The organism is Georgenia sp. AZ-5, assembly GCF_043952095.1.
In the GTDB taxonomy this organism is placed as follows: Bacteria; Actinomycetota; Actinomycetes; order Actinomycetales; family Actinomycetaceae; genus Georgenia.
Map to the genome: position 1 here is coordinate 3,619,269 of NZ_JBINOU010000001.1, position 57,671 is coordinate 3,676,939.

The 57,671-nt window shown below is 68.1% G+C and carries 45 protein-coding genes and 1 pseudogene (2 of these 46 cut by a window edge); 24 read left to right on the forward strand and 22 right to left on the reverse strand.

The genetic code is table 11. The annotated features are described in order from the left end of the window. The 5 genes from ACF0H8_RS16855 to ACF0H8_RS16875 form a co-directional block, all read left to right on the forward strand. On the forward strand, positions 1-110 hold the final stretch of the coding sequence (locus ACF0H8_RS16855) for an LCP family protein (protein WP_395290035.1). It extends 1,276 nt beyond the left edge of the window; the window shows 110 of its 1,386 coding nt (coding positions 1,277-1,386); its start codon lies beyond the left edge, outside the window; its stop codon occupies positions 108-110. A gap of 328 nt (positions 111-438) precedes the next feature. Then, positions 439-1,482: an LCP family protein gene (locus ACF0H8_RS16860; RefSeq protein WP_395290036.1), complete on the forward strand. Its 1,044-nt coding sequence runs from the start codon at positions 439-441 to the stop codon at positions 1,480-1,482. Positions 1,483-1,588: 106 nt separating this feature from the next. Continuing rightward, complete coding sequence (locus tag ACF0H8_RS16865; RefSeq protein WP_395290037.1) at positions 1,589-3,256, forward strand: hypothetical protein; 1,668 nt, start codon at positions 1,589-1,591, stop codon at positions 3,254-3,256. Positions 3,257-3,392: 136 nt separating this feature from the next. Next, positions 3,393-4,142: a glycosyltransferase family 2 protein gene (locus ACF0H8_RS16870; protein ID WP_395290038.1), complete on the forward strand. Its 750-nt coding sequence runs from the start codon at positions 3,393-3,395 to the stop codon at positions 4,140-4,142. 11 nt (positions 4,143-4,153) lie between these two features. After that, positions 4,154-4,576, forward strand: coding sequence for a GtrA family protein (locus tag ACF0H8_RS16875; protein ID WP_395290039.1), 423 nt, complete (start codon positions 4,154-4,156; stop codon positions 4,574-4,576). 7 nt (positions 4,577-4,583) lie between these two features. On the opposite strand, the gene ACF0H8_RS16880 is transcribed toward ACF0H8_RS16875, so the two are convergent. Further along, positions 4,584-6,518 (reverse strand): glycosyltransferase, encoded by a 1,935-nt coding sequence (locus ACF0H8_RS16880; RefSeq protein ID WP_395290040.1) that lies wholly within the window; start codon positions 6,516-6,518, stop codon positions 4,584-4,586. Between the two features lie 244 nt (positions 6,519-6,762). On the opposite strand from ACF0H8_RS16880, the gene ACF0H8_RS16885 reads away from it, so the two are divergent. Further along, on the forward strand, positions 6,763-7,995 hold the full coding sequence (locus ACF0H8_RS16885) for an LCP family protein (RefSeq protein WP_395290041.1): 1,233 nt from the start codon (positions 6,763-6,765) through the stop codon (positions 7,993-7,995). A gap of 28 nt (positions 7,996-8,023) precedes the next feature. Here ACF0H8_RS16885 and ACF0H8_RS16890 read toward each other — a convergent pair whose 3' ends face one another. Continuing rightward, positions 8,024-8,779: a hypothetical protein gene (locus tag ACF0H8_RS16890; RefSeq protein WP_395290042.1), complete on the reverse strand. Its 756-nt coding sequence runs from the start codon at positions 8,777-8,779 to the stop codon at positions 8,024-8,026. Positions 8,780-8,934: 155 nt separating this feature from the next. On the opposite strand from ACF0H8_RS16890, the gene ACF0H8_RS16895 reads away from it, so the two are divergent. Continuing rightward, positions 8,935-9,360, forward strand: coding sequence for a CoA-binding protein (locus ACF0H8_RS16895; RefSeq protein ID WP_395290043.1), 426 nt, complete (start codon positions 8,935-8,937; stop codon positions 9,358-9,360). Between the two features lie 251 nt (positions 9,361-9,611). Then, positions 9,612-11,453 carry a glycoside hydrolase family 2 protein gene (locus tag ACF0H8_RS16900; RefSeq protein ID WP_395290044.1) on the forward strand — a complete coding sequence of 614 codons (1,842 nt, stop codon included), beginning with the start codon at positions 9,612-9,614 and terminating at the stop codon, positions 11,451-11,453. A gap of 63 nt (positions 11,454-11,516) precedes the next feature. Here ACF0H8_RS16900 and ACF0H8_RS16905 read toward each other — a convergent pair whose 3' ends face one another. Next, complete coding sequence (locus ACF0H8_RS16905) at positions 11,517-12,737, reverse strand: acyltransferase family protein (protein WP_395290045.1); 1,221 nt, start codon at positions 12,735-12,737, stop codon at positions 11,517-11,519. Between the two features lie 190 nt (positions 12,738-12,927). Beyond that, positions 12,928-13,101 (reverse strand): hypothetical protein, encoded by a 174-nt coding sequence (locus ACF0H8_RS16910; RefSeq protein WP_395290946.1) that lies wholly within the window; start codon positions 13,099-13,101, stop codon positions 12,928-12,930. A gap of 22 nt (positions 13,102-13,123) precedes the next feature. Between ACF0H8_RS16910 and ACF0H8_RS16915 the strand changes: the two genes are divergently transcribed. The 5 genes from ACF0H8_RS16915 to ACF0H8_RS16935 all read left to right on the forward strand — a co-directional run bounded on the left by ACF0H8_RS16915 (position 13,124) and on the right by ACF0H8_RS16935 (position 15,150). Continuing rightward, positions 13,124-13,738: an FG-GAP repeat domain-containing protein gene (locus ACF0H8_RS16915; RefSeq protein WP_395290916.1), complete on the forward strand. Its 615-nt coding sequence runs from the start codon at positions 13,124-13,126 to the stop codon at positions 13,736-13,738. Positions 13,739-13,889: 151 nt separating this feature from the next. Then, complete coding sequence (locus ACF0H8_RS16920) at positions 13,890-14,063, forward strand: hypothetical protein (RefSeq protein ID WP_395290046.1); 174 nt, start codon at positions 13,890-13,892, stop codon at positions 14,061-14,063. 290 nt (positions 14,064-14,353) lie between these two features. Then, complete coding sequence (locus ACF0H8_RS16925) at positions 14,354-14,626, forward strand: hypothetical protein (RefSeq protein ID WP_395290047.1); 273 nt, start codon at positions 14,354-14,356, stop codon at positions 14,624-14,626. Positions 14,627-14,704: 78 nt separating this feature from the next. Further along, positions 14,705-14,947, forward strand: coding sequence for a hypothetical protein (locus tag ACF0H8_RS16930; RefSeq protein ID WP_395290048.1), 243 nt, complete (start codon positions 14,705-14,707; stop codon positions 14,945-14,947). A gap of 5 nt (positions 14,948-14,952) precedes the next feature. Then, positions 14,953-15,150 carry a hypothetical protein gene (locus ACF0H8_RS16935; protein ID WP_395290049.1) on the forward strand — a complete coding sequence of 66 codons (198 nt, stop codon included), beginning with the start codon at positions 14,953-14,955 and terminating at the stop codon, positions 15,148-15,150. A gap of 62 nt (positions 15,151-15,212) precedes the next feature. On the opposite strand, the gene ACF0H8_RS16940 is transcribed toward ACF0H8_RS16935, so the two are convergent. Both ACF0H8_RS16940 and galE read right to left on the reverse strand, forming a co-directional pair. Next, positions 15,213-17,321, reverse strand: a complete 2,109-nt coding sequence (locus ACF0H8_RS16940) for an acyltransferase family protein (RefSeq protein ID WP_395290050.1) — start codon at positions 17,319-17,321, stop codon at positions 15,213-15,215. A 62-nt stretch (positions 17,322-17,383) separates the two neighbouring features. Then, positions 17,384-18,367: a UDP-glucose 4-epimerase GalE gene (galE, locus tag ACF0H8_RS16945; RefSeq protein WP_395290051.1), complete on the reverse strand. Its 984-nt coding sequence runs from the start codon at positions 18,365-18,367 to the stop codon at positions 17,384-17,386. Positions 18,368-18,727: 360 nt separating this feature from the next. Here galE and ACF0H8_RS16950 point away from each other — a divergent pair, with 360 nt between their 5' ends. The 8 genes from ACF0H8_RS16950 to ACF0H8_RS16985 all read left to right on the forward strand — a co-directional run bounded on the left by ACF0H8_RS16950 (position 18,728) and on the right by ACF0H8_RS16985 (position 28,687). Then, positions 18,728-20,626 carry a polysaccharide biosynthesis protein gene (locus ACF0H8_RS16950; RefSeq protein ID WP_395290052.1) on the forward strand — a complete coding sequence of 633 codons (1,899 nt, stop codon included), beginning with the start codon at positions 18,728-18,730 and terminating at the stop codon, positions 20,624-20,626. Beyond that, complete coding sequence (locus ACF0H8_RS16955) at positions 20,623-21,675, forward strand: hypothetical protein (RefSeq protein ID WP_395290053.1); 1,053 nt, start codon at positions 20,623-20,625, stop codon at positions 21,673-21,675. Before ACF0H8_RS16950 ends, ACF0H8_RS16955 begins: the two co-directional genes overlap by 4 nt. After that, on the forward strand, positions 21,672-22,928 hold the full coding sequence (locus ACF0H8_RS16960) for a glycosyltransferase family 4 protein (protein ID WP_395290054.1): 1,257 nt from the start codon (positions 21,672-21,674) through the stop codon (positions 22,926-22,928). Before ACF0H8_RS16955 ends, ACF0H8_RS16960 begins: the two co-directional genes overlap by 4 nt. A 10-nt stretch (positions 22,929-22,938) precedes the next feature. Next, complete coding sequence (locus tag ACF0H8_RS16965) at positions 22,939-24,681, forward strand: glycosyltransferase family 4 protein (RefSeq protein WP_395290055.1); 1,743 nt, start codon at positions 22,939-22,941, stop codon at positions 24,679-24,681. Continuing rightward, entirely contained in the window at positions 24,678-25,604 is a 927-nt protein-coding gene (locus ACF0H8_RS16970) for an ABC transporter permease (protein ID WP_395290056.1), read from the forward strand. The genes ACF0H8_RS16965 and ACF0H8_RS16970 overlap by 4 nt, the downstream gene beginning before the upstream one ends. Then, positions 25,597-26,532: an ABC transporter ATP-binding protein gene (locus ACF0H8_RS16975; RefSeq protein ID WP_395290057.1), complete on the forward strand. Its 936-nt coding sequence runs from the start codon at positions 25,597-25,599 to the stop codon at positions 26,530-26,532. Before ACF0H8_RS16970 ends, ACF0H8_RS16975 begins: the two co-directional genes overlap by 8 nt. Positions 26,533-26,629: 97 nt before the next feature. Continuing rightward, positions 26,630-27,448 carry a hypothetical protein gene (locus ACF0H8_RS16980; protein WP_395290058.1) on the forward strand — a complete coding sequence of 273 codons (819 nt, stop codon included), beginning with the start codon at positions 26,630-26,632 and terminating at the stop codon, positions 27,446-27,448. 3 nt (positions 27,449-27,451) lie between these two features. Beyond that, positions 27,452-28,687: a glycosyltransferase gene (locus ACF0H8_RS16985; protein WP_395290059.1), complete on the forward strand. Its 1,236-nt coding sequence runs from the start codon at positions 27,452-27,454 to the stop codon at positions 28,685-28,687. Here the strand turns inward: ACF0H8_RS16985 and ACF0H8_RS16990 are convergent. The 11 genes from ACF0H8_RS16990 to ACF0H8_RS17040 all read right to left on the reverse strand — a co-directional run bounded on the left by ACF0H8_RS16990 (position 28,662) and on the right by ACF0H8_RS17040 (position 44,482). After that, the gene (locus ACF0H8_RS16990; RefSeq protein ID WP_395290060.1) at positions 28,662-29,330 is read right to left on the reverse strand and encodes a hypothetical protein; all 669 of its coding nucleotides are present in this window, start codon (positions 29,328-29,330) and stop codon (positions 28,662-28,664) included. The genes ACF0H8_RS16985 and ACF0H8_RS16990 overlap by 26 nt on opposite strands. Next, positions 29,330-29,509, reverse strand: a complete 180-nt coding sequence (locus tag ACF0H8_RS16995) for a hypothetical protein (protein WP_395290061.1) — start codon at positions 29,507-29,509, stop codon at positions 29,330-29,332. Before ACF0H8_RS16995 ends, ACF0H8_RS16990 begins: the two co-directional genes overlap by 1 nt. Before the next feature lie 35 nt (positions 29,510-29,544). Beyond that, on the reverse strand, positions 29,545-30,066 hold the full coding sequence (locus tag ACF0H8_RS17000) for a hypothetical protein (protein ID WP_395290062.1): 522 nt from the start codon (positions 30,064-30,066) through the stop codon (positions 29,545-29,547). 374 nt (positions 30,067-30,440) lie between these two features. Beyond that, positions 30,441-32,027 (reverse strand): hypothetical protein, encoded by a 1,587-nt coding sequence (locus ACF0H8_RS17005; protein WP_395290063.1) that lies wholly within the window; start codon positions 32,025-32,027, stop codon positions 30,441-30,443. 326 nt (positions 32,028-32,353) lie between these two features. Further along, a complete protein-coding gene (locus tag ACF0H8_RS17010) occupies positions 32,354-33,241 on the reverse strand; it encodes a hypothetical protein (RefSeq protein WP_395290064.1) in 888 nt (295 codons plus the stop codon). Between the two features lie 13 nt (positions 33,242-33,254). Then, positions 33,255-34,577, reverse strand: a complete 1,323-nt coding sequence (locus ACF0H8_RS17015; RefSeq protein WP_395290065.1) for a UDP-glucose dehydrogenase family protein — start codon at positions 34,575-34,577, stop codon at positions 33,255-33,257. Between the two features lie 86 nt (positions 34,578-34,663). Beyond that, positions 34,664-37,000, reverse strand: coding sequence for a glycosyltransferase family 2 protein (locus ACF0H8_RS17020; RefSeq protein WP_395290066.1), 2,337 nt, complete (start codon positions 36,998-37,000; stop codon positions 34,664-34,666). After that, positions 36,997-38,637 carry a glycosyltransferase gene (locus ACF0H8_RS17025; RefSeq protein WP_395290067.1) on the reverse strand — a complete coding sequence of 547 codons (1,641 nt, stop codon included), beginning with the start codon at positions 38,635-38,637 and terminating at the stop codon, positions 36,997-36,999. The genes ACF0H8_RS17020 and ACF0H8_RS17025 overlap by 4 nt, the downstream gene beginning before the upstream one ends. Continuing rightward, a complete protein-coding gene (gene wecC, locus ACF0H8_RS17030) occupies positions 38,634-39,956 on the reverse strand; it encodes a UDP-N-acetyl-D-mannosamine dehydrogenase (RefSeq protein ID WP_395290068.1) in 1,323 nt (440 codons plus the stop codon). Before wecC ends, ACF0H8_RS17025 begins: the two co-directional genes overlap by 4 nt. A 200-nt stretch (positions 39,957-40,156) precedes the next feature. Continuing rightward, positions 40,157-43,180: a glycosyltransferase gene (locus tag ACF0H8_RS17035; protein ID WP_395290917.1), complete on the reverse strand. Its 3,024-nt coding sequence runs from the start codon at positions 43,178-43,180 to the stop codon at positions 40,157-40,159. A gap of 99 nt (positions 43,181-43,279) precedes the next feature. Then, positions 43,280-44,482, reverse strand: coding sequence for an O-methyltransferase (locus ACF0H8_RS17040; protein WP_395290069.1), 1,203 nt, complete (start codon positions 44,480-44,482; stop codon positions 43,280-43,282). 2,052 nt (positions 44,483-46,534) lie between these two features. Between ACF0H8_RS17040 and ACF0H8_RS17045 the strand changes: the two genes are divergently transcribed. Next, a complete protein-coding gene (locus ACF0H8_RS17045; protein ID WP_395290070.1) occupies positions 46,535-47,803 on the forward strand; it encodes an ATP-grasp fold amidoligase family protein in 1,269 nt (422 codons plus the stop codon). 205 nt (positions 47,804-48,008) lie between these two features. Here ACF0H8_RS17045 and ACF0H8_RS17050 read toward each other — a convergent pair. The 3 genes and pseudogenes from ACF0H8_RS17050 to ACF0H8_RS17060 all read right to left on the reverse strand — a co-directional run bounded on the left by ACF0H8_RS17050 (position 48,009) and on the right by ACF0H8_RS17060 (position 52,545). After that, a pseudogene (locus ACF0H8_RS17050) lies at positions 48,009-49,055 on the reverse strand (IS481 family transposase). Between the two features lie 501 nt (positions 49,056-49,556). Continuing rightward, positions 49,557-51,452: a glycosyltransferase gene (locus tag ACF0H8_RS17055; protein ID WP_395290071.1), complete on the reverse strand. Its 1,896-nt coding sequence runs from the start codon at positions 51,450-51,452 to the stop codon at positions 49,557-49,559. A gap of 1 nt (position 51,453) precedes the next feature. Further along, the gene (locus ACF0H8_RS17060; RefSeq protein WP_395290072.1) at positions 51,454-52,545 is read right to left on the reverse strand and encodes an LCP family protein; all 1,092 of its coding nucleotides are present in this window, start codon (positions 52,543-52,545) and stop codon (positions 51,454-51,456) included. 153 nt (positions 52,546-52,698) lie between these two features. On the opposite strand from ACF0H8_RS17060, the gene ACF0H8_RS17065 reads away from it, so the two are divergent. Together ACF0H8_RS17065 and wecB are read left to right on the forward strand one after the other, a co-directional pair. After that, positions 52,699-53,559 carry a hypothetical protein gene (locus ACF0H8_RS17065; RefSeq protein ID WP_395290073.1) on the forward strand — a complete coding sequence of 287 codons (861 nt, stop codon included), beginning with the start codon at positions 52,699-52,701 and terminating at the stop codon, positions 53,557-53,559. Between the two features lie 831 nt (positions 53,560-54,390). Then, positions 54,391-55,584, forward strand: coding sequence for a non-hydrolyzing UDP-N-acetylglucosamine 2-epimerase (wecB, locus tag ACF0H8_RS17070; protein WP_395290074.1), 1,194 nt, complete (start codon positions 54,391-54,393; stop codon positions 55,582-55,584). Positions 55,585-55,658: 74 nt separating this feature from the next. On the opposite strand, the gene ACF0H8_RS17075 is transcribed toward wecB, so the two are convergent. Next, on the reverse strand, positions 55,659-56,366 hold the full coding sequence (locus tag ACF0H8_RS17075) for a hypothetical protein (RefSeq protein WP_395290075.1): 708 nt from the start codon (positions 56,364-56,366) through the stop codon (positions 55,659-55,661). A 533-nt stretch (positions 56,367-56,899) separates the two neighbouring features. After that, on the reverse strand, positions 56,900-57,671 hold the 3' portion of the coding sequence (locus ACF0H8_RS17080; RefSeq protein WP_395290076.1) for a class I mannose-6-phosphate isomerase. It continues 218 nt past the right edge of the window; the window shows 772 of its 990 coding nt (coding positions 219-990); its start codon lies off the right edge, out of view; its stop codon occupies positions 56,900-56,902.

Sequence of the window (57,671 nt, forward strand, 5' to 3'; positions counted from 1 at the left end):
AGCCGAGTGCGCCCGGGCCCACGAGCGAGGCCACGCCGATCACCGCTGCTCCGGCGGGTGAGAACGCGGACGCGGCTCAATACCCCAGCGAGCCGACTTGCACCAAGTGAGCCGAGTCATGCCCGACGGCGAAGCCGCAGGCGCTCGCTTCCAGCGTTCCCACACGATCAGGGCTTACGCTTCGTCCCGAAATCACGTCGGGGTCATCAGCAGCCCGGCCGCGCGGGGGATGGGACGGGGATGAAGCACGACGACGGCGAGCCGACTCCCCCGAGCTTCGCGCCCGGGTCCGACGGGCCACGCCCCAGTACCGCAGGAGCAAGGCCGGTGGGGCAGGGGCAGCGCGGTGCCAGCACGGCACACCCCAGACGTCAGGCGCAGCCCAGGGCGAGTCAGGTTCCGCGACGGTCCATCCGCCAGGCGCCGTCGAGCGGGCAGGTGCCACCGTCGTATGCCCCGGCGGCCCACGGCGCCACTCCTGTCGCACTCACCGGTGTTGGTAAACGCCATGCCGCGGCGCTGAGGACCCCCGCGCCTCCTGTCGCCCGCCGGCGCCGGCGTCACCCATTCCGCGCCCTCCTGCTCGTCATTCTGGTCCTTCTCCTGGCATGGCCCGTCGGGCTCCTCCTCTGGGCGAACGGGAAGATCCAGCACATCGAGGCGCTCTCCGGTGCCGCCAACACCGCGGGCACGACGTACCTCCTGGCAGGCTCGGACTCGCGCGCCGACGGGGCCGTGGCGGACGGGACGGCCGGGCAACGCTCGGACACCATCATGGTGATGCAGGTGCCGTCGTCCGGCACCGCATCGCTCGTGTCCCTCCCCCGCGACACCCTCGTCGAGATCCCGGGTCACGGGCTCAACAAGCTCAACGCCGCGTACTCCCTCGGCGGGCCGGAACTGCTGACCCAGACCGTGGAGGGCCTCACCGGGCTGACCGTGGACCACTACATCGAGATCGGCATGGGCGGCGTCAAGAACGTCGTCGACGCCGTGGGCGGCGTAGAACTCTGCTACGACCGCGACGTCGCCGACGAGCTGTCCGGGCTGCAATGGACCGCCGGCTGCCACACCGCCGATGGGACCACAGCGCTGGCGTTCGCCCGCATGCGCTACTCCGACCCGCTCGGGGACCTCGGCCGCGCCGAACGGCAGCGCCAGGTGGTGAGCGCCGTCGTGCAGGAGGTCGCCACGCCCGCCACGTTGCTCAACCCCGCCGACCAGGTGCAGCTCATCGACGCAGGTACCGGCTCCCTCGTCGTGGACACCGACACCAACATCATCGACCTCGGCCAGATGGCGCTCGGCTTCCGCGCGGCCACCGGCCCGGAGGGCGTCGTCGGCACGCCGCCGGTCGGAGACCCGGACTACCACCCCGGCGGCATCGGCTCGACCATCCTGCTCGACCAGGAACTCGCGCCTGTCTTCTTCGAGCGCATGCGCGACGGCGAGCTCGCTCAGGCGGACGTCGGCGGCAGCTGATTCGGACTCCCGCCGCCGGCACCGCAGCGGTGGCTGCGGCGGCTACGGTGCGGCGAGCTTCGGAGTGGGACGCGTCGTCCCCGCCGTGCACGTCTAAGGTGCACCCATGTCCGTCATCAGGCGTCGACGACCTGGCACCGCACCGCCCGCCTCCGGCGTGCTGCCGGCGGCGGCCTTCTGGGTTCCGCTGACGCTCGTGATCGCCTGCTATGCCGTACTCGCCTGGCAGCAACTCGACTACGGGCTCGAGTTCGACGACGCCTACAACCTCACCGTGGTGGAGAACCTCGCGGAGGGGCGCGGCTACGCCAGCAACGGCACGATCTTCGAGGGCGGGCTGAAGCCCTTCGACGAGTACATCTCCACGGGTCCCGTTTTGCTGGTGCCCACGGCGGTGATGTGGTGGCTGACCGACGGCGCCCTCTGGGCCGTGCGACTGCCGCCGCTGGCGTTCTTCGCCCTGTATCTCGTCTTCCTCTGGAAGCTCGGGCGCGGCGCCGGCGGCCGGTGGGGCGCACTCGCCGCCGTCGTCGCGCCGCTGACGATGGCCGTGGCGGTTCACGACCTCACCACGCTGTCCCTCGTGCCCGGCCGGCTCGTCGGCGAGTTCGCCGCGTGCGGGCTCGTGGTCGGCGCCGCGTACGCCCTCTCGCGCGGTCACCCGCTCTTCGGCGGCCTGCTGGCGGGTCTGGCCGTGCAGACCAAGATCGTCTTCGTCGTCGCGGGCGCGGCCGTGCTCCTCGCATCGCTGGCGGGCAGGTGGGTCGCGGGCCGCCCGTGGCCGTGGCGGCACGTCCTGCTGTGCGTGGCCGGCGCCGCGCTCCCCACGGTGGCCTTCGAGCTGTTCCGGCTCTCGCAGCTCGGCGTGGCCGACTACGTCGCCAACATCACCCAGTTCGCCGGGTTTGTCGAGGGGCAGACGACGGAGGCGGCGCCGGACATCAAGGGGCGGATCGGGTCGGTGGCGCCGATCTTCTCGATCTTCGGCCTCGCAATCGTCGCGCACGCCGTGCTCGTCCTCGCCGCGGCGGCGACCCTCAGTGCACCGCGCCGCGCCCCGGACACTCCGGCGCACGCGACACCGCACACGGGCGAAGCCCCCGCCCCGTCGACCGAGCCGGCGGGGACACGCTCCGCCGTCCGGGTCTCCCCCCGCCTCTCGTGGCTCACCCGCCTGTCGTCCACGACGGCACCGACGGGGTCCGACGTCACGACGGCGGCCACCGGACTCTTCCTGGCCGGACTGGCCCAGACCGCCCTGTGGCTGTTCGTGTCCCAGCAGACGAGCTCCCGGCAGGGCCTCCCGGCGATCCTGCTGTGCGTTCCCGTGGTGCTCGTCGCGGCGACCGTCGCGCTCCGCGACCTGCGACGCCGGTCCACCGGCCGCGGCCGCGCGTTCGCCGGCGTCATGGTCGCCCTCGCGTGGGCGAGCGCCGTGACGCTCGTCGCCTGGCAGGGTTGGAAGGTCAGCCAGGACCCGCACGGCGATCTCCTGCGCGCGGAACAGGAACGCGGCGCCTCGGCCGTCCTCGAAGCCGACACGCCGTCCCTGCCCGTCGACGGCTGGTGGCAGCTGCACGAGCTTCAGGTGCTCACCGACGTCCCGCCGTCGACGACGCCGGGCACCGAGCCGCCCACGGTCCTCGTCTTCAACTCCATCCGGGCGCTGGTCGAGACCGGCAGGCCCGACGCCCGGGTCTTCCTCGACCGGTGCGGCAGCGTCCTGGAAGAGAATCCGACCATGGTGGTGTGCCAGCCGCCGTCACCCCGGTAGGAAGCAGCCGTCCGGCGTCGGCGTGGTTGCCGGACGCCTCGGCGCACGGCACAGTACGGTGACAGGTGTCGACAAACCCGCCCGAAAGTGGGGGAGGCGGCAACGGTGGCACATCTGGGCCGAGGGGAGCTCCAGCATGACACCGACGTCCATCGCCGTGGTGATGCCCGCGTACAACGAGGCCGACGGGATCGGCTCGTTCCTGACCGAGCTGCACGAGTCGCTCGCCGAGTACGAAACCACCTTCGTGGTCGTCGACGACGCCTCGAAAGACGACACGGCCGGCGCCGTGGAGGCGTGCGCGCGCACGGGAGTGCCGGTGACCGTTCATCGCAACGAGGCCAACTCCGGGCACGGCCCCAGCACGCTACGAGCGTTGCGCGCCGGTGTCGCTCTGCAGACGGACCTCGTCGTGGCGGTCGACGGCGACGGGCAGTTCACCGGGGCGGACGTGGCCCGCGTGGTCGCGGCCGCACTGGAACGCGGCGTCGAGATCGCCGAGGGCGTGCGGCGCCACCGCGAGGATCCGGTGTTCCGGCGGGCCACCACGGTCACCACCCGCGCCCTCGTCGGGGTGCGGTGCCACCACCTCCCCCGCGACGCGAACACGCCCCTGCGCGTGTACCGCACCTCGACGCTGCGCCGGCTTCTCGACGTCGTCCCGCCGAATGCGATTACGCCCAACCTGCTGATCTCCGCCATCACCCGCCGGTGGGACCTGACGATCCGCGAGGTCGAGGTGGCCTGCCTCCCTCGCCGCGGCGCGACCGAGGCCGGGACCACGTGGGGGCAGCGACGCCGCTCGCTGCCCAGCAAGCGGTTCCTCATGTTCTGCCGCGACGCGGCCATCGAGTGGGTGTCCACGTCCCCGCGCAGGGCGGCCTGACCGTGCCCACTGTGCCGCGCGTGCGCCCGGCGAGCCGCCCTCGTCGATGGTGGGCCGTCGGCAAACAGTTCACCAGCTACGCGCTCCTCGGCGGGGTCGGGGCACTGACAGACTTCCTGCTCTTCACCGCCCTGGTGCATCTAGGGCTCGCGCACCTGCCATCGAACGTGGCGTCCGTGGGGTCTGGCATCGCGGTCAGCTACTTGCTGAACTCTCGGTACACGTTCGCCCGGGTGGACCACCGCGTTCAGCGGGTGACGCGCTTCTTCGCCGTTGGCTTGGTCGGGCTCGGAGTCTCCACCGCGATGCTCGTTCTCCTCGTCGATGGTGTCGGCCTCCCATCCTTGGTCGCCAAGCTGATCACCTTGCCCGTGATTGCGATCAGTCAGTTCGCCGCAAATCGTTCGTGGACCTTCGGGCATATCGCTCCCTAACGACGGCTCACGCCCCTGTTCGCTCTTCCAAGAGGCCGAACGTCGACGCCCACATCTCGAAGCCAGCTGTCCGGGCAAGCGAACGGCGGTACTGGACGGTCAGACCGTCCCAGTTACGCAACATGCGCTGGTGCACCGCCAGGCTGCGCGCGAAGAGCTCACGGAACTTCTGCGGGTCGCGGTGGTACCACACCGCGCCCGACCCCTCGGCGTTGTTGACGATGGCCGAGTCGAACTGCAGCAACATCCACCACTTGGCGTCAAGGTTCGAGATCTCCGCCTCCGGGTACCGCTTCGAGAGGGCGCGCGGGGGCAGCATCTGCTTCAGCGCTCCCCTGGCGGCCATGAGGTAGAAGTGCACGCGGCCCGCAGGAAGCTGCAGGTCCTCCCCCTTTCGGGGAAGCTTCTGACGCCGCGGCAGCGGGAAGGCCGCGGGATCTTTCTCGAGCCGGGCGTCGGAGAACTGCGCCCGCAGGGCCCGGATCTCGGCGAGCTTGGTCGGCAGCTGCTCGTGGAGATGCTCCGGCCCGCTGAGGACGTCCTCGAGCGCGCGGATGCGAAGTTCCGCCACGGAGTACTGCGAGCTCAACAGGTGACGCACCTGGTGGTTCATGCTCTCGCGGATCAGGCGGCCGCCGTAGGGATAGCGCGAGTGCACCAGGGCGGCGACGAAGCGATTCCGCTCGTGGTAGTACGCCTGCCAGTCGAGAGTGTCGTCCTTGTCCGTCCACGGCACGTGCCACACCGCCGAGCCGGGAAGCGAGACGGTGGGGATGCCACGCTCCTTCGCCCGTAGGCCGTACTCGGCGTCGTCCCACTTGATGAAGAAGGGAAGGGAGGCGCCAATCCTCCGCACGACCTCTGTCGGGATCAGGCACATCCACCAGCCGTTGTAGTCCACGTCCACCCGGCGGTGGAGCCACGGCGTGGTGCGCAGCCCCGACTCGGCAAGGTCATGGTCGAAGAACGTGTCGCGCGCAGGACCCCACCAGAACCGCCACGGCTGGACCCTCTCGCCCGCCGCGTGGAGAACCGAACGCTGGTACATCGAGAACATGTGCCCGCCCACGATCGTGGCAGTTCTGGCCAGGTCGGCGAACGTAGCGGCACGGACGACACCCTCGGGTTCGGCACGGACGTCGTCGTCGAGCAGCAAGACGTAGTCCGACCCGTTCTCGACCGCCTCGTACATCCCGCGGGAGAAACCTCCGGATCCACCCAGGTTGGGCTGGTGAACCACTCTGAGTCGGGCACCCAGCGCCGCTTCAGCCGCCGGGAACGCGTCAGCGCCGGTGACCTTCTTCGCCCCTTGGTCGACCACCACAACTTCCTTCAGCAGCGCAGGGAGACTGTCGCTGTCGGCCAGCTGACACAGCAACGCAGCGCAGTCGTCCGGGCGATTGAATGTCGTGATGCCGATGGTGACGCTGCCCGCGCGTCGCTCGGGTAGGTCCGATTCCCACTGTGCCCCGTCGAGCACCACGTCCGTGGTGCCGGCCGCGATGTCGAACCAGTACCAGCCGCCGTCTCCGAATGTGTTCAGAGGCAGCTCGAACACGAATTCCTGCGGCTCGTTGACTCCGGGGCGCAACTGGACGCTGTCGACCCGCTGGGTGTTTCCTCGTGCGTTCGACCGGTACACGAGTACGCTCCCCGAACCTCGCACACTGACGCGCAGTCGGACGAATTGGACAACCGTCCAGCGTCGCCAGTAACCGGCCGGGAAAGCGTTGAAGTAGGTGGCGAAGGACGTGCGGGAGGTCGCGAGCACGCGATAACTGGTTCGGTCCAAGACCTGGTCCGTGCGTTGCCTGCCTGCCATCTGGAGGATTGCAGCATCTCCGCCTGCTCCGGATGAGGTGAGCCGGCCCTGTGTTCCCTCCACGTAGAGCGGCAGGACGTCGAGGTCCTGGTCCGTCGGAAAAACGATCCGCTGCAACACTCGTGTGTCCACTGAGAGCCCCTCCACGCGTTAGCGCGAACCTTGCCCCTGCCATCTTGCGCTTCTGCATCATGCGCCTGGTCTGACGGAACTCCATCCGCGGTTGGCCGCAACCGCTCCTGAGCCTATCGACGACACATGTGGAACACTCGGGGAACCGGTCGCCGACGCCCTGGAGCGGTCTTGCCGCTCCACCAGGCGAGTCGGGCATGCCTTTTCCAGGACCAGCGAGGGTTGGGGGAGGGTGCGGACAGCACCGCCGGACAGTCAGAGCACCGGAGCCGCGCCGGCCCGGCACGCCAGGTGGCGTTCCCGGCTCGCCACGCGGCTCCGTCTCGTCGTCGTCGCCCTGCTGCTCGTCGCCCTCGCCGGGGGCGTCCTCGCCTACAGCCAGATGCAGGGCAACATCACCCGGCACGACGTCGCGGGGCTCCTGGGCGACGACCGGCCGCCGCGCGAGGAGCCGAACGCCGCCCCGGCGGATCCTCGCGCGGGCCAGGCGCTGAACCTGCTGGTCCTGGGCTCCGACTCGCGCGCCGGCGCCAACGACGACGGCTCGGGCATCGGCGGGATGCGGTCCGACACCACGATGATCGTCCACGTGGCGGCGGACCGCTCACGCGTCGAGGTCGTCTCCATCCCCCGCGACACTCTGGTGGACGTTCCGGACTGTCAGCTACCCGACGGCAGCACCATCCCCGCCCGCGAGGACGCCATCTTCACCTCGGCCTTCGCCTCGGCGGGGAAGACCGGTGACGTCGCCGCCGCGGCTGCGTGCACGATCCGCACCGTCGAGAGCCTGACCGGCGTGTACATCGACGACTTCGTGGTGGTGGACTTCGCGGGGTTCGTCAACGTGGTGGACGCGCTGGGCGGTGTCCCGATGTACGTGCCCGAACCCATCGAGGACCCACGCGCCGAGCTCAGCCTCGCGGCCGGCTGCCAGGTGCTCGACGGGCACGACGCGCTCGGCTTCGCGCGCGTGCGCAAGTCGGTGGGAGACGGCTCGGACATCTCCCGGATCGGCCGGCAGCAGGAGCTCGTCGGCGCCATCGCCCGCGAGGCCCTGGGCAAGCACCTGCTCACCGACCTGCCGTCGCTCTACCGCTTCCTGGACGCGGCCACCTCGACGCTCACGACCGGGCCGGTGATCGGGGAGCTGACCACGCTCGCCGGCCTGGCGAACTCCCTGCGCGGGATCGACCCGGCGGACATCACCTTCGTCACGATGCCGTTCCAGTGGGCGGGAAACCGCGTGGTGCCCGCAGCCGAGGCGACCGACCTGTGGGCCGCCCTGGCCGCCGACCAGCCGGTAGCAGCGTCCCTCGCGGGTACCGGGCAGGCGCCCGCTCCGGACACCGCCGAGGCCGCGCCCGCGCCGGAGCCCAATGCCGACACGGAGCCCGTGGCTCCGGCGGCGGACGCCGCCCCCGATCCGGGCGATGGGCAGGCCGCGGTGCCTGCGTGCACCAAGTGAGGTTGAGGGGACGTTCGGAGGCTGGGTGCTATCGGCCGCCGAGCTGCGGGAGCTGCCACCAAGTGGGACGGTCACGGTCCGAAGCGCGGCCGGGCTCGCGAGACTCCGGCTCGTCCTCGTCCCGCTCCTGTGGGTCGGCCGCCTGGGTCGGCGCCTCCGAGGGAGCCGTTGACGGCGTCTGGGACGGGGAGGGCTCGGGCGAGGGCGTGGGCGACGGTTTGTCGCGTCCGGCCGTCTCGGCGGGCTGCGCCGGCGCGCGCGACTCCGGAGCCGGCTGAGTGGGGCGCGGCGTCGCCGGCGACGGCGCCTCCGCGGTGCCGGCCACCGGCTGGGATTCGGGTGCCGCGGTGGCGCCGTCCGCGGCCGGTGCGCCGCCGCGAGCTTCGGGCGCGGGCGTCTGGGCGTCTGAAGTGACGCCGGTCCCCGGCCGGCGCGGGTCCTCGCCGGCTCTGGTGTCCTCGCTCCGCGTCTCGCCGGCCGCGGCCTGCGACTCTGCGGCGTCACGCCCCGCCTCGTTCGCCGGCACATTGGCCGGCGGGCCAGGGTCCGCCTCCTCGCGAGCGGCCGGCGCGGTGCCGCGCGCCGACGACGACGAGCCGGACCGTCGCGCGTCGTCCCGCGGCGCATCGGCGATCTCCTGCCGCGGCGCCTTCTCCGCGACGGCGTCGACGAAAGGCACCTCGATCGCACCCGCCGAGATGGAGGCCGCCAGACCCAGACCGATGACCAGCCCGGCGGCGACCGCCGAGCGCTTGTGCATCGCGATGCGTGACTTCCTGCGCAACTCCCCGCCCCCTCCTTGCGAACCTCCCCGAGGCTAGGCGGCGCCACTGGTCAGGCTGAAGCCCGTGCAGCCATACGCGGCAAACATCACATTTTGATAACGTCCCGTCCGCTCTCCCGGCGGACAGGTCACGCCGTCCGTGGTTCAGTGGGGCCATGAAGGTCGAGCACCACGTCAACGAGACCGGGGTCGTCCGCAGGCTCCTATCCACGCCCGGCCGGTGGGCCGTCGTCGGCCTCTCCCAGAACCGGTCCCGCACCGCCTACGGCATCGCGCGCTACCTGCAGGACCTCGGGATGGAGATCGTTCCCGTCCACCCCCGCGCCGAGTCCGTCCACGGGGCTCAGGGCTACGCCGCGCTGGCCGAGGTACCCGGCGGGATCGACGTCGTCGACGTCTTCGTGCGCTCCGAGCTGGCGGGCGGCATCGTGGACCAGGCGATCGCCGTCGGCGCCAAGGCCGTGTGGCTGCAACTGGGCGTGGTGGACGAGGCCGCCGCCGCCCGCGCCCGCGCGGCGGGGCTCGACGTCGTCATGGACACCTGCCCCGCGATCGAGGCGCCGGAGCTCGGCATCCGCTGAGAGCGTCCGGTCCGGACCGGGCGCGGAGCGGCCAGGTGGCGCCCCACTCGGCCGGCTGGCGCTCGCGGGAGCCGTGTGACCTTCCGCTCCTCGCCGTCCGGAAGATTGACACCCGCCCTCCGGGGTTCGTTGGATAGTTCGGCGCGCCGTCCGTCGGCGCCCATCCCGCCGGCCGGGTCCGCGTCGGCACTCCCTCCTCAGCACTCGCTTCTCGCGCGCACGCGCCCAAACCTCAGGGATCACCACTCACCATGCATGACCGCCCGGCCGACCTCCCGCGCCCCGAGCACCCCCGCCCGCAGTTCGTCCGCGACACCTGGCTCAACCTCAACGGTCCCTGGGACTTCGAGATCGACCAGGGAGACTCCGGCCTGGAGCGCGGGCTCCTCGCTCGCCCGCTGGCCGGGGAGATCCTCGTGCCGTTCGCCCCGGAGTCCGAGGCCTCCGGCATCGGCAACACCGACTTCTTGGAGGCCGTCTGGTACCGCCGGGAGGTCACGGTGCCCCAGGCCTGGGCCGGGCTGGACGTGCTGCTGCACTTCGGCGCCGTGGACCACGACACCACGGTGTGGGCGGACGGCGTGGAGGTCGCGCGCCACCGCGGCGGCTTCACCCCCTTCACGGCGGACCTGACCGGGCTCGTCGCCGCCGGCGAGACGGCCACCGTCACCGTGCGGGCCCGCGACTCCCGGCACGGCGTGCAGGCCCGCGGGAAGCAGGCCACCTGGGCGGCCAACAGCCACTGGAGCTACACCCGCACCACCGGCATCTGGCAGACGGTCTGGCTGGAGGGCGTGCCCCGCGTGCGCATGGGTCGCCCCCGCATCACCCCGCACGTGGCGGGCAGGAGCTTTTCCGTCGTCGTGCCGCTCAACGCCAACCGGCCGGGGCTCGTGGTCCGTGCCCGTCTCCTTGACGGCAGCGAGGAGGTGGCGGCGACGACCGTGCCGGCCGACCTCGACCTCTCCCCCGCCCTCCTGCTGACCGTGCCCGAGGACCGGGTGCGGCTGTGGTCTCCGGAGGACCCGCACCTCTACGACGTCGAGCTGGAGCTGCTGGACGGCGCCGGCGAGGTGGTCGACAGCGCCCGCAGCTACGCTGGCCTGCGCTCGGTGACCATCGACGGCACCGCGCTCCTCCTCAACGGCCGCCCGGTCTTCCAGCGGCTCGTGCTGGACCAGGGCTACTGGCCGGAGTCGATCATGACGGCGGCCAGCGACGCCGCCCTGGTGCGGGACATCGAGCTGGGCATGGCCGCCGGCTTCAACGGCGCGCGGCTGCACCAGAAGGTCTTCGAGGAGCGCTACCTCTACCACGCCGACCGCCTCGGCTACCTCGTCTGGGCGGAGTTCGGGGACTGGGGCGCCTCCGGCCAGGGGCCCGCTGGGCACAACCAGCAGCCCACGGCCTCCTTCATCACCCAGTGGGTCGAGGTGGTCGAGCGCGACTACAACCACCCCTCGATCGTCGGGTGGACTCCCCTCAACGAGACCCACCAAGAACTGCACGACCGGATCACCGTGCTCGACGACGTCATGCACGGCATGTTCCTGGCGACCAAGCTCGCCGACCCCACCCGCCCGGTGCTGGACGTCAGTGGCTACTCCCACCGCGTGCGGGCCACGGACGTCTACGACTCCCACAACTACGAGCAGGACCCCGCGGCGTTCGCGGGGCAGGTGGGCGGGCTCGCCGAGGGGCGGCCCTACGTCAACGACCGCGAGGGCACCCCGTTCTCCGTGCCGTACCGCGGCCAGCCGTACTTCGTCAGCGAGTTCGGCGGCATCTGGTGGAACCCGGACGTCGCGGCCGTCAGCGACGGCGGCGACGTCACCGAGTCGTGGGGCTACGGCCAGCGGGTGCGGGACGAGGATGAGTTCCACCGCCGCTTCGCCGGGCTGACCGGCGTCCTGCTGGCCGACGCGAACATGTTCGGCTACTGCTACACGCAGCTCACGGACGTCTTCCAGGAGCAGAACGGCATCTACCGCTTCGACCGCTCCGAGAAGCTCGACGTGACGCGCGTGCGCGAGGCGCAGCTGCGGCCCGCCGCGGCGGAGGCGCCGACGGTGGCCTTCCAGCTGGTCCATTAGGCCTAGCTCACCTCGGAGCCGGCCCCGCGCCACGGGCGCACACGCCCGCCGCGGAGCCGAGGCCTATACGTTTCGCGCCAGCGCCGGCTGCGCCTTCGGAGCCCGGACGTCGGGCCGGGCACTGCCGTCCGGCTCCGCCGTACGGCTCCACCGCTCCAGTCCCCGCTCGAGGCGACGCCGCATCCGCGGCCCGATCCGCTTCTCCGCCTGGTGGATGCCCCAGGCGAGCGCCAGCGCGACGCCGCACGCGGCGGCCAGGACGACCCACCGGTTGGCGTGCGCGGCGAGGCTGTCGATGACCCACCAGCCCCAGTACTCGTGGATGAGGTACACCGGGTAGGTCATCGCGCCGAGGGGGGCAAGCCAGGACCAGCGCAGGTGCTGCAGGCGGGTGAGCCCGACGGCGCCGACCGCGGCGAAGCAGCCGAGCACCAGCGCGCCGAGCACCCACGGGTCGGGGGTGAAGACGGTGTTGGTCGAGAGGGAGTGCATCTGCCGGGGCACGACGTTGTGCACCGCGAGCGCGACGTTCAGCCCGAGCAGGAGCCAGGGAGCCTTCGCGTGCCCCTCCCGGTGCAGCAGGTAGAGGAGCATGCCGCCGGCGAAGAGGGGCGCGTAGCTGTCGACGAGGGCGGTGGAGACGTGGCTCCAGCCCAGCTCGAGCGCGAGCTGGGCGACCAGCGGCCACAGCGCGCAGAACCACAGGATCCGCCGGCGGGTCATTCCCCAGGCCACCAGCAGCACGATGAGCAGGTAGAACCGCAGCTCCGCCCACAGCGTCCAGTACACGCCGTCGACGTGCCGGACCCCGAAAAGCTCCTGCAGCATCGTGAGGTTGACCAGCGCCTCCCACACGGTGATGTCCTTGCCTGCAGGCCAGATCACCAGCAGCAGCACTGAGGTCGCGGCGACGGCGATCCAGTAGGAGGGGAACAGCCGCGCCACTCGCGAGGCGACGACATGCGGGACGTCCCGCCCCCAGGCGGTCATGAGGATGACGAACCCGGAGATGACGAAGAACAGCTCCGGCCCGAGCGCTGCGTACGTGACCACCGGCCCGCTCTCCGGGAAGACCCTGCCGGGCTCCTCGCCCCACACCTGCGACCACCGCGCGGTGAAGTGGTAGAGCACCACGCCCGCCGCGGCGAGGAACCGCAGGCCGTCGAGGGCGTACAGGCGCGGGCGTGCCGGGCGCGGGCGTGCCGGGCGTGAGCCCGCAGGGGGCGGCGCGGGTACGCGTTCTTGGAGGGCAGCTGGAGCCGCGGGCCGAAATGTCGTTGCCACCTGCTCCACGGTAGGCACACCGTTTCGGACCCGCACCCCGGAGATCACAGTTTGGTCACGGCGGCAGCCGGTGCGTCCGTCGCCCCGCGCGTGAATCGCGCCAGAACAACCACCGAACGGGGCGTGCGCCGTTCTGCGACATTGGTCACCGGGGAGGACTAGGTTCCGGACGCAGTCCGACCTTCCGCCCTCAGACGGCTTCCATGAACCTGCCCTCCGCCCGTTCCCTCCGCGGACGCGCCCGCGCCGCCGTCACGGCCGCCGCGGTCGTCGGGGCCTCGTTGATCGCCTTCCCGACCGCCGCGACGGCAGCGCGGGCGCCGTGGGAGCACGACGTCACCGCCGACGTCCTCTCGCTGGACAAGGGCTACTCCCCCGCGCCGACCGTGGCGGACTGGAACGGCGACGGGCGCGACGACCTCGTCGTCGGCCTGCGCCTGTCCGCCCAGCACGGCGGCGTCAGCATCGCGCTGCGCCAGGAGGACGGCACGCTCGGCGAGCTCGCCTCCGCCTTCAGCAGCGGCAACATCGCCTCGGCCGTCGGCTACAGCGTTTACGCCCGCCCGGCCGTCGCGGACTGGGACGGCGACCTCGACCTGCTCGTCGGCACCGGGGGCACCCGCCGCCGAGAAGGCCGTGCGCCTGTACGAGAACACCGGCTCCGCGAGCGCCCCAGCGCTCGCCGAGCCCGTGACCGTCGTCTCCCGCCCCACGCCCGGCCTGGGCGCCGAGCAGTACTTCGAGCCCACGGTCGTGGACATGAACGACGGCAGACGGCGCGACCTCGTGATCGCCGGCGGGCAGACCGACGGCTACCGGCAGTTCGCCCTCCACGAGTGCATCAACACCGGCACCGACACCGCCCCGGCGTTCGCCTCCTGCACGACGCAGAAGGTGCCCGGCCTGACCAACAACCGTCGCGGACGTCACCGACTGGGACGGCGACGGCTACCTCGACGTGCTGCGCGGGTTCTACTCCGGCTTCATCGCCAACCCGGTGACCATGCTGCACGGCAAGGCACCGGACACCGACGGCGACACCGTCTCGGACACCATCTACAACTGCCCGGCCCTGCCCAACAAGCCGGACATGAGGCTCGACAACGCCAACGCCGTGCAGATCGACACCGACCGCGACGGCGCAGGCGACCCGTGCGACCCGACGACGACGCCGACCTGTGCCCGTGGACCCGCGACGCCAAGCAGGCCGGCGCCGACGGCGACGGCCGCGGCGAGCTGTACGACGCCCGCGACGACCGCCCGCCCCACCCCGGCGCCGGCTCCTTCGAGGCCGCCCAGGCCGCCGCCCAGGCCGACCGCATCTAGTGGGGCGCAAGCCCGTCATCCTCCAGCGCGCCGACGCCATGTCGGTGGGCTACCGCCAGGAGATCGCCGAGGCCCTGACCACCGAGGCCCTGGACCGCGGCATGGGCTTCTCCTCGCCGTCATCTCCTGGGACGCCGAGCGCTTCGGCGCCGCCCGCGCCTCGGAGTTCCTGGGCGAGGTCATCGACGACCCGGACTTCGAGGCCGTCCAGCACGGCACCTACCGCACCCGCGTCTACACGCCCTACGTGGAGGGAGCACGGCGCCTCGGCGCAGGACTTCGACTGCGGGATGGACGCCGCCCGCTCGGTCAACCTCATGCGCGTCGGCCAGGAAGCCCTGACCGAGACGGTGGACTTCTCCCGCGCCTCGCGCCAGCTCACCGGGTTCGTGCCGCCGACGGACGCCTTCGACGACGCCGCCAACGAGGCCATCCAGTCCGTGGGTTACCGGTACGTCGCCTCGGCCTGGTACGCCGAGGCGCCGAGGCTGATCTACATCGACGACACCGGCCTGGTGCACCTGCCGTGGTCGCAGATCGCCTGCGGCAACGGCGCGGCCTAGTGGACGGACTGCCAGCGCACCGACGTCCAGGGCCTCGCCACGCACTCTGGCGTCGACTGCGACGACCCCGCGGTGTGCATGCCGAACAAGGACGGCAAGGACTACTCCGACTGGCAGCGCTACGCCGACACCTCGCTCGCCGACCGGTGCCGCGCGGACTTCGACCGCTACGGCGTCTGCTCGATCCTGTACGAGCTGACGCCCTACGACGGCAACTTCAAGACCGGTGAGCTTCCCCTGCGCGTTCGAGGGCTACAAGCAGACGCTCACCAAGCTCCAGGCTCTCGCCGCGGACACACCGCGGGACGGTCACGAGCCTGACGCAGATGCTCTGTGCGGCGCAGGCAGCTCAAGACCAGGGGCGCGCCGCGGCCGCGGCCAACCAGCTGGAGGCCTTCGAGGCCCACCTCGCCGCCCAGCGTGGAAAGAACGTGCCGGCCGACGAGGCGGACCTGCTGCGCACCGGCAGCGGCGCGGCTCGGGAGAAGCTGACGGACGACCCGGCCCCCGCGAACGTGCTGTAACCGGGCAGACACCGCTCCGGGTCAAGTAGTCGGCCGGGTCCCGCGAGGGACCCGGCCCCGGCTCACCAGCCCGTCGCCGCGAGCACCCGATTGCGGAAGGGGTCCGCCATGGACCGGACGTATGTCGCGCTCAGATGGTTCGGGTCCATGTAGACCGCCACGTTCCCCACGACAGGCTCGCAGGTCTCCGGACCGCAGATGAGATCCGTCATGTCGACGACGTGCACACCATCGAGATCATCCAGCGCAGCCGCCGGATCGGTTGGCGCCAGCGCCTCCTCACGTTCGACGGTGCACTCGGAAGCTTCCGCCCCATAAGCCTCCACGCACTTGTACATGTCGAAGGAGAACCGCGGGTTATCACGGATGCCCAACACCTCGACGCCGGCAGAGGTCAGTTCCCGCAACGACTGCCGTAAGCCCGGGACCACGCGCTCCCCAGGTCCGTCGACCTCCGAGATCGTCGACGACACGACCACGTAGTCGGGGTCGAGCGCCAGGACCTGCTCGACCGCCTCGTCGACGAAATCCGCGCACGCCGGGATCTCGCTGCTCACCTCGCTGCCGAACGGGCAAGCGGGTCGGATGAACGAGACAAGCTGCCACCGCTTCTCTTCCGCGAGCGGTACCAGCGCCGCGTTCCACTGCTCGATATGTGAGGCACCGAGCACCACCACCAGCTTCGACGGACGGAACACGGGCGTGCTCTGACGGCACAGCACCGCGGGGTCGGAGAAATCCGGGACGAAAGGCTCTTCGCAGGTCTGATCGAGCACGGACCATTCGGGTACCTCAGAGGCGAGCGGCAACATGGGGGCATTCCGGTCGCCGACGAAGACAAAATCAGGTTCCAGCGCGGCGGCGCCTGGGTTGTTCGCGGCGGCCGCCGCCAACATCGCCTGTTCCCGCCGATGCAGGGCTGTCTGAGCCACCGCCAGCGGCGCGGCCACCACCGAGAGGGACGCCGCCACCGTCACGGCCATCCTCCACCGCGTCACTTCCGTCCAGCTCGATCGGCGCAACGGCGTCTCCACCAGCCTCGCGACCAGGTGCGCCACGAGCATCGAGGTCACGATGACGGCAAGGCCAGGCAGGGGGCTCGCCGACGGCTGCTGTGCGACCGCGAGGTAGATCGTGAGGATCGGCCAATGGACGAGGTAAAGGGCGTAGGACGTGTTCCCCATGCCCACGAGCAGCCGTGAGGTCAATAACCGGTCCACCCCGAAGGCGGAGGACGTCTGCCCCGCCACGATGACAAGAGCCGCCGACGCGATCGGCCAGAGCGCCACGTAGCCCGGGAACGACTGCTCGACCGGCAGGAGCAAGCCGCAGGCCAGCATCGCAGTAACGCCCGCCCAGCCCATGAGCAAGCGCACGGGCCTCGAGGGGTGCAGGTGCGGCAGGGCGAGCGCCAGCAACGAACCGGCGGCGAACTCCCACAGGCGAGTGCGGGTGTCGAAGTACGCGAAATCCTGGTTGGTCGCTGTTCGCTGGACGGAGAAGGCGAGCGACGCCAGGAACAGGGTCCCGAACGCGACCCAGAGCACCGTCCGGAACCGCCACCCGAATCGTCGACTGAGCCAGGCACCCGCCGCGAAAATCAGCGGCCACAGGACGAAGACCTGTCCCTGTATGGACAGCGACCAGAAATGCTGCAGCGGGCTGGCGGTGGAGTCGTCGGTGGCGTAGTAGTCCACCGAGGTCACGGCAAGCAGCCAGTTCTGCACGTAGAGCAGCGACGCCCACGCCTGCTCGATGATCCCCACCCACCGTGAGGCAGGCAGGACGACCCATGCCGCTACGAGCGTGCCGATGAGCGTGACCGCAGCGGCCGGAAGGAGCCGCTTGAAGCGGTGCAGCCAGTGACGAGCGAGATCCAGAGTCTGACCCGCCTCCACCTTCCGCGTGAATGAAAGCGTCAGGAGGAACGCGGAGATCATCAAGAAGATGTCGACCCCGCCCGACACGCGGTCAAGGAAGACGTGGTATGCCACCACCATGAGGACGGCCAGGGAACGCAGTCCCTGGATCTCCGGACGGAAGCCGGAGCCATGCGCAGATGCAGAAACCGACACGCGCGCGGGCGCAGCATGGCGCGGCGCATACCCACTCGCCGCAGATGTCGGACGGTTGACCGCGGGAAGGCGGGATTCGTCCGACCGGAGAAGCACCCGACGATGCTAGACGGTTGCCGCCCGAATCCATACATCGGAGGGCGGGAGCCCCACTCCGATCAGCCGATGCGCCGCGGCCCCGCCTGCCAGGCCTCCCACGCGCTGCGGATGATGTCCGCGAGGCCGTGCTCGGCCTTCCAGCTCAGGATGTCACCGATGCGGTCGGCAACCGCCACGAGCTGGGGCGGGTCTCCCGCCCGGCGCGGCTCGATGTCCGCGGTCACGTCGAGGCCGGAGGCGCGCCCGATCTCGTTGATGACCTCCCTGACGGAGGCGCCCGTGCCGGTTCCCACGTTGAAGACGTGCTCGGCGGCGTCGCCGTCGGCGGAAAGGTAGTCCATCGCAGCCAGGTGCGCCTGCGCCAGATCCAGCACGTGGATGTAGTCGCGGATGCAGGTGCCGTCAGGGGTCGGGTAGTCGTCACCGAAAATCTTGGGGCGCTCACCGCGGGCCAGGCGATCCAGCACCATCGGCACCAGGTTCAGTACCGCCTGGTCGCCGAGCTCCGGCCAACCGGCTCCAGCGACGTTGAAGTAGCGCAGGGCCGTCCAGCGCAGGCCCCAGGCACGCTCGCAATCAGCCAGCATCCATTCACCGATGAGCTTGGTCTCGCCGTACGGGTTGATGGGGCGGCAGTCGATGTCCTCGGTGACCATCTCCACCGGCGGCATGCCGTACACCGCGGCAGAGGAGGAGAAGATCATGTTCCTGACGCCCGCCGTCTCCATGGCGGCGAGGACGTTCGCGAGCCCGCCGATGTTCTGCTGGTAGTACCACGTCGGCCGGGCCACCGACTCCCCCACCTGCTTCTTCGCGGCAAAGTGGATGACGGAGGTGACGCCGCGCTCGCGCATCACAAGTTCCAGCCGCTCCTGCGCGTCGGGGCCCGCGACGTCGAGCTCCACCAGGGAGGCGGTCCCGACGCGGTCCTCGCCGCCCGTGGAAAGGTCGTCGACGACGACGACCTCGTCCCCGCGCTCGAGTAGCAGGTGGACGACGTGCGCGCCGATGTAGCCGGCGCCTCCGATCACCATGGTGCTCATGTGGGCCAGGCTATCGGAGTGCCCGCTCAGCGCCTTTTTCTGCACGGATCTCGCTCAGCTTCGCGGTGACGCAAGCCGTCACGCCCGGCGTCAGTGCGTCGCCGAAGGTCGGCCACTCCGCCAGGTTCCGACGGCTCGCCACAACCGACACACGCGACTACAGCGGACCTCACATTTAGCCGCCCGCAATTCCGCAGTACCCTGTCCGTTGCCTGTCAGCAACTTCCGACCCGCAGCGATTTGGCGGAGAGCCGCTGAGCAGGCTTGCCCGTCCCCCACGATTGGACCGAGAGAGTGAGCAAGCCCCCGACGTCCCGTCACGGCCGGCTCATCACAAGGACGTGGCCGCGCGGAGCTTACGTGGTCCTGGACTGCCTCACCTGGGTGTTCGTCCTGACGGTCCTGACGGTCGCCCGGTATGACCTCACGTTCTCGGACATGAACAGGCCGGGCCTGGTCGTGGCCATCGCGCTCGCCGTGGCCGGGCAGCTCGCGGGTTTCTGCTTCATGCGCCAGCGCTTTCGCTATGCCTCTACGGACGAGATCGTGGCGCTCGCACTGCTGACCGGCGCGATCACCGTCGCGCTCGTCCTCGCCGCGGCGCTCACGGCACCGCGGATCATCCCCCTCTCGGTGGCCCTCGCCGCTCCCGCATCAGCGCTGCTGACCATGGTCGGCGCGCGGTGGGTCTTCGTCCGCGTGCGTCGCTCGCTCCAGGCGCCGAGGCCCAACGTGCAGCGCACGCTCGTCCTCGGTGCCGGCGCCGGCGGCACCCAGGCGATCTCCATGATGCTGAACGACGCGCACTCCGCGCTGCGCCCGGTGGGGATCCTGGACGACCACCCGGGCAAGCAGCACCTACGAGTCTCAGGCGTGCGCGTGCTCGGCCGCATCAACGAGCTCCCCGAGGTCGCAACCCGCACCCAGGCTCAGGTCGCGGTCTTTGCCATCCCCTCCGCCACGGCCGAGCAGGTCGCTCACGCAGCTGACCTGGCAGCGAGCGCAGGGCTTGAGCTCAAGGTGCTGCCCAGCTCTACCGAGATCCTCGCTACGCACAAGCCCGGTCCCAGGCGCCAAGGCCAGGTCCGCCTGCACACGTCGGTCTTCCGTTCCCTGTCGCTGGAGGACCTCCTCGGCCGGCGTGCGATCGACACCGACATCGACTCCATTGCCGGCTACCTCGAAGGGCGCGTCGTCGTTGTCACCGGCGCTGGCGGCTCGATCGGCTCCCAGCTGTGCCGGGAGATCGCCCAGTACTCCCCTGCCCGCCTCGTCATGACCGACCGTGACGAGTCCTCCCTGCATGCCGTGCAGCTCTCGATCGACGGCCAGGCCATGCTCGACTCCGACGACCTCGTCCTGGGTGACCTCCGCTCGCCCGGCTTCATCGACCGTCTCCTCGAGGCCGTCAGGCCCGACATCGTCTTCCACGCCGCCGCGCTGAAGCACCTGACGCTCACGGAACGGTTCCCGGAAGAAGCGTTCCTGACCAACGTCGCTGCCACCAAGAGGCTGCTGGTTGCCAGTGCCCAGAACGGCGTAAAGCGCTTCGTGCACATCTCGACGGACAAGGCCGCCGATCCGGAGAGCGTCCTCGGCTACACCAAGCGCATCTCGGAGCGTCTCACCGCCACTGTGGGTCAGGCGTTGCCGCCGGACCACCGGTACATCTCGGTGAGGTTCGGCAACGTGCTGGGCTCGCGCGGCTCCGCGCTGACCGCCTTCGCCGCTCAGCTCGAGGCGGGGCTGCCGCTCACGATCACGTCGCCGGACATGACGCGGTACTTCATGAGCGCTCAGGAGGCGTGCCAGCTGGTGCTGCAGGCCGGCGCGATCGGGCGCTCGGGCGAGGTCCTCGTCCTTGACATGGGCGAACCCCACAACGTCGAGGAGCTGGCCCGACGGTTCGCCGCACTGCAGGGATATCCGGACCCCGAGGTCGTCTACACCCACCCCCGCCCCGGCGAGAAAATTGTGGAAACCCGCCTGGGCCAGAGCGAGTCGGACCACCGCCCCGTCCACCCGCTCATCACCCACGTCACGGCCCCCTTGGTCGACCGCCGCTACTTCCCCCACATCGCCAATCTGCGGGACGAGGTCCGCTCCCATCCCCCCACGGGCGCGATCGTCGAGTGGTTGCGCGAGGCGGCCTTGGGCTCCGGGGAGGCGCCGGTGCTGCGAGATCTCGACGAGCTACACAAGGGAGAACTTCCAGAGGGGTCGCACACCGTTCGGGAGCGGGCGGAGTCGAACCGGTGACGATCGCAGCCCTGGGAGGCGCCCTGGCCGCGGCGCTGGTCAGCGCCGCCTGCGTCGCGGTCCTCGTGCCGCTCCTGCGCCGGGCGATGGTGGTGGACGTGCCGGTCGAGCGCTCGCTCCACGACGCCCCGGTACCCCGCGGCGGCGGGCTCGCACTCGTCCCGGCGGTGCTGGCCGGCCTGCTCGCGACCGGGGTGCTCGCCACCGGAGCGGCGCCCGGCTCGCTGCTGATGACGGCGTCCTTCCACCTGATTCTCGCCCTCGCCACGGTGCTCACGTTCGCGATCATCGGCCTCTGGGACGACCTGTACGGGGTCTCCGCGCTCGCCCGGCTGCTTCTCCAGATCGTGGCGGCAATGATCCTGAGCCTGGGCATCCTCCTCGCCGCCGACCGGTCGCTAATCTGGCTGCCGGTGCTGGCGGCCACCATGGTGGCCCTGGTCAACATCACCAACTTCATGGACGGCGCAAACGGCCTGCTGGGCTTCCACGGCGTCGTATCGGCTGGCTGGTTCGCCGTCGTCGCGGCCCACGTGGACGCGCACGGCGCCGTCGCCCTCGCCCTGGCCATCCTGGGCGCAATCGTGGGGTTTCTGCCCTTCAACGTGCCCGCCCCACGCGTCTTTCTCGGGGACGTCGGGTCGTACCTGCTCGGCGCCGCATGGGCGGCACTTGGCGCCTGGCTGCTGCTAGCCGACGCCCGGATCGAGACGGTCATCGCCCCCCTCGCGGTCTTTGGGGCTGACACGGCCTACACCCTGTGGTTGCGTCTGCGGGCGGGCCAGCGGTGGTACCAACCCCACAAGCTCCACGTGTACCAGCGGCTGGTGGCGGCCGGCTGGTCGCACGTCGCCAGCTCGGCAACCGTCGCCGGCGTGGCCATTCTGTGTTGCCTGCTCGCCGTGCCGGCGATGCTCGGCGCCGGCGTGACCGTGCGCCTGCTGTGCCTGGCGGCCATGGCGCTGGTCTGCGTGGCGTACCTGAAACTCCCGGTCCGGGTCGGCGCGCCGGAGCCGTGGCACAAGGTGAGGACCAGCACGCTGCGATGAGGATCCTTCTTGTCACCCACTACTACGCTCCCGAGCCGGGGGCGCCGCAGCACCGGTGGGACGCCCTGGTCTCCCGCTTCGTTGCCGCGGGCCACGACGTCGCCGTTCTGGCGCCGTCCCCCCACTACCCCAGCGGCCGGGCCAGCGATCTGTCCTCGCACCTCCGCCCGGGCGCAGTCAGCAGCGGCGCGCACGGCGAGACGGTGCACCGCCTACACTTCCGCGAGTACGGCGGCCGGGTGGCCGGTCGCGGCCTGGACCAGCTGGTGGCCGCCATGGACGCCGTGCGGGTCGGCGTCACTCGCTTCGGCCGCCGCCACCGCCCCGACGTGGTGATCGCGACGGCGCCCGGACTGCCCTCCATCCCGGCCGGTCTCGCCCTGGGGAAGGCGCTGCGCGCCCCCGTGGTGCTGGAGATGCGCGACGCCTGGCCCGACCTGCTGGGGGCCCGGGATGACTGGGACGCGGCGGTCGCCCCAGCGCCCGCGCGCCCGACGACGTTCGGAGCATTCGTTGGGCGGACGGCGCCGAGCGTCATCACCGCCTTACAGCGCCGCGCCGACGCCGTGGTGACCACCACCGAGTCCTTCGCCGACGTGCTCCGCGCCCGGGGCATGCGCCGGGTCACCACGATCCGCAACGGCGCCCACCTGCCGGCCGGCGCAGGCCCGGTATCGCTCCGGCGTCGGCCCGGCAACACGGCACTGCGGGTCCTCTACCTCGGCACCGTGGGCCGCTCCCAGGGCCTCGGGACGGCGGTGCGCGCCGCTGCGCTGGCCGAACGCGCCGGCGTGCCGCTGCAGGTGCGCATCGTCGGCGACGGCGCGGAGGCGGCGGCCATGACACATCTCGCCCGGGAGCTGCACGCGCCGGTCAGCGTGGAGCCGCCGGTGCCGCACAGCGAGGTCATGGACCTGTACCGGTGGGCGGACTCCGTGCTCGTCAGCCTGCGCGGCTGGGAACCGCTGCGCTGGACGGTGCCGTCGAAGCTGTACGAGGTGCTGGCCCTCGGTAAGCACGTCAGCGGGGTGCTCGCCGGTGAGGCCGCCGAGATCCTCCGGGGGGTCGATGGCGGGCACGTGGTCGCGCCGGGTGACGAGGAGGCGCTGGCCGGGCTGTGGGCTCAACTGCACCAGGAACGCCCCCTCCTCGACGTCGGGTCCCTCGGCACGGCCTGGGTGCAGCGCAACGCCCACGACGACGCGCTCGCCGAGCAGTACCTCGGCCTGCTGGCGGCGGTCGCGCATGCGTAGCCTCGCCCGCGTGGCCGAGCTGGGCCGCAACACCGTGCTGCTGGGCCGCACCGCGATCAACCACGCTGCCTACGACCCGCTGCTGCTCGTCCTGCAGACCGCCCGCCGCCTTCCCCAGCGACTCCGGCGCCCCGTGGCGCGGGCCCTCGGGGCGGGCGCCGGCGGGCACCCCACCCTCCGTAGCGCCCTCGCCGCGTTCGTTGCGGACCGGCCCGACGCCGCCGCGTCGCTGCTCGCCGGCGCGGCCACGCCACGCTCGGCCCTCGGCCGCCGTGTGGCCGCCGAGCTCGCTATCCAGCTCGGCCAGGCCGAGAGCGTGCCCGGCGGGCTCCCCGCCGGGCCGACGGTGACGCGCGCCCGGGCAGCTTGGCAACGGGGCGAGGTCAGCGGCGCGATCGACCTGCTCGACGGTGTGGGCGCAGCGAAGCGGTACCGGGCGCGCTTGGTCTCCGAGCGGGCGACCATGCAACCGGGGTTCCGGCTCGACCCGCCCGTCCGGACGTCCGCGCGGCCGATGGCCCAAGTCACGAGCCCACGCGCGCTCCACGTGCTCACCAACTCCCTCCCCCGCACCCGCAGCGGGTACGCGATCCGCAGCCACGAGGTGCTGCGCGCGCAGCAGCAGGCCGGCATCGCCGTCGAGGCGGTCACCCGCATCGGCTACCCCGTCACGGTTGGCCTTGTCCACGCGCGCGGAGCCGACGTGGTGGACGGCATCACCTACCGCCGCCTGCTGCCCGCCGGTCTGGCGGACACCCCGGGCTCGCGGCTGCAGCAGATGGCCGACGGCGTGCTCCGCCTGGCCGACCGCTTCGAGCCCACCGTGCTGCACACCACCACCAACTTCACCAACGCCCTCGTCACCGAGGCCGTTGCCCGCGCCACGGGGCTGCCGTGGGTGTACGAGGTGCGCGGCGTGCTCGAGAACACCTGGCTCGCCTCACGCCCGGAGGCCGGCCGAGCGGCAGCGACTGCGAGTGAGCGGTACCAGCTGCTGCGGGCCAAGGAGACCGAACTCATGCTCGGGGCGGACCACGTGGTCACGCTCAGCGAGACGCTCCGGGCCGAGCTCGTGGGTCGGGGCGTGCCCTCGGATCGGATCACCGTGGTCCCCAACGCTGTGGACGAGCGTCTGCTCGAGTTCCGCCTTGAGGCACATGAGGCCAGGGCGCGTCTCGGTCTGCCGAGCGAGGGCTTCTGGGTCGGCACGGTCAGCTCGCTCGTGCCCTACGAGGGCCTGACCACACTCCTCGACGCCGTCGCGCTGCTGCGCGCGCGTGGGCTGGATGCACGCGCCGCACTCGTTGGCGACGGCGTCTCCAGGCCCACCCTCATTGCGCACGCCGAACGTCTGGGCATCGAGGCCAGCGTGCTGTTCCCGGGGCGTGTGGCTCACGACCGCGCCGCGCTCTGGCACCGGGCGCTGGACGTCTTCGTCGTGCCGCGGCTCGACGTCGAGGTATGCCGCGTCGTCACGCCGCTGAAGCCGGTCGAGGCGATGGCCGCCGGCCGGCCCGTGGTCGCGAGCAACCTGCCCGCTCTCGCTGAGGTCGTTGCCACGCCGGGGACCGGGATGGTGGTCCCGCCCCAGGACGTGGCCGCTCTCGCAGGAGTTCTGGCCGAGCTCGCGACCGATTCGGACCGTCGCAGCAGGTACGGTGGGGCGGGCCGTTCCTTCGCCGCCACCCGCACGTGGCAGGCGAACGGAACGGTCTATCGGTTCGTCTACGAGCGTCTGGAGGCCGCCGCGTGAGCGTGGAAGAAGTGTCCTCGAGGCGAACTGCGCTCGAGAGTGCCCGCTTCGTCGAGCGCATCCGCAGCGCGGGTGCCCGCGAAGAGGTTGTCGGGACTTGGGCGCTCAAGCCCGTGGGCCGGCGCGAACCGCTCCACCGCTACATCCGTCAGCTCTTCCAGCGCAGGCACTTCATCTGGGCAGACGCCCGGGCACGTGCGTTCTCGGGCAACGGTGGCATGCTGCTCGGCAATCTGTGGCTGGTGGCCAAGCCGCTGCTGGATGGTCTGACCTACTACCTCATCTTCGGACTGCTGCTCCAGACCTCCCGCGGCATCGAAAACTACATCGGGTACCTCCTCATCGGCGTCTTCATGTTCAGCTACACGGCGCGCTCCCTCACCGGCGGCGCGGATTCCCTCATCAAGGGCAAGAACGTGATTCGGGCCTTCTCGTTCCCCCGAGCTGCCGTGCCACTGGCCGTGGTGCTCCGGGAGGCCATCGGGATGCTCCCCGTCATCGCGACGATGATCGTGATGATTCTGGCGATCCCCCCGCACGCTCAAGTGACGTGGCGCTGGGCGCTATTTCCGGCGATCTTCCTGCTCCAGACGATGTTCAATCTCGGGCTGGCGTTCTTCGCGGCGCGGCTGACTGCCCACGTCCCGGACCTCAAGCATGTTCTGGGTTTCATCACGCGCTTCTGGCTTTACGGATCCGCTGTGATGTTCTCCTTCGACCGATTCGTCGACAACCCCCAGGCACTGGCGCTGCTTGAGCTCAACCCCGCCTTCGCCGTCCTCGACATGTCTCGTGACGTCCTTCTCTACGAGGCCGTGCCGGATGCTTCGTCGTGGCTGCTGTTGGCCTGCTGGGCCGTGGGCATCTTCGTGACGGGCTTTATTTTCTTCTGGCGCGCGGAGGAGCGGTACGGACGTGAGTGATGCGAATGCCACCAAGGCCGTGGCAGTGGTCCCGGAAGCCCCGATCGGTCCGGCCACGGTCGCCGTCTCGGACATTCACGTGCGGTACAGGGTTCCCTCCGCGGATCGTGCTGCCCGCGCGGCTGTGCCAAAGCCCGTACGGATCGCCAATCGGCTGCTGGGCCGCTCCCCCCAGGTGCTGGTGCGGGCGCTCAGCGGGGTTTCGTTCGTCGCGCGTTCGGGTGAGTCGGTCGGCGTCATCGGCCGCAACGGCTCGGGCAAGAGCACGCTCCTGCGGATCATGGCCGGTCTAGAGACACCCGCTCGCGGGACTGTGATGGCACAGTCGAACCCGGTGTTGCTGGGCGTCAACGCGGCACTCATCCCCAACCTGCCGGGTGAGCAGAACGTGCGACTGGGCCTGCTCGCCATGGGGAAGTCTCCAGAGGAGACCGAGCGCATGCTGCCGGACGTCATCGACCTGGCGGGGATTGGCAAGGCCATCTACCTCCCGATGCGGACCTATTCGTCAGGCATGGCTTCGCGCCTGCGCTTTGCGATCGCCGCAGCGTCCCGCCCCGACATCTTGCTGATCGACGAGGCACTCACCACTGGTGACGCCGCCTTCCGGGACCGTAGCGAGCAGAAGATGACCGAGCTGCGGAAGCAAGCCGGGACGGTGTTCCTGGTCTCCCATGCGGCCAGGACCATCGAGGAGACCTGCACACGCGCCATCTGGATCCACCAGGGCAAGATCGTGGCTGATGGCACCGCGACGGAGACTGCGGCGGCCTTCGGTCGCTGGGCGCGCTGCATCGCCCAGGGCGATGAAACCAAGGCAGAGTCACTCATGCGGGACGCCGTCGAAGCTTATGCACCTGCACAGATCTCCTTCACCTCCGCACCGCGTGAGTCCAATCCTCCTCGCCATGCCATCCTTCGCCGCTGAGCCAACCTCGTCGCTGGGCCGGTCGCAGGCGGCGATGCGTTCTCTTGTTCGCCGGGTTCGGAGACGCCCGTACGACGCCCGGCACCAGGCACCTATCGTGACGGTCCGCCGCCCCGAGCGGATCCGCGTGCAGGACCGGCTCCGGCTAAGGATCGACGCCGGGGACGGGCTGCTCCCGATCGACGCCCTCATCACTCGGAGCCGGTCGGCGAGCACGCTGGTCGTATCGCTCCACGGGTACACCGACCGGGCGACATACTCCCTTCCTCGGTTCGAACGGCTCGCGAGCTTTTCGACGATCGACACCCACTCCCTCTATATCTCCGACCCCACCATCACGGTCGATGACCGCCTCTCCATCGGCTGGTATGTCGGCACGCCGACGGATGACCTGCCTCTCCGGCTCGCAGAGCTAGTCGACGTCACGGCCTCCAAGCTCCGGGCCGATCGCATCGTGCTCACCGGATCGTCTGGTGGAGGCTTCGCCGCTCTCGGTATCGCGCAGCACCTGCCGCACGCGAACGCCGTAGCGTTCTCCCCGCAGACTGCGGTGACCCGGTACCACGCCCAGCAGGTCGAAGCCCTTCAGGACTACGTCTTCACGCCTGCGACGCGCCTCGCCGCCGTCGAGGAGGCAAGGCCGGGGCGGCTCGACCTATCGTCGGCCTTCAAGCACCCGCGGCCTGGACGCCTTTGGTACGTGCAGAACGCCAAGGATGGGTTTCACGTCAAGCACCACCTGCGGCCGTTCGCTGGCTCCGAACCGCGGGGGGTCGACTTCTTCCTCGAAGACCACGGCCCCGGGCACACGCCGCCCTCCAAGGAGCGGACGCTCCGATGGGTCGTCGCTGCTCTCCGCCGTGAGGCGCCCCCGTGCGCGCCCGCCAGCGACATACAGAACACCACAGTGAGGTAGACCGTGACGCAAGGAAAGTCCCCCGTACTCGGCGTGACACGCTTCAGCGTGTTCAACCCGCGGAGCCACGCCTGGCAGGCCACGCTCAAGCACCAGTCGGTGGAGGACTACGAGCAGTACCTGTTCGACGACGAACGGCTGGCGGCGCGGTTTCGCACCTTCTTCGACTGGGCGATGCCCACCTACCAGTCGATGCAGGAGGATCACCCGTACCGGCACATCGTTCAGTACTCCGACAATTTGCCGGAGCGGTGGAAGCTGCGCCTGCTGGCGAGCGCCGAACGATTCCCCGTCATCGCGCTCCACAATGTCAGCGAAGACTCGTCCCTCTTGCGCTTCTTCGCCCGCCTCCTCGCCGAAGACCCACCGAAGGACGGCGTGTTCGCCTGGTTCCGGGTAGACGATGACGACGTCCTACCCCGGAACTACCTCGAACTCGTGTCCAGGCACATCAACCCCGCCACCGTCGGGTACGCGGTGTCCCTGGGGAGGGGGCTGACCGCACTCCACGCCGGCGACCACCTGGTCGACGTTCGCGAGTGCCACCACCGCATGTTCAGCGCCGGCCAGCTCTACGTGTGCCGTTATGACCATGCCAGCGGCAAGGTTCGGTCGCTGGGACAGGTCGATCACACCACCGTCGATCGCAAGATGCCCGTCATCGTCGACTCCAGGAGCATTGGATACCTCTGGCTGCGCCACCAGTCCCAGGACACCGTCTTCGACCGGACGGCCCGCCAGGCTTACGCGGAAATCCTCGCTGACATGTCGCGGCACGCGAAGATTGCCGATCCCACGGCGTACGCCGATCTCTTTCCCGCTATGGACGAGGTCCTTCGTCGGACTGCCGAGCGAGACAAGGAGGCGCCGGCGGTGGACAGTGACGTGCGTCTCACGGACGAGGGCGTCGCGATCCCTGGGGAATTCGTCGGGGGCGCCGTGTATCGGATCACGTACCGCCTGACATGCAGCACCGACGCCCGGAAGACCCCGGCGCTCCTCAGCGTCGCCGTCACGGGGACGAACCTGGACATGACTGACTCGGGTCTCACCTGGTCCCGCCATGAGGGCGTCGACTGGTTCGTCTACCTGACGCCAACGCCCGGCGATTCGTCCCGCCAGCTGCTGATCCAGTTGCCCCCCGGCGCGGCGGGCGACCGCATCCGGGCGCGCACGTGGCATGCCGGCGACGCATCCGTGTCGCTCAACTTCCTCAAGATGGAGAGACTCTCCGCCTGAGAGAAACGCCCGCGCATCGAGACGGGGATTCACATGCCCATCCGGCTCGGTCGCGCTCCGCCCGCTGATCCACCAACGTATACGTCGGGCGAATCAGAAAACCGCTTATGGATGGGTGCGCGAGAACGGCAAGTTCACCGCGGACCGGCAACGCGCGGGCCGCACCATTGACGGGCAGGTCGTAGACGGCCGGCCAGGCGAGGTCGACGAGATGGTCGAACACGCGCGCAGCGAGGCGGTCGGCCGCCGAGACGGAGAGCATCAGGCGCAGGATCGCCCTCAAATTGATCAAGATGTGGGTGTCGTGCGCCACGTCGGACTCGAGCAGGACCTTGTTGAACCAGCTGACCATCCGGTGTTCCCAGTAGAACAGGTCAAGCGGGTCGTAACCGTCGACGTCCAGGATCCCCGTGGTGGCCGCCATCTCCTCGAAGGCCTCGATGACCGGCCGGGGCGGGTTCGCGTTGGTGGTGAGGATGCGCGCGAAGAGCCGCGGGTCGACTTGGGGGCGCTCCTTCCTGCGGTAGTACCCGCGCGCGATCTCGTACAGGTTCGAGCGCACGTGCAGGCGGTCGGCTGGCAGTTCGGTGAGATAGGAGGCGGCGACGGCCCGGCTGTGGGTGACGAATGTATTTCGCTCCATCAGGCGAGTGAGCGGCGACGGTACGGCACGGCTGGAGCTTCTAGGGAATAGCCGTGGTGGTGCAGTCCCAGGTGCTCGGCGAGCTGCTTGGCGACCTCGAGGTCGCGACCGGAGCCGTCTTTGAGGTCGTAACGCTTCTCGTAGGTGGAGTAGAGCGACTCGGGGACAAGTTCGCGCATGGCAGCCAGAGTGATGCGACTGTCCAGGCCAGCTGTCAGCGAGACGAGTGGACCGCCACCGGCGCGGCGGAGGAACGGGTGCTGGCGACGCATGAGTTCCAGAACCTCCGCCGCCGTCTCGCGGGGCTCCGCGGCTTCGGTCGGTTGCGGCCCCCCCACACGTCGGACCGTGAAGGTGTGCGGATCGAGTTCGACACGTTCGCCGGCAGTGCCCACACGCCGGCAAAGCGCGTGTACAGACCCGGAAAGGTAAAGGAGCGGTGCTTCTTGAGCCAGCCCGGCTCGCCGAAGCGGGAAAGTCCGAGCCCGCCGACGGATTCGGCAAGGAGATTCTGGTGTGACGAGATGACCTGATGCTCGGGCGAGTAGAAGGCGGAGAGCATGCCGGTGGCATCCGTCTGGAAGAAGTCACCCCCTGCGCTCTGCCCGAGGATGACAATGGCGGCCCGCGAGCCACTCCAGGGCTTCGTCAAGGCCGTCTCGCGACCGGTCCCAAGATGCAAGGTGTCCTGTGGCGGCAGCGACGCCGGTGACCTGGCGGCGGAGGTCGATGACATTCCCGATCGTCAGAACACTCCGCCCCGCACTCCCGACGAGATTCACCTCGAGCCGCGGGTCCCATGACAGCTGCCACCCGCCCACCTTCCGGGTGAACCAGTGAGCAGCGGGCAACGGGCGCGGCGTGCGGGAGAGGACATAGCCCCGGCCGAAGAGCAGGTGATCGAAGTTTGCGGTGACCGGGATGGCCGAGTCATTGATCGGGGCGCTGTGCCATGCCTGCAATGGCGTCATGGCCTCGACCTTGTCACGGGCGAGCCCTATACGGATAATGTATGTCCCATTTCGCGCCCGCCGCCCCCTTGGGCTCCGGGCACCGGGCACCGGGCACCGGAACAGTCCGACACCGTGACGCTCCCAGAGCCAGCCGGCTTCAAGCGCGCCGGTCGGCCAGCTGTGCCTCATAGAGCGATGCCGGATACAGCCCACGGCGCCCAGTGCCCTCTATGTGCCCCGCCGGCGCGCTGAACGGGCCGATACCCGTGACACGACCGAAGCATCCGATGGCGTAGTTCTGGGCGGTCGGTGGGCGCTGAACTACGAGTTGGGTGCCCGCGACATCCGAGTTCCAGGCGACGGAGTGTGCGGCAGACCAGCCGTGCCCCGTGCCGTAGTCCCCGCGGTTGTAGAGCGAGAGCGTTCGCTCAGCTCGAGGCGCCATCTCTTTGTGGTTGTCGAATAGCAGACCTTGGCTCCACTGCCGGTGGCCCTCGCTCGAGGTGTAGCTGCCGGTGGCCGTGCATCGGTGGAACACAATTCCCGAGACGGAGCTGGTGCCGTTCGAGACGAATGCGTGCCTCGCGTTGCGTGCTTGGCATCTGGTAACCAGCACCTGCTGGGACCGCCGGTCAACACAGAAGTTATATCGGCGGTTTCCTTCGACTCTGGACGCCGGGTCGATGGAACGGCACTGCGAGATCGTGGCCCGAGTGGCTCCGCTGGTCAACACGCCGGCGTAAGCGAAGTGAAGGACGGTACATCGTTGGATCCAGGCATCCTCAACCTGTGACAGGCGCATCCCCGTCCATGCGTGGTTCTCGTCGCTCGGACCCGATGCCGCGATGTCGATCCTGAGGTGCTCCACGCCGACCTCGGTCACCAGACCCGCACGGTCCCACACGTAGACGTAGCTCTGCGATTTTGACCGGTCAAGAACGTTGAAGAGGGGCACGTCCACCGTAAGCCGGTTGCCGGATAGCGCCCTGATGTATCGGTTGTAAACAATCGGCACGCTACCCATCTCCCACGCCGCGTCCTTGCCCGTCCCTCCACCGTCGACAGCGGCGAGCCAAGCTGGGGTACATGGGTGGACGATCATGATGTTGTCCCCCACCCGCAAGCCCCGGGGGTCCGCCACCGTGAACGTCGCGTCTGCGACGTTCACGTAAGGCGAAGTGACGTTCGTCTGCCTGCCCCCCACCTTGCCGTCCCAACCACCCTTGTCATCTCCTCCAACGACGAGTACGTCGCGGCTCGCGGGCAGGTTGCCAACAGCACGGATGATGGTGTTCCTTGCCGGGTCCCCCCCGTCGCCCATGCCGCGAATGACGACACCGGCATGACGCTGATACAACGTCCCCGACACCTGGTAGGTCCCAGCTTTCAGCAGGAGGGCACCGCGAAATCCGTTGGCCTTCCGCGGCATGGCACCGACCTTGTCGATCGCCCGCTGTATATGAGCCGTGTTGTCCCCTGCGACCGACTGTATGGCGTGGACCACGGGCACCGCTGGAAGGCTGCGCTGCCCATTGCGATAACCCGCATGGCTGAAGTCGGGAAGCCTGTGTCCCCGGTTCCGCACATACACCAGACCCAGATCCGAGCTCTGGACGAGGTTCGACTGCCACTGACCGGAGGGAACGGCCCCCGGCACGGCCCACTCTGCGGAGCTTGAGGTGGCCATGCCCGCCAATGTGGCGGCGATTCCCGAGATCAGGAAGGTGCGACGTGAGAGACCCATGACTTCTCCCTTTGAAGTCAGAACCCCACCTCGGCCGGTGCTAGGGAGTGCCATCGTAGACGCGTCCCAGCTCCCCCACTCCCGAATTGCGCGACCGATCTGGTCGATGATTATGTGCTTACGCCGTCCGTCTCGCCCCAACTATTCCCTCCTCCGCGGGGCCGTCCGCAGGTCACTAAGCAATCTCGGCCGTCTGTAACGAGTAATGCCCTCAAGGCTCTTTGTGGCGGAGGGGCATCTCCCCCGCTCCGCCTCCCGGATGGGCTGCGAGCCGAAGACAGCGACACCGTCGTAGGCGATTGGCGCGCATCACGACGCCGTCGAAGTCAAGCGGCAGGTGGCGAGTCCGGATGACGGATGGCCGCCGAGACCCAGTCCAGAACGCGCTCCACCTTGGGGGGACCGTGCCCCTCGCGATGCCGCTCTTCGAAGAATCTCATACCCGGCCCAACAGTCTTCTGGTACGGGGCCATGTGATTCTTACGATGGAAGGGGTCCCGATTGTTCTGGACGTACCAACCTTTTGGGCCGCCGTTCGTACTCGCGTCGAGGCAGAGGTTCATTCGCCTCGGATACTCGCGCTCGACCTCCTGCCAACTGGCGAATTGCGGAAACACTCGCCTGATGAAGCGGTTCACGTGCGGCGCATGGTAATTCCCTATTCGCGTCTGCGGCGAAAATGCCACAACGAATGAGTCTGGGATCCGCGGACCTAGCGCAAGCGCCGCGTACCCTCCACCGGACGAGCCCGCGAGCACCACACGCTCGACCCCGAGCTGGGCGGCGCAGGCTGCGATCAACGCAGCATGTCGAGACACCAGATCGTCACTCGCGGTTCCGACGTACCAGGCCAAGCTCAGGTCAGCGGCCAGTGAAAGGGTCGGGTCGGAGACGTACAGCACGTGCGTGTCCAGCGTGGAGAGGCTGGCCAAACGCTCAAACCTCGGCAGCGAATACTTCTTCCTATCGGTGTAGCCGTGGAGCGATACCACCAGGACGCTGGCCCCTGGGCGAGGAACGAGAAGCACGTCCAATGGCAGTCTCACCTCGGACGGCTCCTCTTGGATGACGTACCGCCGTCGCTCGGCCAAGTCGAAACTCGGAATGCGAGGAACGACTAAAACCGGTGCACGATGCCGCTCGTCGAAGGTTGGGACAATCACACCGTCGCCCTTGCCGACCCCGGTGCGGGAGTCTTCTGCAATGCCAGACATCTCCTGCAATACCTCAGGGGCGGCCGATGCCGGTGTACGTCCAGCCGGCGGCGCGCCAGGTGGCCGGGTCGAGGGCGTTGCGGCCGTCGATGATCCACGGGGTGGTAACGACGTCCTTGAGGGTGGCGGGGTCGAGGTTCTTGAACTGCTGCCACTCGGTCAGCAGCAGGACCACGTCAGCGCCAGCAGCGGCAGCGTGGGCATCGGGGGCCACGTTGGCGGAGGGGCGCTCGGCCTGGAGCCGGGGCCCGGCGGCGGGGTCGGTGATGACCACTGTGGCGCCCTCACCGGCAATGCGGGCGGCGATGTCCAGCGCGGGAGAGTTGCGCATGTCGTCGCTGTCCGGCTTGAACGCCGCGCCGAGCACGGCGACGGTCTTGTTCTCGAACGTTCCGCCTAGCCCCTCGCGGGCCAGGTTCACGATGTGGTCGCGGCGCCGGTCGTTGATGGAGTCGACCTCCCGCAGGAAGGTCAGCGCCTGGTCCACCCCCAGCTCGCCGGCCCGGGCCATGAAGGCGCGGATGTCCTTGGGCAGGCATCCGCCGCCGAAGCCGATCCCGGCCCGCAGGAACTTCCTCCCGATGCGGTCGTCGTACCCGATGGCCTCGGCCAGCTGGGTGACGTCGGCGCCGGTGGCCTCGCACAGCTCGGCCATGGCGTTGATGAAGGAGATCTTGGTGGCCAGGAAGGAGTTGGCGGCGACCTTGACCAGCTCGGCGGTGGCGTAGTCGGTGACCAGGCGCGGGATGTCCTGCTCGAGCAGCCTGGCGTAGACCGTGTCCAGCACCTCCCGGGCCGCGTCGGCGGCGGCGGGGTCGGCGGGCAGGCCGTAGACGATCCGGTCCGGTGTGATGGTGTCCTGCACGGCGAATCCCTCGCGCAAGAACTCCGGGTTCCACACCAGGTGCGCCCCGGTCGGGCGCACCTGGGCGGCCAGGGAGGCGGCGGTGCCCACCGGCACGGTGGACTTGCCCACCACCAGCATGGGCCCGTCCGGGTGCTCGCCCAGGAAGGGCAGCAGCGACCGGAACGCATCGCGCACGTACGTCAGGTCCGCGGCGTAACCGCCCTGCACCTGCGGGGTGCCCACCCCGACGAAGTGCACCTGCGCGCCGGCCAGGTCCGCGAAGTCGGTGGAGAAACGCAACTGCCCCGCCTCCACGTTGCGCCTGAGGACCTCCTCGAAGCCCGGCTCGTGGAAAGGCGCACGGCCCTGGGACAGCAGCGCCACCTTCGCCGGATCCACGTCGATCCCGACCACGTCATGGCCCAGCTCCGCCATGCACGCCGCATGCACCGCACCCAGGTACCCGCAGCCGATCACTGAAATACGCATAAAAATCTTCCTCTCAAACAGACATGAGCGACGTGCGCGGGTTACGGCCGTGACCGGCAGCCCGCGCGGTTGGGATCCGGGAAGTTCTAGCCCACCTCAGACATCACGGGCTGCTGCTCATCCGGGGCCGCCTCGCTCGGAGTTTCCCGCGAGGAATACGCCCCCGCCCCGGCCCAGAACCCATCGAGCATCTGACCGGGCGCGAGCTGAGGCTGCAGCATCTTGCCTGCGGTGGGTTTCGTCGTCGTCCACGTTGGCCAGGTCCCGAAGATCCGGTGCACATTCTCCGAAACCATGGTGACGTCGTAGTTGCGCCGGCCGCTCTTGAGGTCCATGGGGTGCCTGTCGGCCACCACCACGACCTCTCCCACGGACAACGCGGACGGGGCGTCGCGGGTGACCTGCATGACGGAGGGCCAGCGCACCACGATCAGCCGGACACTGGCGACGTCCGAGAGAGCCACCCGCTCGATGGCGCCGGCGAGCAGCAGGTCATCGATGTCGCTGGTCGTGTCGATGATGCGGCGGTGCATGAAGTCGGCCACCGGGACGATGCCGACACGAAGGCCCCGCGCGATCGAGTCCGCGAGCTCTGCGCGCAGTTCGGCCGCGTTGCCGAGCTGCGCGGACCCGAAGTCTGCGACGTACACGACGTCGAACTGCTCTGTCCCCAGGCGCGCAGGTAGGAAGCTCGCCGGTGCCGGGAATGGACGCCGCTCGGGGTTGATGGCGAGGTAGGGCGACGCTCCTTGAGCGATGCGCTCGTGCCACATGTTGTATCCCCGCCGGTAACTGCGGCGGTCCTCGTGCTCGAAGCCCAGGCCCATGTCCACGGAGGTCAGGTTGTCCGTTCCCATGAGGGACAGGGCCAGCGGAACGGGCTCGATCGGCGTAATCTGGGGAACGCCGTAGACGACCTCCATCCGCGTCTTGTACTCCTTGTCCGCCCCCTTGCGGACCGTGTCCCAGTATCCGAGGCGCTCCTGCACCTCGGCGCGGCGGAACATCAGTGAGGCGAAGCTGGAATGTACGACACGATCGGGCCCCCACCGGAGCAAGAAGCGCAATGACTCGTCGACGCGCACCCAGTTGACCAGGATGGCCGGCTGCTCCGGGTGTTCCTCGAGGTACGACACCTGGTACTCGATCTGCTGGGGGTGGTGCCAGTCGTCCTTGTCGGCGACTGTGACGTAATGGCCCGTCGCCAGCGCGTACGCCTGGTTGCGGACGGAGTAGGCGCCTCGATTCGCATCGTTCAGGATCAGCGTGATGCGCTCGTCGGTCTCGGCCCAGCGCTGCAGCCGTGTGCGGTAGTCGGTCGGCTCGCCGTTCTCGTCCGTGAGGGGTGAGCCGTCGTCGACGATGATGAGTTCCAGGTTCTGCCAGCTCTGGCCCAGGATCGAGGCGATGGCCACGTCGGTGGACTCGTCGGGTTCGTAGATGGGCATCATGACCGTGACCAAGGGCTGCTCGGCCCTCTCCGCCGGTGGTGCCTCCGCAACCAGACGGAAAAAGGCGGGCTCGGGACCTGGGCGCAGATGCACCGGCGCGTATCCGTGCTCGGCGTAGATCTCGTTGAGCCCGGCAAGCCACGCTTCCTCGGTCGCGGACACACCGGGGAGGTTCGGGTTGACTGCATTGAGCCGCAGGAAACGGTGCCAAAACTTCCGGTCCGCCTTGGGCTCGTCGTAGTCAAGAACTGCCGCCGCCCGTTCGTACTGGCGCCAGGTGACCAGGAGGTCGGAGTAGTAGGAACGGTCGATACTGCTCAGTGCGCCCACGCCCCAGTTGCTCTCGACGAACTCATAGAGGTGAAGCGCGTTCCGGAGGTCGGGCGCCATGGTCCGCTGCGCGAAGAGAAGCCTGGCCAGCGCGAGCAGCCCCGTGAGCCAGAAGTGGGCGTTGGGCGACGGCATCGCCGCCGCATTCAGCTGTCCGGATCGAGCGACATCGATGCGGTGACTCAGCGCCGAGTAGTCCAGCTCCCCGTTCGTCGCCGCGTTGGCGAGCACGTCGCGCGCCCCGTAGGACCGGGTCCGTTTCGCCTCGTTGAAGAAGGCCTCCAGCCTTTTGGGGTCATCGCGCAAGCGCCGCGCCCACTGGGACGTCGTCGTCGCAGCCCCGATGATCGCCAGCCGTGACTTTGCGTGCGCGCGCCCGCTTGCTCCCTGAGGTGCTGAGCGATATGCGTTGATCTCGTGCATTAGCGAGTCGCTGTGCCGCTTAACCCGCCTCGACACCATGCTTGAGGCCATGACCACCAGCGCCACCAGTAACAAGAGGAACGCGGTAACGACTACACCGACGAGCGCCCACGCGCGCGTGATCGAAGCGAGAACGCCGACAAACGCGAGGACACACGCCGTGCCCAGGAGCGTCTTCTGGGCTTTGGTCAGCCTTGACGCCAAGCGCCGGTAGTTCACGACTCTTCTCCAATGGGTGTGAGCAGCCCGAGACCGGCGTCGTCTTGCCCGGATTCGCGCCGGTTCCTATCCGCTGCGATCAGTGCTGACCGCCCGTGCGATACTCCTTGTGCTATTCGCGACAAGGGTTCGTCGGCGCCAACGGCGCCATCACTTACCACGGCCGTGCCAGAGCGCCCCCGTTTGCTCAGGGCCAGCGCACCGATCGCTTTGGCCGCGTCGTGCGCACCGTTCTCGAGCCGCGCACCGTCCAATGCCGTCCTGACGCGATCGCGGGTCGCCGGCGAGGAGAGCTCCCGGATCGCGTCGACCAGTTCGTCCTCGGTTTGCGCGCAGAACCCCATCCCGGCCTCCGCGACGGCGACCGCCCGTGCGCGCTGGTCATCCGTGAGGGTCGCCGTGTTGGGGACGATGACAGCGGGCTGCTGCAGGCTGATCATCTCGTGCACGGTGTTGTAGCCAGCGGCCACGACCGCAAACTCGAACGCGCGGGCGAGCCGAGATACCGGGTACTCGCGGATGTGGACGACGCCCTCGGGCGGCTCATAGGAGTCGCGCGACAGAGGAGAGGTCGATACGACGGGGACCCACTCCGGTCCAAGGGAGAGAACGGCCCGGACTGCGACGTCGCGGATCTCCACGATGTCATTGATGTTGCCTGCGCCCAGCTGGATAAGCACATGATTCCGGGTGTCGTCGAGCCCCAGCTCGCGTGCTGCCGCGAGACGCGGGAGAGCGTCGTGGGCGTCCACCAGGGTGATGGGTGAGACCCTCAGCGCCCCCTGGAGCTCGGCCAGTGTGTCGTCCGTCGGCACCAGCATGCCCTCGCCCGGCACGATCACGACGTCTGCCAGGTCTTGCGAACGACGCAACTGGCTCCGGTTGGCGGTGTCCTTCCACAAGCCGCGGCAGAACCAGGCGAGGGGCGTGCCGCTGCGCTCGGCAACCTCGTGAATCGTTCGGTACATCCATGCGCCGTCGTAGACGATCGCATCGGGCCGGAGCTTGGCGATGAGTGCGGCAAAATAGCGGGAGAAGCGGCGGTTCCACACGTCGGCGCTGAGTGGGGAGTCGCCGTGGCTCACGTAGTGCGCGACCTCGAAGCCCTGGCGTTCCACCACGTGGTAGGCGCTTGAGAGGGTGAGAAAGGCCGAACGGAACCGACCGTCGGCTCGCTTCGCGACCGCCATGAGCCGCGTGAGGTGTCCCATGCCGCCGCCGTTGCTCGTCACGAAGAGCACCCGAGGCGCCCCTGGCCCCGCGCTGCGGAACTCCAAAGCCGGGACGTCGAGGGGGTGCCGCTCCCAGAGCAGCGCCTCGACGTCCGACCGGACGCCGGCGCCCATGTGCTCGAGGCGGGAGAGGGCCTGTTCCTGGACGTACTCATGCGTCGACTGCTTCTTGCGCACGGCCGCGAGCTCAGCGCTCAGCTGCTTGCGGTCGCGAGCGACGGCGGCGGCCAGGCTGCGAAGGACCCAAAGCACGAGCAGCGCCCCGCACAAGAGCGCGAAGATTCCGATCAGCACCGCGGCTCCGACGATCAGCACATCGCCCGCTGCAACTCCCCAGGCGCCAACTAGCACCGCCAGGCCGGCCAGCGCGGCGGTAGCCGCCGCAATCGCGCGTCGCCGGCTCACCGCCGGGCCCTCGTCAGTCGGTCGAGGGGGTTCGCTCCATCCCCGCCGAGGATCGGCGGAGTCCTGTGGCGCAGGATGCCTCGGGTGTCGATGACTACCTTGCCCGCGAGATCAGCGGTGTTGATCGTCTTGAACTGGGCGTGATCGACCAGCAGCAAAATGATGTCGGCCGACGAGATCGCCCGTTCGGTCTGGGCAAGTTCGACGTTGTCCAGACCGGCCAGCACGTCGGGTGCCGTAGCGATGTAGGGCTCGACGGCCATGATCCGCGCCTCGGGCAGCCTTCGAGCAAGCTCGGCGGTGATGTGCAGCGACGGTGACTCGCGCAGGTCGTCCACGTTGGGCTTGAAGGCGAGCCCCAGGGCCGCGATCACCGGCGCCTCATGCTCCCTGGCGGCGTCGACCGCCCGAGCCAGCACGTGCTCGGGCTTGCCGTCGTTGACCTGGCGAGCCGTACGGATGAGGTTGGCCTGCTCCGGCGCCGCATCGACGATGAACCACGGGTCGACCGCGATGCAGTGTCCCCCCACCCCCGGACCGGGCTGGAGGATGTTGACACGCGGATGCATGTTCGCGAGCTCAATGAGCTCCCAGACGTCGATGCCCAGCCGTTCTGCTATGACCGAAAGTTCGTTGGCGAAGGCGATGTTCACGTCGCGAAACGCGTTCTCGGTCAGCTTGGCCATCTCGGCCGTGCGGGTGTCCGTCAGGTGTAGCTCGCCTCGGCAGAAGACTGCGTACAGGTCGCGGGCCCGTTCCGCAGCGTCGGGCGTGAGCCCGCCGATGATGCGGTCGTTGGTGATCAGCTCCACCATGATCCGGCCGGGAAGCACCCGCTCGGGACAGTGCGCGAACTGCACGACCGGTCGACCACCGGAGCCATCAAGTGACAGGTCTGGCCGCGACCCGAGCACACGGGTGGCCACATGCTCGGTCGTTCCCGGCGGGGAGGTTGACTCGAGGATGATGAGTTCGCCACCGCGCAACTGCGGGATGATCGCGTCAGTGGCGGCGTCGATGAACGACAAATCGGCCCGGTGTCCGTCCTTGAACGGCGTCGGCACGGCCACGATGTAGGTAGTCGCGTGCGGCGTCTCACTCTGGGCGCTGAGCAGCCCCTGACTTACCGCCCCAGCCACCTGCGTCGCCAGATCTGGCTCCACAAACGGCACGTGGCCGCGGTTGACCGCGTCGACGTGGCGGTCGCTCACGTCGACACCGACGACCCTCACACCATGCGTTGCAAGGACGGCGGCCGTCGGTAGGCCGATGTACCCCAGGCCAATGACCGCCACGCAGCGGGGATCGGGCTCACTCACGTAAATCTCTCCTGCACGTTATCGCGCAGCGCTTGTCAGCCGCACGGGCGCGCCGCGGAGTCCGGGACGAACGCGCACTACCCCTTGAGTTGAGGCGAACACGTCCGAACTGACACAGCGCCCCCCGGAGTCTAGTGGCTGCTGGGACGTTTCGGTCACACTGTGTCCCAAGACGGACCTCACGGGGTGCCGCTGGACGCTCACCGGCTCATGGCCTGGAGGATCGCCTCCGCTCGTCGGTCGAAGTTGTGCTGTTCACGGACCATGGCGCTGAGTTCAGACATCGAGGCGTGATCCGGGAAGTGGGCGTCCGGGTCGGCAAGGATGTCACGAAGTTCCTCGACAGAGCGGTACGTCTGGACCGCGCCGCCGAAGATTTCGTCTACCTGCTCAACGGCATCACTGAGCACCCTCGCACCGGAGGCAACGGCGTCGTACAGCCTGTTGTTGACGAATCCCCACTCGGCCATGTCTTCGAAGTGGTCGTTGAGGACGACGTCCGCCGCGGCGTAAACGGAAGCGACCTCATCGTTGCTAACGAATTTCGACGCCACCCAGTTCTCGGGCACGAAGTTGGCCCAGCGCGGCCCGATCACGTCGACGCGCATGCCGGCCGCGATGCAATCAGCGACAATCCGGCGGCCAACAGGTTTCCGGGGCCCGCCGATGAAGATTCGATCGAAATGCGTCTCGGACTCAGCGCGGCGTGCGGGGTTGAACCTCGCCGGATTAGTAGCCTGAGGCAGAAAAATAGCGTCGATGCCCCAGTGCTCGCGCACGTAGGTACACCATTTCGGCGACGCTCCGAAGACCACGTCGAAGCCTTCGAGCTCTTCCTTCGTCACCAGATCCGGCCGGCTGATCACCCAGATGAGGTTGACCCGCCCCGGCTGTGGGTAGGAGGGGTGCAGGCCCCGAATGATGAGGGAGACGTCGTCTAGGTAATTCGTCGGACGGTCGAACGCACCGAAACGGTCGATGACGACGCTCTCACCGTGCCGTTCGAGCGCCTCGGCGAGGTCCGCGGCGAAGAACACATCACCCCACCTGCTGCCGCCGGCGCTGTACTCCGCGCCGATCTTGATGGACCAGCGACGCCGACGGCCGTCGAGACCCCCGTTCCGCCAGGTAACAACCGGTCGTGCAGGCGTGATCCTGGCGTCGGCGCCTGAATGGAAGCCAGTCAGTTCGAGGTCGAGCTGCCCGTAGGCCGATCGCATCGAGTCGACATGGTCGACTTGAGGCGGAAGCCACCGGAGATCGCGGGCGTCAAAGACGGCGCGGTCATCCTTGGTCTTGGCGGTCCTGTCTACGGCCAGCGCCGCCGGCTCCACCCACGCGGAACGCCCCGAGGTGGAGCGCAACCGGTCGATAAGGTCGCCGTACGTGCCTGCGCCGGCGAGAATCGGTCGGAAGCCGCCGACTTCACGAAGCGCGGCTCCGTCGATTGCAAACGCCGCGGGCCACACCGAGTCGATCTCGCGGGCACCGGCCGACTCCGCATCCTTGACGGTAAGTCCCTCGAACAGGCTTACAGCAGGCCCTCGGCCAACACCGAAGCCGCCGGCACTCACGACGACGCCTCCGCGATCAACCACGAGAGGCTGGAGTGCGATTGCGCTGGTGATGGCCATGCGGTCCGTCATGGCGGTCACGGAGCCGCGCCGCAGTTCCGTACCAGCTGCGATGAAGAACACAACGTCGGACGTCGTTGCGCGCACGCCGACATTCCACACGACGGCGTCGGTGTACCGGCGCGGCAACTTCCAATAGCGCAGCCCAGATACACCCAAGAGCGCCGTAAACAATTTGACGGACTCGCGCATCCCATCGAGATCGTCCAGCAAGATAATCGCGGCCGGGTCAACGTCGTTGGACTCGATCAGCGACTGAATGGTAAGGATTGTTCGCTGCGCATTTCCATCCGCGCGAACGATGAAGGAAACGCCCGTAGTCGGAACGTTCCCTACCTCCGACCGAAGGATGTACCGGTCCACGTGCTTGTCGACCACAACGTGCTGCCAGTTCTCTGACTCGCTGCGCGTAATCCGGTTATCGTCGCCCGAATCGACGTAGTCACACCCGATAAACGGCAGAAAGGTAATGTCCGCAACCTCGGAAATTTTCAGAACCAGATCGTGGTCGACCCACCGCCTGATACGGGTGTCGAAGCCGCCGACGCTGCGGACAAGCTCCGTGCGCGCGACAAGGACGTTCATGTCCACAAAGTTGCGCTGTATGAGCTGACCGGACTCAAGGTCCTGGCCCAAGAATTCATGCCTGTCGTTCAGCATCCTGATGCCCGCATATGCGGCATCCAGCGCATCGCGGTCCATGGCCGCTACCATCCGCCGCAGGAAGCCCTTCCTCCACGTGTTGTCGGAGTCAAGGAACGCCATGTACCGGCCGCGAGCCTGTCGCACACCCTCGTTCCTGGCGGCGCTGACCCCGGCGTGCTCGCACTCGATGAGTCGGACTCGCGGGTCTTCGCGCGCATATGCCCGCACCACCTCCCTGGTGTGGTCAGAGGAACCGTCATCGACGATGATGAGTTCCCAGTACTTGAGGGACTGATTTAACACAGAGTTGATCGCGGTGCTGACGGTCTCGCCACGGTTCCAAACCGGCATCACGACGGAGACAGCGGGTTGGTCGGACTCCTGCACGAACCGCTTCATGCCGAGTGAGGCCAACCACGCCTCCTCGCGGGCAAAGTCCCACTCGGAAAGACGCAACGGCTTACGCAGCCTGCTAAGTGTGTAAACGTGCCTGGCGTAATCCACCACTCGTTCGCGCACCTGAGGCCACGACAGCGGCTCGCCCAGGTGACGGGCGGGGTAAGGAATCTCGGCCTCAGCCCGGGGCTTGAATCGGGTAAGCAGGGCCGATCTGGACTCACCCTCAGGGTCGAGTTCGCCCGGGTCAAAGATAGGCGACCACCGGTGCGCGCGTGATTCCGCACTACGCAGATAAGCGAGCACTCTGTCGACGTTGCCAGCCCGGTACCAGTCCTTGAAACGGGCAGGAAAATAACTAAGGTCGAAGAGTGGATGGCAGTTGAGGCCGGCGCGCATCCCGAAACGAGCGAAATGCTCGGCACCTTCCTGCGGGGTCCGAAACTTCCGTCCGCACTGGGCTGAGTAGTACTCGATGTCCAGAAGACCCGTATCGAGCAGCCGCCGCCCGGGAGGTTTCGCCGATGGATCCGTCCGCTGCCGCGTCACACTGCTCAAAATGCTTCCCTTCTCATAACAAGTGCAAGCGCTTCCTGCGCGGGGAAAACGAGCGCCTGGCTGCAATCAGACCAGAATCGGCACAGAACATCAACTTTGGGCGCCTCCCGCCTGGCCCCCGACAGAATCCTCGTGACGGAAGACCGCGAAATTGCTGATTCCCTCGTCCATTGGCAACAGCCCGGGGTCCTCGCTCATCCAGCGGGCGACAATCTCCTGCTCAGGCTGACGGTCCGCGTCGTGGAGCAGCACCAAAGCACCGTTAACCAGGTGACCACGGACCAGGTCCAAGGCGGGATAACGCACATGTCGAGACGTCTCGGCGGGCGGCCCGTCGACGATGACCAAGCCGACACCTTCGAGGTCGGCCAACTGACTAGGGTCGTACCACCCGTATTCCTCACCACGGACAACGATCTGGGTTAGGGGTGCATACCTTAGTTCAACAGTGTCCTCGAGATGGTGCCGCTCGACCTCAGCGCGTGTAAGCCCGAAGTACTTCTCGTCATGGTCGACGCTGATCAAGCGCGCGTCGTACTCCTTGAGTATGTGACCCAACCAGATTGTCGAGGTCCCGCTGCCTAACTCGAGTACCTTAGCGGGCCGATACTCCTCAACGGTGGCGATTAGGTGGAGCAAGGACCGCGCGTCAACGGCGAATCCGCCTGTCGTTGGCATGAGTGGCGCGCCGGAGGGAACGCGCTTCACAAGCTGTAGCAGAGACTCGACCTGACGTGTCTGGCGGATTCCCTCAACGATCAGCTGATGCACTGCTCGATCAAGAGCGCGTTTCATGGCCTTGGCCACTTGGTCGGGCACATCTGCGATTGCTCTATTAACACGAGCCTCTAGGCCCATGAGATCTCCGATAGTGGCTCCGTCACCTGCAAGCCCCGCCGGAGCGGTTATGAATTGTGCGGGGCCATCTGCGGCTTCCCGCTGTCCCGGCGTCATCGAAGCGACTTTGTCGATCAGCCGGTGACGTTCCCGTCCCACACAATTCGCGGAGAGAGGAAGAAGCGTCTCGCCCCCATTCTCCAGTAGCACAATCTCGAAGTCACCTGACAGTAGTGCTAGCTCGGGCAGTGGCTCACGAAGAGCAAGCACGAAGGTGCAGGTGCCGAGGCGCGCTACCTCCTCTACGTCCTTGCGTGAAGGCCCGAAGGTGAATGACCCAACGCGTCCGTGGTCAAGCCTGGCAAGAAGTTCTGGACGACTCCCTTCCTTCGCCAGTTTCGCCCAACCCCAAACCTGCATGCGGTCATCCGTGATCCCTTCCACGTACCCCTGCACTCCACTGACCTTCCGCCAACATAGCCTCCAGAACCGCGCATACCTTCCCACACCTTCGCTACGCCGGTCGCCTACGTCCGAGGGTTCCACCTAGCTCTAAGATAGGAGAGTATGACTAGGCGCCGATCCTGACACCGCCGTAGAAGGAGCCGGCGGCCCGCAAACAGTAATGTGGTGCACGCCGCCGCGCTTGCCATGCGTCGAATCGACCGCGGCACCCTCCCGTAATCTAGATGGGTACCCCAGCAATGCGTTGAAGTGTCGCCTACAATCTGCCTCGGACCGTCGCCCCAGATTCCCCTTTGTTACCCCAGACTATCGGGGAACCCACTTACCGCTCACTCGCTAGGGCATCGATGGATGAATCGTTCAACAGTTTGGCATACAACATAATCAGGCTTCACCGTGTCAACATACGCGTAGTCGATATCGGGTTCCCAACGGAAATGATACTCTGTGAAGAGTCGCGCGAACCACCAACTTAGTTTTGCCGATAGGTCGGTGCCGGTGCCGAAAAATGAATTCCCAAAGACGACTACCCTCTTATCTATAGGCGCCCTAGGGTTCTCCCAAATCCTATGGTTCCCCGCGAACCTCCTTTGAGTATTATGCGAATAGACCAAGTTTATGGCAGATCCGGCCGATCCGAAACTTCCGGGATCCGGTCCGACATGTTCATCCCAGAGCGAAATACCGAAAAAGCGCTCAGCAAGATCACCCGTATGCACAGTTCGGCGGACGAGGCTAACGTCGTCCAACATAGTACTATCACAACCGGGCATAGACTCGAGCAATCTTTTGGTGATAGCGAGGGCACCGGAAGGTGAGCAGTGTGAGTCGACGCGCTGCCACGGCGGCTCCGCACCCTGCCAGCCCTCGAAAATCTTTAGCCCGCTTACGTAGCCGGGTTCATTTCTAAGCAACTCCTCAACACGCCTAAGTAATGGTGTCGGCCCGCTTATCGGAACCGGTGCCACCTGACGCATCGCCGTAAGTTTCTCAGGGATAATGATCTGAGATAAGTGAGTACCTCTTCGCCCCAGATTACGCTTGCGTCGTTTCACCAGACGCCGCCAATCCTGAGCAGTGCTTTCGACGGTGCGCTTCTCTGAGGCACTGACAGGCTCTCGATATAGTTGGGAGAGCCTGTTTGAGCCTTCGGTAAGAAAAAGGTGCCCGTCGTAACCCAGCTGCGCGCTGCCGTCACTCGATGTCAAACCTACGGAGCAGTAGATCGGCGACATCTCTTGGGCAGATGTCGGCCGAATGCTGTTGACCTCGCGGGGAGAACCTTCCGATCCAAGGCGAGGTGTTTCACGGACCGCTTCAGGTACGCCAGCCGCGACTGCATCTAATTCCGCTCTCTTGAATCCCAGAGAGAACGGTAGATCGGACGAAATGTCTCCGAGCCTTGCCTCGACAACAAGGTTTCCGAACAAGACGTCCGTCGGCTCTAGCGGGCGTTCGAACGCGATCACGAAGGAACGGTTGTCCAGATTCAGCACTGCGGAGACGTCGTTGCGCTCAGCGCCTAGCTCCGTAACGCCACTGCCAACGCCACGCACGAAGCCTCGGACGGTGGGGGCTCCCTCCACAAGACGCGCTTCAACCCACCCCCAGATGCGCGTCCGGTCCGCGGAAATACCATCGACATACCCTTTTATAGCACTACCCGCCGCGACCATTACTCCACTTCCACCTCAATAACTCCACTTCGCAGCGCGCCCCCTCCGACGAACCACAGGACGAGAACGGGTCGGTGCCCCGCCACAATCGAATCTTTCCTTGGGACGATGGACGTCGCGAAGCGTGATCTTAACCAGCACAATGACCGCTGTACTGGCGTAACTAGACTGAACAACGCCTCTAGATGCGCAAAGGCTTGCGCTGTGCAACCCTCCACGAGCGAGCCCCAACCTTCCTTGAAGGTTACTAAGGGCGGAGCCTGTCATAGTATAGGCGATCCATGACCCCGTCACCGTCCACGCGATGCGCGGGGCGCGCTCGTCGACGCCTGACCGAGGAAGGCGCTCGTTAGGATAGGCTTCCACCGTGGACACTCAAGGGACATACTTGCAGCTGATGCGAGCACGGTTCAACCAGAACAATTCGCCTCACATCGATTTCGTTCCATGGGAGCTCGACGATAAGGACACCGCCTACAAGTACGTAGAGGGAGTAGGACATCTAGTTCCGAAGCGCGAACGGACTACCACGCCGGCCCAGGCTTTGTCCATTGGTGAGACGCTAGGTGACCGCTTCGTCGTGAAGCAACCGAACCGGCACTCGACAATGGGCGTCTATGTCCTCGAGAAGTTAGGCAACGAGCGCTACCTCGACCTCTTCAGCCTCAACGAATTAGATGCTAGCGATGTCAAGGCTGTTGGTCCCGAGCCCGATTACTGGCTAACTGAAGAGTGCCTCGCCTCTCCCGTGGCAGGTCGCGCTCTTCCCTTTGACTACAAAATCTACACGTTCCGGGGACGAGTGAGTCATGTCGTCCAGATTGACCGGAACGTGTACCCCCCTAGGGTCGCCGTATTCGATGGAGCTTTCATTCCGCTGCAACCCGGGGTTGACTACACCACAAATCCAGATCGTTGGCTGCTCGAACACCACGTGATGCCGAAATACGCCGGCGCCATGTTGAAGATGGCGTCGGAATTATCGGGCACCTTGGACACGCGTTTTGTGCGTATTGATTGCTACGACGGCCCGGACGGCCCTGTTTTCGGCGAGTTCACCTTCGCATCGGGCCCCGACGACGTAGGAATGCTGCGATACAGTTCTCGCGTCCTCAAAGCTCTTGACGAGGCCATGGCCGGTGGCGAAATTGGAGCGCTCTCCGGTTTCAACGTTGATATGCCGGAATTCCGGTCCTCTCTCACCGGGGGGGAGACGATCCACATGGAACATTCCCTGCTCCGCAGGATCTCCGCGGGCGCACCCCAGGGGGACACACGCTACGCCTCTACGATCGTGAAGAGCATTCCCTCGGATTCCGCAGGTGTTATCTTTTCCATCGCCGCCAACCTGATCGGGTATCTGAACGGAGACGGTAGTCGCGCGTTCAGTATCCAACACTTGCTCCGTCGCGGCACTCCTTTAATCAAAGGACTCGAGCGCTTGCGCGAGTTTGATGCGGCCGCCCTTCGATTTCACGAATCTCGTGCTAACGGTAATCCTTGGCACTCGTCGCGGGCCGCCGAGGTACGGCTAGCAATGGGGGATCTCTCGGCGTTGGATACGCTGCGAAAATTGGCAGATAGCGGGTATGAGCATGCCAAGAGAGTGCTTGCCGCTAATGAGATCAGAGAATGAAGCTTCTCCCGCGCGAATAACCCCGATTGGCGAGGCATGGAAGTCTCAAGTCACGCTGTTGTTAGGTTGTCTGCGCGAGAGCCACGCACGCAGTCGACTCGGTCCCGGAGCGCCAGATTGAAACCGCCGCACGAGCCGCTGCCAACATTTCAGGCAGGTTGGGCATCTCGCGCGTCGCGGTGCTGCGGACACTAGCTGGACTCGGTCATGGCGTTGGTGACAGTCGGCTGATTGGGGGCTGGCCGTCCAGGGCGCTGTGGCGGCGTTGAGTGTTGTAGTGCTCGAGCCAGGGGTCAAGGGCCGCGGCGCGCTGGGCGTTGGAAGTGTAGGGGCGGGCGTAGGCCCACTCGCTTTGCAGAGTGCGGTTAAACCGCTCGACCTTGCCGTTGGTCCACGGGCAGTGCGGCTTGATGAACCGCTGCTGCGCGCCCAGCGCGGCGACGGCGTCGCGGAAGGCGACGGAGTGGCGGCAGGCGAAGGCATTCTCCGAGAGCACCCGCTCGATGCGGTCGATGCCGTGGGCGGCGAAGAACGCCGCGGCCCGCCGCAGGAAGGCGGCGCAGGTGCTAAGAACGCCGCGGCCCGCCGCAGGAAGGCGGCGCAGGTGCTGCCCTTCTCGTTGGGCAGGATCTCGGCGTAGCCGAGCCGGGAGTAGTCATCGACCAGGGCGTGGACGTAGTCGAAACCGGTCTTGCCCTCCTTGTGCTTGCGCGCCGCGGTCGCCTCGCGCCCCAGGGCCCGCCACCCGCCGCCGTCGGGGATGCGCCCGAGCTTCTTGACGTCGATGTGGACGAGCTCCCCGGGCCGGGCGCGCTCGTAGCGCTCACCCGAGCCGCGTGGCCCGGATGACCGCGCTGGTGACCGGGTCCAACGCCGCCAGGGGCGGGGCGCCGTGGCGGGCCAGGATCCGCGAGAGCGTCCGGGCGGGTACCTCGTCAGCGCACTGTGCCCTGGGGCCCGCACCTGCGCTCGCGCCGCGCAGCCAGCACGGTCTCCTCGACCCGGGCCGGGGTCCGGTGCGGGCACGAGCATGGCCGCCTGGGCCGGCCGACCAGGCCGGCCTCGCCCTCGGCGCGGTAGCGGCGCACCCACCGGTGGGCGCACTGGCGCGAGACGCCGAGCTCCTTGGCGACGTGGGCGACGGGCTTGCATCCTCGATCACCCGGCGCACAAGGAGCTTGCCGCCGTGCAGGGTCAGGCGGGCGTTACGGTGGGAAACGAGGACCTCCGAGGCGTGGTTGGCGTTAAACACCTCTGGGAAGCCCCGGTGGTACTCCCGTCTCAATCACCAGATCCAGCGCGTCACGAACTCTGCCTCTGGCACCAACGCCTCGTCACCTGCTGGAAGCGCGAGGTCGCTGCCCTTGGACCCCCACGCCTGCGAAGGGCGCATCCGCGCCGCGAGGCTTCCGCTCCGGAAATCACCGGAGGACTCCAACTTCGTCCCACGCCGCGGCCTCACGCGCGACCTGAACGGGGCCGCGAACTCAGAACGTCGTCCTCCTGGGCCGCCGGCGCACCGGTAACACCTACTGTGAGAAAGCTCGATCACGCGGTCAAGCATCGGTAGCTGGCCGGGGGAGTTCTCGGCCGTGGCGACCCGTGATCCGACACGGCTCTTACAGGCGAGACACATTTCGGGGCCGTCGCCGCCGAGGAAGTCCAACCGGCCGGTCGGAGCACGAGTGGTTCCTCGAGATTCACGGCCGACCCGCCCGCCCGACGTACCGGGCCGAGAGCGCGGTGCCGCTCATTAGATCATTACGTGCGAGAGGCTTTGCCCATAGAATTTCAGATCGGCATTCGCCAAGAGCTCTGAGTCGGTTGCCTCCCATGTGTGCTGGTGGCGGCGCAACACCCCACCCCCGCGTATCTGCATGAAGTTGAATCGGTCTGAGGAGTACACCGTCCCGCCGTCCAGCACGACAGCGCGAAGAAATCCGGTGTCCTCCCCGCGCGTGGCATCTGGGAATCGGTGCTCGCGCAGCACTTCACGATGAGCCATAAGCGTCGGGCCCATGACCAAGTCCGTGTAGCGGTGCTCCCTCTCGGGGAAGCGCAGGACCGTGGCGTTGCGTTCCCCTAGGTACATGTAATGGGCATGCTTCCCCACGACATCGGCCCCTGAGTAATCCATCGCATAGATCTGGTCGGAGAGGTAGTGCGGCCCGTAGAGGTCGTCGTCATCCATCTTCGTCACGACTTCCCCGTCCGCGGCGTCCACCAGCCGGTTCAGGCAGTTCCCCAGCGTGAGTTCGGCACCACCCTCGAGCAATCTAAAGTCGGCAATCCCTAAGTCGACCGCCTGTGCACGCACCCGCGCGACGTCAGGAGCGAAACCGTGAGCAAGGACAAGCAACTGAGGGGCCACCTCCACTTGGGCTGCGACCGTGGTCAGTACGTGGTCGAGCTGGTGCGGACGGTTGGTAGAGACCAAAACTGAGATGCTCGGCCGCACATCGGTCATTGCCTTGATCCCGCTGACGAGGAGCACCTGGTCCACGCGCTTCGTGTACGTGTGCTCCGACCAAATCCGTCTCTGCCCCAGGTGCACCATGCGGTCCCGCGCTTCCGGGTTGCGCACAAGCGCGCGGAGTGTTAGCTGAGTCTCCTGAGGGTCCGACACCTGGGCGACCGTGTCTTTGTCGAAGAAATTGTCGATCGCAGGACTCTGTGCCGACACCACCGGCGTGCCGCTAGCCGTGATCTCGAAGATCCGCCGCGCGCACATGCTTGGGGAACCGACCACGGAATTCACGTTGAGGAAGACCTTGTAGGCGCGGTAGGCGCTGAGCATCCGCGGGTAATCGAGCGAACCTACCACCCGCCTGCCGAACGGCTCGGGGAACTGGTAGCGCTCGTCCCCGCCGAGGTACCGGGAGAAAATCTCCAGGCCGTGGTTCATGCGCCCGCTGACCGCATTTGCGGCGCCGAGGAGCAGGTCCATCTGCTCGCGCCGCTCAGGGTACTTGTGCGCGAAATACATACCCGCGAATGCGATGTCGCGGCTCTGATGGCCGCGGGAGGGGCGAGCGGGATTGTGGATGCTCTGCTGGGCGGCAAAACTCAGTGTGCCGACGCGGTCGTGCCCGAGATCCCGACGGTAGTCATCTAGGCGGTCCGAGTCGGTCGTGAAAACGTGGTCGAAGAGCCGGGCCACATCCAGGAAGTCGGCGTAGTGCACCGGGTCTTCCTTGTTCCAGAAGACCGTAGGAATCCCGCGGTCACGGCACCAGGACACAAGTTCGACGAGCGCCGGACGCGGCGCCGATGTCCCAGTGAGGTGGTACTGCCAGGCGTCCCCATTACCATGCCACGCGGACTCCACAAAAAGCAGGTCAACCGGCTCTGCGTTGAGCGTCTCCCGCCAGCCGGACGGCGTCACCTCGACCTGCTGCCACTCGTAGCGGAACGCAAGTCGGGAGAAGTCGTCGAGGATCACGGCGACGCGTAACCCGGGCCGGCGTGGCTCGCGATCGGGCAACGGCCACGGCGCGAAGGTGAGCCGCCCCTTCTTGTCCCTCAGCTCGCCGTCCACACCCGGCATCCCGCGCATCGCGCGTTCCCGCCGCTGGTGGCTGCGCAGCTGCGCCAGGCCTCCCTTGCGCAGGTGCCAGAGGGCCGTGCGGAGGTCCTTGACGGACGGCATGTCAGTTGACGTCCTCGCCCAAAGTTGCCACAGCCCCAGGGTTGACCTCCAGGTAGTTGGCGACGTTGTCCGCGGCGAAGGCGTTGGACAGCGCACCGAACCGGGCGTCGTCAAGCAGCACGATGGACTGGGCGCCGTCAGGGCTGCGGCCGGTGCCGGCGTTCGGCGCGGTCATGAAGGTCACGTCCGGCGGCCGGATGTCCCGCATCGACAGCGCGAGGCTAGTCATATCGCCGATGGTGAAACCGTCGTCCACGGCCACCGTGCGGGTGACGGACTGCAGGAAGCTCATCAGCCGGCCCGGGTCGGTGAGGACGTCCTCCCGGAAGGCCGCCTGCATGATGCCCCGGATCCAGTTCTGCTGCCGCTGGACGCGGCCGAAGTCCCCGCCGGGCACGTCGTAGCGCTGACGGGCGTAGGCGAGCGCCTGCTCGCCGTCGAGCAGGTGCGTGCCCGGCTCGAGGACGACGCCGCCGGAGTCCATCCCGTTGGGCAGGGTGATCTCGACCCCGCCGAGCTCGTCGGTGAGGGTGGCGAAGGACTCGAAGTCGGCGATCGCGAAGTGGTCGATGGGGATGCCGGTGAGCTGCTCGACCGTCTGGATCATGAGCGTGGGACCGCCGAAGGAGAAGGCGGCGTTGATCTTGTTCATGCCGTGCCCGGGCACGTCCACCCACGAGTCGCGCGGGATGGACATGACGAACGCGTTCTGCCGGTCACCGGAGACCTGGGCGATCATGATCGCGTCGGTGCGCTGCGCACCCGCCTGCCACTGAGAGGGATCGCCCGCAGAGATGCGCGAGTCGGAGCCGAGGATCAGGATGTTGACCGGCTGCTCGTCGCCCGCGGCCGTGGGCTCCGGGTGCGCCGGTCGGTCCGTCAGGCCGGCGAAGGGGTCGTCGATGCGCTCGATCCCGGCGTTGATCCGGCTCTGGACGAAGAGTGCGGCCCCCGCGACGCCCGCCACGAGCAGCAGCACGATGCCGAGCGTGACGACCAGCGCGGTGCGCGTGCCGCGCGACCGCTTAGGCCGACGTCGCGCCTGCTGCACCTGGTCCTCACTTAGCGGATTTCCCGCTTCCGACTGTGCCACCCACCACTCCCGAGAATCTCCGACGCCGCACGTCGCGATCGGCGCCACGCGCGGCGCCTGTACATGGTCATGCCCCCGGGCGATCATAATGGTGCGTTACGCGGCCGAAATCCACCGCGTCCACGAGGTGACAACGAACACGGGCGGTACGACATGATCAAGACGTCCGGCCACCGGGCCGCCGCGACGGCCCTCGTCGCGGCCGCCGTGCTCGCCGGCTGCCAGCCGCTGACCACCCGTCCACTCACGGGCAGCGAGATCGATGCGTTCGTGGACGTTGCTGGGGAGACGGCCCTGACGGCGTCCATGCAGGCGAGCCGGGCGGCGTGGGACCAGCACGAGGTCGCCTTGGTCGCAGCAGAGAAGGACGAGCTGGAGGCGCTGCGCGAGGACGCCCGGGGCTGGTCCGCCTCTGCGCGGGAATTCCTCGCCGGCGTCGAGGGGCGGGTGCCGGAGGACCTCGTGCACACCCTGACGCAGGCGTTGGATGACCTCGACAGCGCCATCATGCGTGACGACGCCGCCGACATCGTCGCGCGGATCGTGAACGCGGAGACCGTCCTGTCTCGGCTCGAGGAGGCCGGAACCGCAGCGCCCGAGCTGCCCACCGTGACAGCGCCGAACGACGTCGTCGCCGACGTGCCGGGCGCGCAGGACGTCGTCGTGCCGCGCGCACGGCGCCAGCCCGCTGCCCGTCCGCCACGGGAGACGCCGGCGGCTCCCGCGGCTCCGGCGACTCCCGCCACTCCGGCGTCACCAGCACCGCCCCCCGCGCAGCCTGAGCCGGCGCCACCTCCAGCTCCCGCACCCCCGCCGCCGGCCCCTACGACCCCGGAGCCCGGGGTCGAGCTGGATGTGCCCGTCGTCATCCCTCCGAGCGACTCATCCCCTCCGCCGACGCCGGCGCCGGCACCCGAGCCGCAGCCGGCGCCCTCGGGAATGGCAGTCGGCGAGGTCGTGGTCGCGCCGCGCGAGCAGGGCCGCTCGAATGACGGCGCGCCGGTGGTGCCCTGATCCGACGGCCCGGGACGACGGGACGTACCGGAAGATCCTCGTCCTGTCTGCGAAGTAGACGGTGCCGTGGCGTCCATCGTCGACTTGAGTGCGCCGGCTTCGAGCACCGTGGTCACGCTGACGGTACGGGGCGAGAAGCGGAAGAGTCGCCCGTCCGCGTTGCCGTAGAGGTCGCCGCCCGGGTGCAGGTGGAGCTCGCTGCCCTGGCCGAGGGGGTTGCCCGCGCGCACGACCGGCGGCACCTGCCGGACGATCTCGTTCGTGAGCACGTCGTATTCGAAGAAGACGCTGTTGTTGGTGAAGCCCCACCGCCGGCCTGCGGCGCCGACGCCAGGGCGTGGACCACCTTCGCCCCCCGGCACCGGGACGGAGCGCGTGACGAGCCAGTTGGCCCGCGTGTCCCAGACAAACAGCTGCGCCCCGGTCTGGGTGGGTGTGGAGGAAAGTCCGCCGTGGATGCTGGTGCCGCCGTAGACGCGGCCGTCGCGGTACGCGAGGGCCGTGACGCTCTGGTCGGGGACGACGTTGCGGTGCACCGCGTGCTCTCCGGTGGCCGGGTCGAAGAGTGAGCGCCCCGCATACCCGGGGATGATTCCCCGGCAACGAGGGCGAGGCGCTGAGCGGTGCCTCTGACCGGGAGAAGGCGGAGAGCTTTCCCGCCGCCGCCTGGGCGGCCGCGGCGACCATCGGCTCGCTACATGTGGTCTCTCCCTCGAGTCGACGTACGATATGGAAAATTGACGACCGATACCGGTAATGTGCGCCGTGGACCCCCTTGAGCCGACGCGGCGTTTCCCGCCTGCGCTCAGCTCCCCCATCGTGAGGACGCCCATGACCCCGCGCATCATGACCGTCTACGGCACGCGCCCCGAGGCCATCAAGGTCGCACCCGTCATCAAGGCCCTCGAGGCGTCCGCCATGGAGTCGGTGACCGTGGTGACCGGGCAGCACCGGGAGATGCTTGACCAGGTCAACCAGATCTTCGGCATCACCCCTGACCGGGATCTCGACGTCTTCGCGCCTGGCCAGGCGCTGAACGCGCTTATGGCGAAGGTCTTCGGCCGGCTCGACCCCGTGCTCGACGAGGTCCGGCCCGACGCGCTGGTCGTCCAGGGCGACACCTCCACCGTCGCCGCCGCCTCCGTCGCCGCGTTCTACCGCCAGATCCCGGTGGTGCACCTGGAGGCGGGCCTGCGCAGCGGGAACATCCACTCCCCCTTCCCGGAGGAGGCGAACCGCAAGCTGACCTCCCAGGTGGCGTCCCTGCACCTCGCGCCGACCTCGCGGTCGAAGGAGAACCTCGTCCGGGAGAGCGTCGCCCCGGCGACCATCGCGGTCACCGGCAACACGGTGATCGACGCGCTGCTGCACACCGTCGAGCAGCACGTCGAGATCGCCGATCCGCACCTCGCCGCCGCGGTCGAGGACGAGCGGCCCATCCTGCTCGTGACGGCGCATCGCCGCGAGAACTGGGGCGGCGCGATGGAGGGCGTGGGACGCGCGCTGCGGCGCCTGGCCCGCCGGTTTCCCGACTATCTCGTCGTCCTGCCGGCGCACCGCAACCCGGTGGTGCGCGAGGCGATCCTGCCCGCGCTGGCCGGCCTCGACAACGTCCTCACCACCGAGCCGCTGCCGTACGGCGAGTTCACGCGCGTGCTCGGCGCCGCGCGCATCGTGCTCACCGACTCCGGCGGCGTGCAGGAGGAGGCGCCGAGCCTGGGCAAGCCGGTGCTCGTCATGCGGGAGAACACCGAGCGTCCCGAGGCCGTCGACGCCGGCACGGTGCACCTCATCGGCACCGACGAGGAGCGCATCGTCAGCGCGGTTACGGCGCTCGCCACCGACGACGAGATCTACGACACCATGGCCAACGCCGTGAACCCGTACGGCGACGGCCACGCCGCCGCCCGCACGGTGGCCGCCATCGAGCAGTTGCTCGGGCTCGGGAGCCGTCTCCCCGACTTCGACGCCGCGACCGCCGACGAGCCCGTCCGGCGCTCTCTGGCTGCGGCCGGCGCACGTTAGGGCGCGGCTTCTCCATCCACGACAGCGGGTAGAGCCCCATCGGTCTCTACCCGCCCGAGTGCCTTCGATGCGGGTCAGTCGCTGGGCGGGGCGAAGTCCGTGGCCGTGAGCCCTTGGACTTCCACGTCCTCGAGGAACCGCTCCCAGACGTCATCTTCGAGCACTCCGGCGGGACAGACGTGCATGATGCCGACCAGTGCCTGGTCGGCCGCGGAGGCGCGCATCAGGATCCGGACATCCGCTGGCCGCTCACCGATGGAGGCGCTGACATCGGCCTGGAGCGCTTGGACGTCTCCCGCCGCGCCGCTGACGGTGAAGCTCTCGCGGCCGTTCTCGTCGGCGTCGTCGAGGGAGTTGACGCTCTCCTCCAGGGAAGCCTCGGTACTCTCCCGGTCGCTCGCGGCGAGGGCCGGAAGGGCCACCGCCGTGAGCTGGAAGAGGCAAGCGTTCGCGTCGTCGACCAGCTGAATGACCCCTGGTTCGGTCGTCTCCTCGTCCAGCTCGTATCCCCCAATCTCGGGATACTGCCAGTCGATCTGCGTAGCCGGCGAGGCGCCACCGGACGCGTCGCCCTCCCCACCCGCCGCCTCTCCCGATCCGGCTGCCCCATCGGCGTCGTCCGTCGTCTGCTCGTCGCTGGTTGATGTGGACGGGTTGGCGGTGCCGTCGTCGGCCTGGGGCTCCTCAGCCGCACACGCACTCAGCATCAGCGAAGCCGCAGCCGCGACGCCCATGAGGTGGGCACCGCGTCGAGAAATGCGGGGGCGCGTTGCGGAGGCCATGTCGGCTGTTCCTTGTATCGGGTGGTGCGACGGGTCGGACAGTTGACAGCGGCGCAGCGGCGGCACTGCCACCGCTGCGCCGGTCACTCGACGTCGTACTCCGCGTCCAGCCCCACCTTGTCGAGCACATCTGCCTCGTGCATGATCCTCCGCCTTTTCGCCTGTGCGCTGCCCGTAATCATGGCGGATACGGCAAGACAGCCGCGACTCAGCACCGGCGTGTCGTGGGCATGTCACGGAAGGGCTTACCGAAGGGGTCGATCGGGCCCTCCGGGCACTGGCCTCTTCAAGCATGAGCCCGAGCTACGCCTGGCGGACGTCGCGACCGCCTCAATGTGGGCAGTCAACGGCACATCGGCTGACGGCCATGCTGGTCTACCGCGGCTTCGCCGTGCAGGGCCCGCCACGAAAGCCCCGGGCTGCGCCGGGTGACCGGCCGCGTCGGCCTTCACCCGCCCGCCTACGCCTCCAGTCGGCAAAGGCGAGCTAAGACAGTTCAGAGCCGACGCGGGAGCGTGACCCGGTTCCGCGCCTCACGACGCAGCCGGCGGACGGCACCGGAGTACCTCGAGCAGGTCCCCCTCCAGCTCGCACCGACCTGCCCCGAACGGGATGACGAGCGTCTGACCGGCACGCACCGGCAGGTCGCCACCGGCCTCCGTGACGAGCCGCCCATCCCCGGCGACGACGACGAGGACGGCGAACTCAGCGTCCCAGCGCGCCGCACCCCGCGTGCGCTCCACCCGGAAGAATTGCGCCGCCTCCGGGAGCAAGTCACCGATGTCGTCCGCCCGTGCACCTCGAAGGGTCTCCACCTGCTCCACGGACCAGCCCCGCCGGTCCACGGCCCGGAGCGCCATGTCGAAGCCGAGGCCGAGGTGCCCCAGCTCTGCACCGTCGATGTCGAAGCCGGTCCACTCCATGAGAATGGACAGGTCGGTCGGCTCCTGAAGCTCGACGAGGAACGCACCCTCCCCGATCGCGTGCGGCATGCCGGCGGGCACCAGCACCGCGTCCCCCGGATCCACCCGCAGCGTGTGCATCGCACCGAGCATGGCGCTCACGTCCTGCTCCTCCACCCAGCGGGCCAGCTCCTCTTCGCTCACCTCGCGCGAGAACGCCAGGTGGACGGTGGCCGGCTCGAGGAAGACCCACGCCTCGGTCTTGCCGTTGGCCAGTCCGAGATGCTCGCCCGAGAACGGCACGTCGGGGTGTGCGTGGACGGGCAGGCGCTGCCCGGCGTCGAGGAGCTTCACGAGCAGGGCGGTGTTCGCACCGAAGACGGACACGTGCTCCGGCCCGAGC

What these genes read in the sequence shown, in the direction of transcription:
- ACF0H8_RS16865 (WP_395290037.1), top strand. Translation starts at nt 1,589, where the DNA reads ATGTCCGTCATCAGGCGTCGACGACCTGGCACCGCACCGCCCGCCTCC.
- ACF0H8_RS16870 (WP_395290038.1), top strand. Translation starts at nt 3,393, where the DNA reads ATGACACCGACGTCCATCGCCGTGGTGATGCCCGCGTACAACGAGGCC.
- ACF0H8_RS16895 (WP_395290043.1), top strand. Translation starts at nt 8,935, where the DNA reads ATGAAGGTCGAGCACCACGTCAACGAGACCGGGGTCGTCCGCAGGCTC.
- ACF0H8_RS16900 (WP_395290044.1), top strand. Translation starts at nt 9,612, where the DNA reads ATGCATGACCGCCCGGCCGACCTCCCGCGCCCCGAGCACCCCCGCCCG.
- ACF0H8_RS16925 (WP_395290047.1), top strand. Translation starts at nt 14,354, where the DNA reads ATGGACGCCGCCCGCTCGGTCAACCTCATGCGCGTCGGCCAGGAAGCC.
- ACF0H8_RS16930 (WP_395290048.1), top strand. Translation starts at nt 14,705, where the DNA reads ATGCCGAACAAGGACGGCAAGGACTACTCCGACTGGCAGCGCTACGCC.
- ACF0H8_RS16935 (WP_395290049.1), top strand. Translation starts at nt 14,953, where the DNA reads ATGCTCTGTGCGGCGCAGGCAGCTCAAGACCAGGGGCGCGCCGCGGCC.
- galE (WP_395290051.1), bottom strand. Translation starts at nt 18,367, where the DNA reads ATGAGCACCATGGTGATCGGAGGCGCCGGCTACATCGGCGCGCACGTC.
- ACF0H8_RS16960 (WP_395290054.1), top strand. Translation starts at nt 21,672, where the DNA reads ATGAGGATCCTTCTTGTCACCCACTACTACGCTCCCGAGCCGGGGGCG.
- ACF0H8_RS16990 (WP_395290060.1), bottom strand. Translation starts at nt 29,330, where the DNA reads ATGGAGCGAAATACATTCGTCACCCACAGCCGGGCCGTCGCCGCCTCC.
- ACF0H8_RS16995 (WP_395290061.1), bottom strand. Translation starts at nt 29,509, where the DNA reads ATGCGCGAACTTGTCCCCGAGTCGCTCTACTCCACCTACGAGAAGCGT.
- ACF0H8_RS17000 (WP_395290062.1), bottom strand. Translation starts at nt 30,066, where the DNA reads ATGTCATCGACCTCCGCCGCCAGGTCACCGGCGTCGCTGCCGCCACAG.
- ACF0H8_RS17005 (WP_395290063.1), bottom strand. Translation starts at nt 32,027, where the DNA reads ATGGGTCTCTCACGTCGCACCTTCCTGATCTCGGGAATCGCCGCCACA.
- ACF0H8_RS17010 (WP_395290064.1), bottom strand. Translation starts at nt 33,241, where the DNA reads ATGTCTGGCATTGCAGAAGACTCCCGCACCGGGGTCGGCAAGGGCGAC.
- ACF0H8_RS17015 (WP_395290065.1), bottom strand. Translation starts at nt 34,577, where the DNA reads ATGCGTATTTCAGTGATCGGCTGCGGGTACCTGGGTGCGGTGCATGCG.
- ACF0H8_RS17055 (WP_395290071.1), bottom strand. Translation starts at nt 51,452, where the DNA reads ATGCCGTCCGTCAAGGACCTCCGCACGGCCCTCTGGCACCTGCGCAAG.
- ACF0H8_RS17065 (WP_395290073.1), top strand. Translation starts at nt 52,699, where the DNA reads ATGATCAAGACGTCCGGCCACCGGGCCGCCGCGACGGCCCTCGTCGCG.
- wecB (WP_395290074.1), top strand. Translation starts at nt 54,391, where the DNA reads ATGACCCCGCGCATCATGACCGTCTACGGCACGCGCCCCGAGGCCATC.
- ACF0H8_RS17075 (WP_395290075.1), bottom strand. Translation starts at nt 56,366, where the DNA reads ATGGCCTCCGCAACGCGCCCCCGCATTTCTCGACGCGGTGCCCACCTC.